The organism is Streptomyces sp. NPDC059668 (genome assembly GCF_042734135.1).
GTDB lineage: Bacteria > Actinomycetota > Actinomycetes > Streptomycetales > Streptomycetaceae > Streptomyces.
The window spans coordinates 29366-86492 of record NZ_JBHWEL010000006.1; the positions used below are offsets into that span (position 1 = coordinate 29366).

Sequence of the window (57127 nt, forward strand, 5' to 3'; positions counted from 1 at the left end):
GCCCGGCCCCGCCCCCCCCCCCACGGCGCGGGGCCGCGCGCCGCCAGCCCGAGCCCCCCGCCCCCCCCCCCCCGCCGAAGGCCTCCGGGTCAGGCCGTCGGCTGCGTGAGGTCGTAGAAGGTGGCCGAACCGACCGTCACCTTCTTGAAGTTGGCCGTGACCCACGAGCTGATCCGGGAGGAGGCGGAGGTGCCGCCACCGCCCATGCCGCCGCCCATTCCGCCGCCCGAGATGAAGTAGTGGATCTTCCCGTCGGTCACGTACTTCTTGAACTGCGCCAGGGTCGGGGACGGGTCGGTGCCGTTGAAGCCGCCGATCGCCATGACCGGCTTGCCCGTGGCGAGCTGGTAACTCGCCGAGTTCTGGGAGCCGACGGCCGCGGCCGCCCAGGTGTAGTCGCCGGCGTTCTTCGACAGCAGCGTCCTGGCCGCGGAGCTGACGTTCGCCCCGTTCAGCAGACCGCCCGCGCCGCCGCCCCCGCCCATGCCGCCCTCACCGACGCCTCCGCCGGGCATGCCGCCCTGCTGGTTGCCGCCCTGGGTGGCGCCGTTGCCCTGCGGGTTCCCGTTGCCTTGCTGGTTCCGCCCCGGGAAGCCACCGGTGCCCCCCGTCGGGGGCTGTCCCATGCCGCCACCCTGCTGTCCGTTCTGCTGCGGCCCGTTGCCGTTCTGCCGGTTCTGGCCGCCGCCGGGGAACCCGCCCCGCATGCCGCCACCACCGGGACCGCCCCTCGTGCTCGCCCCGGCGGGGCCGGCCGTCACGATGGAGCCGGAGTGCCCGGTGCTCACCGTGGAGAGCGTGTACGCCGTCGGTCCCGCGAGCGCGGCCACGAAGCCCAGCCCCGCGGCCGCGAGCGCCAGACCGCGGCCGAGCCGGGTCACGAAGACCAGGCCGAGCGCGCCCGTCAGACCGCCGACGAGGACCAGCCACTTGAGCCAGGGCAGGTAGTCGGGGGTGCGGTCGAGGAGGACGTACCCCCAGGCCGCGGACGCGGTGACCGCGCCGGCCAGGGTGAGCGACGCCCACACCTTCCCCCGCTCCTCCCACAGCACCGTCGCGCCCATGCCGATGACGGCCGCGATGTAGGGGGCCAGGGCCACCGTGTAGTACTGGTGGAAGATGCCCGCCATGTAGCTGAAGACGAGCGTGGTCGTCAGCAGCGCGCCACCCCAGGCCAGGAACGAGCCGCGCGTCAGGTCGGTCCGCTTCGCCTTCCGGGTGAGGACGAGGCCCGCGACCAGCAGGATCAGGGCCGCCGGGAGCAGCCAGGAGATCTGGCCGCCGACCTCGGAGCCGAACATCCGGTCCCAGCCGGTCTCGCCCCACTGCCCGGTGCCGCCTCCACCGCCCCCACCGCCGCCGACGCTGCCGGTCTCGTCGCCGTTGATGCGGCCGAGACCGTTGTAGCCGAAGGTCAGCTCCAGGAACGAGTTGTTCTGCGAGCCGCCGATGTACGGGCGGGAGGACGCGGGCCACAGTTCGACGATCGCGACCCACCAGCCGCCGGCGACGAGCATCGCACCCGCCGAGAGGCCGATCTGCGCGAACCGCTTCCGCACGCTCACCGGCGCGCAGACCGCGTACAGCACGGCCAGCGGCGGCAGGATCAGGAACGCCTGGAGCGTCTTGGCGAGGAACGCGAACCCGACCCCGGCGCCCGCCAGGACCAGCCACTTCGTCCGGCCGTCCTCCAGAGCGCGGAGCACGCAGTAGACCGTGACGGTCATCAGCAGCGCGAGCATCGCGTCCGGGTTGTTGAACCGGAACATCAGCGCGGCGACGGGAGTCAGCGCGCAGACCGCGCCCGCGATCAGTCCGGCCGCCGGACTGAACCGGCGGCGCAGGGCCGCGTACAGGACACCGACCGTGGCGACGCCCATGAGCACCTCGGGGACGAGGATCGCCCAGGAGCCGAGGCCGAAGATCCGTACGGACAGCGCCATCGGCCAGAGCGAGGCCGGGGGCTTGTCGACGGTGATGGCGTTGGCCGAGTCGAGCGAGCCGAAGAAGAAGGCCTTCCAGCTCTGGCTGCCGGCCTGGACGGCCGCCGAGTAGAACGAGTTGGCGTAGCCGGAGGCGCTCAGGCCGTAGAGGTAGAGCAGCGCGGTGGCGAGGAGCAGTCCGGCGAGGGCGGGGCGCACCCAGCGCGGGTCCTCGGGCCGGCCTCGCCGGACGCGGTGGAGGAAGGGCCGCCGGGGTTCACCGGGTCCGGGAAGGGCGCCGGGCACGGCGGGCTCGCGTGGGGCTTGGCCATCCTCACCGGCGGGCACTCGTCGGGCGGGGACCGGGTCCGCGGAGGGGTGCGCGTCGCGCTGACGGCTCGTGTCGGGCTGAGTGGTCATCGTGCGTCCCTCGGATCGTGGTCGTGCGGGCGCACCGGCTGCAACTGCATGGTGGCGTCCCCCCGGATGCGGCCCGCGGCGTCACCGGCGCGGAACTCGTCGGTGTCGGCGGCGGTTTCGTGGGTGTTGGCGTGGGCGGTGTCGTACGTGTCGGCGTGGGCGGTGTCGTACGTGTCGGCGTGGGCGGTTTCGTACGTGTCGGCGTGGGCGGTTTCGTAGGTGTCGGCGTGGGCCTCGTCGTACGTGTCGGCGCAGATGCCGGCGTGCGGGGACCCCGGTGGATGCCGGTGGCCCTGCCGGGCCGGGGCCGTCGCGTACGAGGGCGCGGCCGGGGCCGGGGTGTGCGACGCCACCACCGTGGAGGACGCGCCCTCGCCCGTGCCGTCGCGCCGGTCCGGGAAGACCCAGGCGCGGAAGAGCAGGAACCGCAGCACGGTCGCCGCCAGGTTGGCGGCGATCAGTACCGCCAGCTCGGTGGAGTGCGCCGGGCTGCTCGTGGCCGCGTTCAGGGCGGCGAGCGATCCGCTGGTGAGCGCGAGGCCGATGCCGAAGACGACCAGGCCCTGTGCCTGGTGGCGGACCGCGCCGCCCCGGCCGCGGACCCCGAAGGTCAGCCGCCGGTTGGCCGCGGTGTTGGCGACCGCCGAGACCAGCAGGGCGAGCGCGTTGGCGGCCTGTGACCCGCAGAAGGACCGGAAGCCGCTGTAGAGCAGCAGGTAGAAGAGCGTGGACAGGGCGCCCACCACGCAGAAGCCGACCAACTGGCGGGCGAGTCCCCCCGGTACGTCGGGCAGGTCGCGGTCGCGCGGATCGTCCCCGAAGGGACGCGCGAGCCGGTCCAGCGGCAGCGATCCGGTGCCGAGGGCGCGCCCCACGCGCCACACGCCCTTCAGGTCGTCGGTCGCCGTCCGCACGATGTGCACGGTCGAGTCCGGGTCGTCGACCCAGTCGACCGGGACCTCGTGGATGCGCAGTCCGGCACGCTCGGCGAGCACCAGCATCTCGGTGTCGAAGAACCAGCCGGTGTCCTCGACCAGCGGCAGCAGCACCTGGGCGACATCACGGCGGATCGCCTTGAAACCGCACTGCGCGTCCGAGAAGCGGGCCTGCAGCGAGCCGCGCAGGATCAGGTTGTAGCCGCGGCTGATGAACTCCCGCCTGGCACCGCGCACCACCCGCGAACTCCGGGCCAGCCGGGAGCCGATGGCGAGGTCGGAGTGGCCCGAGATCAGCGGGGCCACCAGCGGCAGCAGGGCGTTGAGGTCGGTGGACAGGTCCACGTCCATGTAGGCGAGCACCGGGGCGTCCGAGGCCGACCACACGGTGCGCAGCGCGCGCCCGCGGCCCTTCTGTTCGAGCCGGCAGGACCGGACCTCCGGTATCCGCGACTCCAGCCGCGCGGCCACCCGGGGAGTGGTGTCCGTCGACGCGTTGTCCGCGACCGTGATGCGGAACGCGTACGGGAACGTGCGCTTGAGGTGCTCGTGGAGTCTCACCACACACCGCTGGAGGTCCTTCTCCTCGTTGTAGACGGGGATCACTACGTCCAGGACAGGCGTACCGGCGGACCCGGCCGGGAGGTGCTCCCGCGCCGGCAGGTTGCCGGGAGAAGAGTCGGTTCGCATGGGAACGACTCTGGTCAGACGCCCTGTCGCACCCATGTGGTGGCGCTGTGCTGTGGCTGTGAGTGCCGTTGCGTCCTTGCTTCCCCTGTTTCCGCGGTCGTTCGCGGGGTCGTCTCCACGATCGGGTCGCCGGTGAGCGCGGGCAGGTGCAGGGTGAACACCGTCCTGCCCGGCACGCTGTCGACGGTGACGGCGCCCCCGTGCGCGGACGCGACGGCCTGCACGATGGCGAGCCCGAGACCGGTCGAGCCGGAGGCGCGGGAGCGCGAGGAGTCGCCGCGCGCGAAGCGTTCGAACACGCGGGGCAGCAGGTCGGGTGGGATGCCGGGTCCGTCGTCCTGGACGTCCACGCACAGCCACGGCCCGTGCCGGTGCACACGCGCGGTGACCGTCGTACCGGGCGGGGTGTGCGTTCTGGCGTTCGCGAACAGGTTGACCATGACCTGTTGCAGACGGGCGGCGTCCGCGAGGACGAGCGCGGGTTCGTCCGGCAGTTCCAGCCGCCAGTCGTGGTCCCGGCCGGCCGCCCGGGCGTCGCTCACGGCGTCGACGACGAGCGGTACGAGGTCGGTGCCCTCGTGCTGGAGCGGGCGTCCGGCGTCGAGGCGCGCGAGCAGCAGCAGGTCCTCCACCAGCCCCGTCATCCGGCCGGCCTCGGACTCGATCCGCCCGAGGGCGTGCCGGGTGTCGGGGCCGGTCTCCTCGCGTCCGCGCCGGGTCAGCTCGGCGTACCCGCGGATCGACGCCAGGGGTGTGCGCAGCTCGTGACTGGCGTCCGCGACGAACTGCCGTACCCGCGTCTCGCTCTGCTGGCGGGCGTGCAGCGCGCCGTGGACGTGGTCGAGCATCCGGTTGAGCGCGGCGCCGACCTGGCCGACCTCGGTGTGCGGGTCGGCCTCGGACTCGGGGACGCGCTCGTAGAGGGTGACCTCGCCGGTGTGCAGGGGCAGTTCGGAGACGCGGGTGGCGGTGGAGGCGACCCTGCGCAGGGGGCGCAGGGCCAGTCCGACCAGGACACTGCCGGCGATGCCCGCCGCGACGAGACCGGCGCCGGTGACGCTGACCTCGACGAGGACCAGGGTGTCGACGGTGTTGGTGACGGTCCTGGTGGGGATGGCGACGTAGTAGGCGCCCCGGGGGCCTTCCTGGTACTCGACGCGGTACTCGCCCAGGCCCGGGACGTCCACGGTGTGCGTGCCGGTCCTCGGCACGGCGGCGAGCGCGGCCTTCTGGGCGGCGCCGAGCTCCTTGGTGCCCATGTCCGGGACACTGCCGACGGCGGTGTCGTTCTCCTTGGAGACGACCGCCCGGGTGATCACGCCGTCGGACACGACGGCACCGATGGTGTCCGCCTGGTTCGGCCCCCTGGTGAGGAAGTCGAAGACGTCGCCCGCCACGACGCCGGCCCCGTCGGACCGGGAGTCCGGAGGTGTCCCGGTGTCACCCGTCCGGCTCCCGCCCCCCGGTTTGAACGGGCCGGTGGCACGCTTGGCGACCTCGCCCAGTGTGTCGTCCAGTTGCTCGTAGAGATGCGACCGCAGCGCGAACGTCGTCACCGTCCCGATCACCGCGCACACCACCGCGATCAGCGTCACCGCGGAGACGACGAGCCGCGTCCGCAGGGTGCGCGGCTGTCGTCCCCGCCCCTGCCCACGCGTCCGTCGTCGTCCGCTCATGACACCGCGGGCTTGATCAGGTAACCGGCTCCGCGCCGGGTGTGGATCATCGGCTCACGTCCCGCGTCTATCTTGCGGCGCAGATACGAGATGTAGAGCTCGACGACGTTGGCCTGGCCGCCGAAGTCGTAGGACCACACGCGGTCGAGTATCTGTGCCTTGCTGAGCACACGCCGGGGATTGCGCATGAGGAAGCGGAGCAGTTCGAACTCCGTCGCGGTGAGGTGGATGTTGTCCCCGGCCCGGGACACCTCGTGGCTGTCCTCGTCGAGGGTGAGGTCCCCGACCACCAGCGTGGATTCGGAGCGCCGGTCGGCGGCGCCGGAGCGGCGGATCAGTCCGCGCAGCCTCGCCACGACCTCTTCCAGGCTGAACGGCTTGGTGACGTAGTCGTCGCCGCCGGCCGTCAGACCGGCGATACGGTCCTCGACGGCGTCCTTGGCGGTGAGGAACAGGACGGGTACGTCCGGCAGTTCACGGCGCAGCCGCCCCAGGACCGCGAGGCCGTCCATGTCGGGCAGCATCATGTCCAGCACCACGGCGTCGGGGCGGAACTCGCGGGCACTCTGCACCGCGCCCTGCCCGTCGCCCGCGCTGCGGATCTGCCACCCCTCGTAACGAAGGGCCATGGACAGGAGTTCGGTGATCGACAGCTCGTCGTCCACCACCAGGACTCGGACGGGGCTCCCGTCCGGCCTCAGCAGTTCGGTACGCCCCTGGGGCGAGGTCGTGGTCATAGCGGACACCTTGCTGGGCGCCGCTGAGAGCATCCTTTCGGAGACCTGTGATTTTTCTGAGAAACACACAGGCGCCTCTCAGGGAACCCCTGGGAAGCTCACGCGGTTCCCGGGGCGCCTCCGGGCGGGGGCGCGATCCCGAAGAGACGCGCACCGTTCTCGTAGCAGACCGCCCTCAGCCAGTCGTCCCCCAGGCCGAGCCGTTCCAGGGCGTGCAGTTGATGGGCGTAGGGGTACGGGATGTTCGGGAAGTCGGTCCCGAGCAGGATGCGGTCGCCGAGGGCGGCGAGCCGGGCCGACGCCTCCCGTGGGAACGGCGCGAGCCGCTCGCTGAAGTCCGTGAACGCCATCGTCGTGTCGAACCGCACCTCCGCGTACCGCTCGGCGAGAGCGAGGAACTCCTCGTACTCGGGCATCCCCAGGTGCGCGACGATCAGCCGCAGCCGGGGGTGCCGGGCGAGGAGCCGGCCGGCCGGCCCGGGCCCGGTGTACTTGCCGGGCGTGGGTCCGGACCCGCAGTGCATCACCACGGGGACGCCGGCCTCGGCGAGCAGCCCCCAACTGGTGTCGAGGAGCGGGTCGGCCGGGTCGTACGCGCCGACCTGGACATGTGCCTTGAAGACGCGGGCGCCCTGCTCCACCGCCTCCCGCACGTACGCCTCGGCGTCCGGCTCGGGGAAGAGGGTGGCGGTGTGGAGGCAGTCGGGTGTGCGGCGGGCGAAGCCGACGGCCCAGGAGTTGAGCCAGCGCGCCATGCCGGGCTTGTGCGGATAGAGCATCGCGGTGAAGGCCCGTACACCGAACTCCCGGATCAGCGCGAGGCGTTCGTCCTCGTCGCCGCGGTAGGTGATGGGCCATTCGATGCCGCCGGTCAGGGGGCCGAGGCCGTCGAAGTAGTCCCACACCTTGCGCAGGACCCGCTCGGGCATGAAGTGGGTGTGGACGTCGACGAGTCCCGGGAGCCCGAGCCGCTCCCAGAACCGCCGTACGTCCGCCCCGTCAGCCGTGCGCATGCTCGGACCTCCCGTCGCGCCGGACGTCGACAGGGTCCGGGGTTGATCGCTCATGGCGCCCACCTTGGTCGCCGGTGTCACCGCCGGTCCACTCCCTTTCCAAAAGGCGACCCCGAGGGGAACCGGGCTGTCGATCCCTCGCTCCCCGGCCGGCGCCCCCTCAGAACAGCCCGTCCTGCACGACGGCGTCCTCCGCCGCGCGGAACTCCCTTACGGGCACGGTGAATCCGCTCGCTCCCGCGGTCAGGTCCCAGCCGGTCATGAGCCGTGTGTCCAGCACGATCACTCCCCTGTCGGTCGCCAGATGGAGATCGGGACCGGCGGCGGCGACCAGCTCGCCGCTCACCGCGCCGCCTCCGGTCAGCTCGCTCACCGCGCCCACGGCCGCCGGGACTCCGTCGAGCCCGAACACCCCGGCGTGGTCGACGGCCCGGAACGGCGCCCGCTCCAGGGAGTCGGGCCAGCCGTCGAGCTCCGCGACGCGCGCGTGCAGCCTTCGGATCTCCGCCGGCCGCTCGGCCGCGTCCGGCAGCTCCGACCGCACCCTTCGCTTGTCGGCGTACCGGATCCGGTCCGGCACCCCGAGCGCGGCCCGCAGCAGCTCCTCGGCCCGCCGCGCGGCCATCAACGGTCCCTCTCCCAGCCAGCTGAAACAGACGGCCCCCTGCTCCAGCAGCCGCGCCGGCCCACGGGCCGACCCGGTGATCCCGACCTTCACCATCCCCGGTCCGAACCAGGCGATGTACACGCGGTACGGACGCGGGTCGTCGGCCATCGTGTCGGCGGCCACCGAGTGCGCCCGGTCCAGCCGCGCGCACTCCTCGCACCGGGCTCCCGTGCTCCGCCCCGGCACGGCCGCCCGTACGGGGCACGCGTTCCCCCGCGCGCCGACGCACGTCCGCCCGCCGCCGTCCGCCACCGCGAAGGCGACACGCTTCCCCAGGGACAGCGCGCTCTCCCGCCCGCCGCCCCACACGAGCACGGGACCGCCCGCCGACCACCGCAGACCCGAACATCTCCACGTCTGTGCCATCACCCACGAGCGTAGGCGCTGCCACTGACAACGTGCCGGGGCCGCCCGCACGGGGTGCGCCCACGCCCACTCCGCCGACGAACGCCGTCGCGCGCACCGGTCCTCACCGCTTCCTCGGAGTCATCACCGCGGGCTTCTCACCCCGGCCCCTGTCCCATCCGCCCGGCGATCCGGTCCAGGGACTCGGCCATGCGTCCCAGGGCGGCCGCCATCGCGTCCTGACTCCGGGCGATCATCTCCTGGCTCCTGCTGATCACCGCCTGGCTCCGGGCGCGCGCGTCCTGGCTCCGGGCCAGGGGCCGCCGGCCGTGGCCGGACTCCCGCAGCGGCCGGTTCGTCCCCGCCGCCGGCCGTTCACGCCGCGCCGCCGGCCGCTCACCCTCGGCAGCCGGTGCGGTGCGCTCGGCAGGCGGTGCGGTGCGCGCCGCCGCCCGGGCCGCGAGTTCCTCGTTCGCCAGGATGTTCCGCCCCTCCAGCCGTACGAGGGAATCGGCGACCTGCCGAGGCACGACGTACGCGACACTCCCGTCGGAGGCGGGTTGCACGGGAGCCGGTTCGAGGGCGTAGCAGCCGTCGCGCTGGATGGCCACGACGGCCTCGGCGACCCACGCCTTGAAGGGCTCGCACTCGGGTTTGGCGCATCCGTTGACGAGCCGGACGAGGCCCCGCAGATTCACCATCTTCATCGACTTCTTGAGCCTGCTGCCCGCGATCCTGCTCGAACCGTCGGCTCCCTGGACGCTTCGCGCGAGCTCCTCCAGACTCTGCCGGCAGTCCGCCGCGACATGCCGGAGGAGGGCTTGGCGGGTGTTCGTGTACCCGAGGGCCCGGGCCACGTCCGCCGCCGGGAACCAGTGCTCCCCCTGCGGCAACGTCACCCTCCGCACCCGCGCCCCGGTCGCCGCGAACACGAAGTCGTTGACGTCGATCGCGTCCTGCTCGTCCATCGAGCATCACCTCCACGCCGGAAATTAGGCGAGGAACCATGCAACTCCCGTAGAGATCAACGATGTTCACCCGATAGGCGACAGAAGGATCGATTCGGCGCAAGTCCCCCGCCACGGAGGCCCCCCGACCGGGCGTCAGGCGCCCGGCGGGATCCGAACCCGCGCACCTCTGGCCGTCGATACCCTCTTGCGATGTCGAACAAGTCAGCGGCTGCGGAAATCGGCCTCGCCCGTGTGATGGCGCACTGCGGCGGAAACCCGGTCGGCGCCGTCAGATTCTTGGTGCGCGCGATAGCCGCCGCACCGGCGGACCCGGAGCCCTATGCGACCCTCGCCGAGTTGTGGGGAGACCGCCGCGCGGAACTGGAGCAGGGCCTGGAAGGGGACGGCTCCCTGAGCGCCGTGCTGGTGCAGGCGTACTTCCTGTTCCTCGAAGGAAACATGGACGACGCGGTGATGACGCTGGGCTCGGTCACGGGAGTACGGCCCGACGTGGCCTGGGGTGCCGCCCCATGGTTCGGTGATGCGCGCTTTCTCGGCGCGGTGAGCTGCGAGGCGCTGGCCGAGGCGTGTCTGCGGACGCTGGACTACGGCCACGACCTGGACACCGACGCCATGCGTGAACGGTTCGCGCCCTGGTTCCACGCCATCGACGTGGTGTCCGGACGGAGTCCCGTGCCGGAGTCGCTGGCCGCCATGGCCCGGCTGCCCCGGGCCTGCGGCCGCTACGAGCTGGCCTTCGCCCTGTGCGACCGCGCCGACGCCGCCGAGCGGGTCATGTGGACCGCGGTGGCACGAGCGGCCACCTGGCGCGTGATGGGCGACCTGGACCGTGCCGCGGCGTCCTTCGAGGACGCCTTGTCCCTGGACCCTGCCAACTGGTCCCTCTGCCTGGACCTTGCCGACGTCCGAGCCGAACAGGGCGACTTCGCCGCGGCCGTGGGCCTCGTCGAACGGGGCCTGGCACACGCACCGCACGAACTGTCCCTGCGCGCGGCGGGCGCCGCCTACCGCGCACGTCTGTCCGGCTCGTCCGACGACCTCCGGGCCCTCATCGTCCTGGCGCCGGAGCTCACGAACGGCTCCTACCGGACGTCGCTGATCGACCACGCCTGTGCGGGCCCGGGGCTGCCACGGGCACTCGTGGCCGAGGCCCGCCGAATCCGGGAGGACTGAACACATCTGGTCCCCGGCCAGTGGGCCACTTCCCCCAAGCCAGGAAGACTCGCGGTCCGCTCCCGGACCTGGTCCTCCACGCCCGCCGAGCACGATAGAAGTTCGACGGGCCGCGGATGTCGAGAACGGGCCGCCGGTTCCGTCCCAGGGACATCAGCGGCCACCAGCGGCCGCGCGAGGAAGAAGGAGCAACCGGCATGGCGATTCAACGGATGGACAACGTCGGCATCGTCGTCGAGGACATGGACGCCGCCATCGCGTTCTTCGTGGAGCTCGGTATGGAGCTGGAGGGCAGGGCGGAGGTCGAGGGCCCCTTCGCCGACCAGTGCACCGGACTCGACGGCGTCCACTGTGACATCGCGATGGTCCGGACCCCGGACGGCCACAGCCGAATCGAACTGGCGCAGTACCGGAGCCCCGCGGCGATCAGCACCGAGCCGCGCAACCGGCCGCACAACGTCCTGGGCACGCACCGCGTCATGTTCGCCGTCGACGACATCGAGGACACCGTTGCCCGCCTGCGCCCTCACGGCGCCGAACTCGTCGGCGAGATCGCCCGGTTCGAGGACAGCTATCTGCTCTGCTACCTCCGCGGCCCGGAGGGCATCATCGTCGGCCTGGCCGAACAACTGCGCTGAGGGTTCCGGGTCAGGGCGGGCACCTCCCCGCGACCGGGACCGTGTGCCGCGTGCCGTGTGCCGTGTGCCGTGTGCCGTGTGCCGTGTGCGCGACGGTCCACGATCGTGGACCGGTGTCGGTCCACCCGCTGTGCCGGTGTACTTGGCCGTGACATGGGCTATCCGATCCCACCGAGGGACGATCAAATCGGTGAGTTGCCGCCGGTTGACCCGCAGTTGGCGTCCGGCCGCGGTCGGCCCCAAGCCTGACGACGTGGCGGTACAACCAGAAGGGGAGGTCAGCGGTCTCACGTGTGTCCGGCATCCACCCGTCGGCCGTCCTTTCAGGGACCGGCCCGGTCGTGCGACTGCCTGTCCACCCTCTCTCCAGGAGCACCATGCGCCTCAAGCAGGTCTCGCTCGCGGCGGCGATATCCGTCGTCGCGGGTCTGACCACCGCTGCCGTCGGCCTCACCGGGCCTGTCGCTTGGGCCGACGCCGACGACACGGCCGCACTGCCGCTTTCGCACTACGCCCACATGGTGGTCGACGGTGCTCACCAGCACCTCTTCTTCAGTCAGGGCGCCGGCACGACCGGCATCGTGGTGACCGACCTGTCCGGCGACCCCGTCACCACCATCGACGGCGAGCAGGGCGCTGACGGCCTCGCGCTGTCCGCCGACGGCAAGACGCTGTACGCGGCCCTGACCGACGGCGACGCGATCGCCGCCATCGACACGGCGACGCTCACCGAGACCGGCCGCGTCGGCACGGGCGCCGCCAGCGCCCCGGTCTCCGTCGCCGTGGCCGGCGGCAAGGTCTGGTACGGCTACACGGCCGACGACGGCAAGGGCACCGTCGGCTCGCTGGACCCCTCCGCCGCCGACCCCGCGCCGACCCCGCAGCCCGTCATGCCGCACTGGTCGGCGGCCCCCCTTCTCAGCACGGGCGGCGGGGTGCTCGCGGTGCAGGACGCCCAGTCCTCCATGACGCACGTCGCCACCTACGACGTCTCCTCCGGGACCGCCTCCCTCAAGGTCGACATGGGCATCGGCGGCGCCGCGACCGGCCCCGTCCAGATCACCGCGGACGGCACGAAACTGCTCGTTCCGCAGTCGACCGCCGTGTACGTGTACAGCACGGCGGACCTCAGCGCCGCCAAGCCCTACGTGTACTACACCGGCGGCGTCAACTCCTCCCCCGACTCCGCCGCGGTCGACTCCGACGGCACGATCGCCCTCGGCAGCACCGCGGGCTCGGGCGCGGGCGCCTACGTCTACGCGGCCGACCAGATCGCCGAGAACCACCTCGCCTTCCCGGCCGGCACCGTCGTCCGCGGCGGCCTCGTCTGGGGCGCCGACGGCCGCACGCTCTACGCCGTCACCCGGGACAACGGGTCCTACACCCTCGACGTCCTCGGCGACGCCAAGCTCACGGACACCCAGCTCTCCCTGAACGCCCCGACGCCGTACGCGATCCCCGCCCAGCAGTTCACGCTGAACGGAACGGTGGGCGGCCACGGCTTCGTGCCGGCCGGCGCCACGCTGAAGGTCACCCGCGACGGCACCGATCTGCCCGACGCCACGGTCGGCGCGGACGGCTCGTTCCGCATCACCGACACCCGCCAGGACGAGGGCACGTACACCTACGGGGTGTCCTACGCCGGCGACGCGACGCACCGGCCCGCGACCACCTCGCTGACGGTGGGGGTGTCCCGGCTCGGAACCTTCATCCCGTACCCGGAGTTCAGCTCGGCGGCGCCGCACAAGGTGGCCTTCACCGGCACGGTCATGACGGACCTGAGCCGCGGCCCCTTCGCCCAGGGCGACACCGTCGAGGTGACCCGGACGAACGAGGACACCCACGAGTCGGTCCAGCTCCCCGCGACCCCGCTCGACCCGGCCACCGGCACGTTCACGGTCACCGACGACCCGGGGACGGCCGGATGGTTCACCTACCGCCTGTCGTTCGGGGGTGACCTCACGCACCAGCCGGGCGCGAACGACGTGAGCACCACCATCTCCCCCTACGCCCCGGCCCTTACGCTGAAGGCCCCTGCGACCGCCACCCGCGGCGCCGCGCTGAGCTTCGGCGCCGTGCTGGGCGACGGCCCGTACGACAGCGGCGAGACGGTCACCGTGACCCACACGGACGCGGCGCACACCACGACGCCCGTGACGTGGACGGCCCCCGTGGCCGCCGACGGCACGATCACCGTCAAGGACACCCCGTCCACCGGCGGCACCAACACCTACACGGTCAGCTACGCGGGCGACACCAGCCACCGGGCGGCCACCGCCTCCGCGATCGTCCAGGTCTCGCGCGCCACGACGAGCCTGTCCGTGGCCGCCGACGCCTCGACCTACGCGTACGGCGCGACGGCCACCGTCACCGCCCACTTGGGCACCACGTACAACGGCCGTACGGTCTCGCTCTACGCCACGCCCGCCGGCGACAAGAAGACGCTGGTCAAGACGGGCACCGTGGACAGCAAGGGCAACCTGACGGCCACGTACAAGCTCGCCGGCAACACGACGTTCACCGCGTCCTACGCGGGCGACTACCGCTACGCCCCGGCCACGGCCACCCGCGCCGTGAGCGACCAGGTGAAGATCGCGCAGGCTCTGAGCGGCTACTACACGAGCACCACGTACAGCGGCACGACCTACCGCGTCTACCACCACACGGCACAGCCGACGGTGACCACGACCGTGTCCCCGAACAAGTCCGGCCAGTGCGTGCACTTCCAGGTCCAGCAGTACTACAGCGGCGCCTGGCACACACTCAGCACCTCGGGCTGCTTCACCCTCACCTCCAAGAGCACCGTGACGGCGCGGCTGAGCCTCTCCCACGCGGTCAACCAGAAATTCCGCGTGCGCTCGGAGTACGTCCACAGCTCGAAGGACACCACCAACGTGAGCACGTGGGGCGGCTGGCAGTACCTGACGGTCAGGACCTGAGCGCCTGAGGCCGCGGGTCCTGAACGGGCCGCATGACAAGTGAGCCGGCGAGTGATCGGCGTTTCTGACCGCGCTCATGCCAAAGGCCCCCCGGGATCATCCCGGGGGGCCTTTGGCCTGTGTGCACTCGGCAGGATTCGAACCTGCGACCTTCTGATCCGCAGCTCTGGCCAGTTCGGTCAACGCCGGTCATTCCGATCGCTCCAGGGTCCCTGAGGGACGCCGATGGGCGGGGGTAGTCGCTGGGGTTGCGGTACCGCGCTGCTGTACGGCTTGCTTCGCTGCCAGATTCCGGGCGTGAGCTTCACGTCGTAGCCGCCGTTCGTAGTCGGCGATCTGACGGACAACGGGGACGCTGGTGGCAGTTCGAACCAACCGCTCGTTTTCACGATCCACCAGGAAGGGACCGTTGCCTCCCAACCGAGGGCGCGCCCCGCTCTGACCATCCCAGACCGCACCCCAGTAGAAGATCCACCCGAACGGCAAGGCCTCCACACGCAGGATCTGAAGGTCGAACTCGACGCAGCTCCGTGCGCCGTCGATCTCGGCAAGCACCAGTCGGCGCGCGTCCTCCTCGGTCAGCATCGCCCGATGATGACATGGCGGCATCACACGCCGGGACGTTCACACCTGGCGTACGCCCGCTTTAGGAGCGAGGTTGGGTAGTTCTGGGCCTGACCTGTGGGTTTCCACCCTTGGAAGGGGTGGACCGATCCTCGCTTTGAGCACCGTAGTTCCCCCTGGGTCCCCGCCTGTTCTGGCACGAGAGTGGACGGCGCGGGGCCCGTTGGATTCGCCGGTCAGATGTCCAGCCGCCGCGGATCACCGGGGACCGTCCGTATCCAGGAGCGCAATTTCCAGCAGACTGCGACGGGTCCTACGAGCATGCAAAGCATCCACAGGCCCACGCTGGCGGGGGAGATCATGTAGTACTCCCACCGCTCCGGAAGCAGGGCTGGAAGCGCGATCGCCAGCACGAGAGCAAGCCACGTGCCTATCACCGTGAGTACGGCCTTAGACACGATTACCGCTCTCCGCATTGCATTCCCCGCCTTCGCTGTTCTCCTTCAGCCGTAGGCTATATCGCGATTTTTTTGAGGTCTGGTCTCATCTTTATCAGGTCGATCACAGGGCCCTGTCGACGGTGGTCAGCCCCTATCGTGTCGTGGCTGATCAGTCGCTGACGTCCAGGCTTGACCGCCGCCGTCGGCGACTGTTGGTGTCATCCGCTGGTGTCAGGGGCGAGTCGGTCTTGGCGGGGGACCACGTGGCCAGGTCCTTCCCATAACGAACGGCCGCGAGTGCGAGGCTCAAGGCCCCTACGCAACGTATGAACTTATCGTCTTCGGTGACGAGATACACCGCGATCGGTATCACGCCTACCAGGTTCCCGTGTGGGTGATGCCACCATCTGTTCTTGTCTGCCATCTCAATCCCCCCTCATGCGGCACCCTAATGGCAGTGGCGTGGGCTCGCATGTGCCATCTGTCGCACCTCACCCACCACTGGCCTCGGCTTCCATCCCGTCTGCCGTCGGCCCACAATCCGTGGAGCGGGTGTGGTTCAGGGCGTCCAGGTGGAGCGCGCCACTGTACGAACGACCGGGACGCCCTGGGCCGCGTCTGCTCGGCTCTGCCTGGGTCGATGGCAGACGGGATGAAAGTGTCTTCTCTCAAGTGCGCCACGGCTGAGGCCTGCCGGATTCTGCGGGCCGTGGCTCGGCGGGCCGCCTCCCCCGCCCATCGGGCGGGGCTTGATGAAGTAGAGGAATCTGTAACAGCGGTCGCTAGCCCCGCACTTCGCAGGCTGCTGGTTCGGCTTGGGACCCACCCACCCCCGCTGGCCAGAGATCTGAGCTGATTTCGCCCTCCGCCACCGGTGAAGGACGGCATGGCTGGGACGATGCCCCGGTGAAGTACTTCTCGCATTTCAGCACCGATCCTGGTCATGACCGGCAGCAGCTTTCGGAGCCCAGGCGGGCCGAGTCCGGTCAGTGGGCGAAGCTGGAGGCCGCGCTCGCGGTGATCAATCGCGACCTGACGGCGACCCTGCCGGGTCAGGACGCGCTGATACTGATGGTTGACCCCTCTGGGCAGCCCTTGCCCCCGAACGGGATCGACAGGGGGCAGGTCTACGTGGCGATGGCCGACGGCCGTTGGCACGGCAACTCGGTGAATGCGTGCGACCTGGAGGAAGGTGACCCGCCAGAGCCGGACGATGCGACAACGGTCCTGACCGCGGTCGCAGATGCGGCGCAGTCGACCGTCATGGAGTTGCTCTGGCAGGTCTGGCCGATCTGCTGGGAACACAAGATCGGAATGCACGCTCGTCCCGCAGGGACCACTGACGACTGGTACCAGGGCGAAACCGACGCGGCCGGCCCACCGGTGTGGTGGTGCCGGGGCAGCCGGGACGGCAATTGCCACGACGTCTCCCTGGTGGGCGAGCTGGCCGCCACCCTGCGGGGAAAGCAGCGTCGCGCGCTGCGGCACAACGAGCGTAAACAAAACGGTCGTTGAGAGCTGCGGGGCCAGATGACTGCGCAGTGCTGCCGGAATCCACTCATCGCTTCCACCCGCGAAGTACGGGGCCAGCCGACTGCGCTCCGCTCGGCCAGGCCCCGCAGGGACTCGGGAACCGCGAGACCAAGACCGAGGACTCCGACGACTTCCTTCCTCTGCCGGCGCTCTGCCTGAAGGCGCTGCGGATGCGTCATGGCCAGCAGGCCGGCGACCGGGCAGCCGCCGGGGATCTCTGGCAGGACAGCCACGGCCTGATCTTCACCACGAAGTACGGGACCCCGATCGAGCCGGGCAACCGGGCCCGCATGTTCGCTCTGCGTGCCCGCCGTGCCCGCCGTGCCCGCCTCCGGATGATCCCGCTTGATCCCGCTGCGGAACACCTGGCACACGCGCAGTTCGCTTCTGGTCGCGCTCAAGGTCCATCCGAAGGTGGCCCAGCGCATCCTGCGGCCCTCGCAGATCGCCATGACTATGGAGGCCTACGCCGAGGCGAGCGAGGAAGAGGTGCCCGCAGCGATCGGCAAGCTGTCGGACGCCATGGGCGGTACGGACTGGCACGGTTGCTGTACTTCGCTGCTGTACGGCCCGAAAACGCAAGAGGCCCCGGATCTCTCCGGGGCCTCTCACCTGTGTGCACTCGGCAGGATTCGAACCTGCAACCTTCTGATCCGTAGTCAGATGCTCTATCCGTTAAGCTACGAGTGCTTGTTCTGCTGTTGTACCGCCGTCGCGCTTCCGGGCTTTTGACCCGCTCGCGGCGACAGGAAGAACATTACATGACTGCCGCCGCCATGTGAAATCCATTGGCCGCACCCCTTGTGAGCTGGGGAAACGCACTTCCGTGAGGGCGTAACGCCGAAGCCCCGGTCCACAGGGACCGGGGCTTCGGATCTTGCTGCGGAGGCGGAGGGATTTGAACCCTCGATGGGCTTTAAGGCCCAAACCGCATTAGCAGTGCGGCGCCATAGACCGGACTAGGCGACGCCTCCAGCACTACCGCCCGCGCGAGCGCGAGTGGTGCGTTGCAGATGATGACACAGCCGGGTGGGCTGTCACCAATCGGCTCCTACGGTACTAGGCAGGCGGGCCGCAGAGCAAAGTCCCCCAGGCCCTCGGGGCGTCGCGCAACCGGGCGGGGCGCGGGGCGTTAGTCAGGTCATGTCGCGTCGTCCCGCTCCCACACCTCAGCCCTCTCCCACCTCCCCCGCCTCTCCGCCCTCCCTCACCTCCGTGCCCTCACTGTCCCCCCTGTCCCCCTGGTCCCCCCTGTCCTCCTTCGTCTCTCTGTTCTCTCCCGTCTCCCGGTCCTCTTCTTCCGTCACCCAGGCCTCCTCCGTCTCCGTCCGCCGGCCCCGGGCCTCCTCCGTCTCCGTCCGCCGGCCCGCCCCCGGACACCGGCCTCCCCTCGCCTCCCGGCTCGCGCTCGCCACCGCCGTGTCCGTCTCCGCCGTGCTGTCCGCCGTGCCCGCCGCCGCGCACGCGCAGACCGCACCGGGTGAAGGCCCGCACCCGGAGGCCACGCGCCCGGAGGAGCCCCGCACGGGACCCGCCGCCGTCCTGATGCCCCCGCCGGTCCGCACGGAGGACTCCGGGGACCGGCTCACCGTCACCGTCCGCCACCTGGGAGGCACCGGCGACGGGACGTACGAGCTGCGGTGTCATCCAGCCGGTGGCGATCACCCGGCCCCGGAGCAGGCGTGCGAGACGCTCGACCGGCGGACGACCTGGGGCAAGGACCCCTTCGCCCCCGTCGCGCCCGACACCGTCTGCACGATGCTCTACGGCGGGCCGGCCACCGCCCATGTGACCGGGACCTGGGCCGGACGGCCCGTCGACGCCCGGTTCGACCGCTCCGACGGATGCCAGATCGCCCGCTGGGACGCCCTCGTGCCGCTGCTGCCCGGCACCGGCCTGTAGCCGCGTGACGGTCACGCGGGGCGGCACCGGCGCCCGGCGGGGGACACAGCGGGATCATGGTCCGGGGGGAAGGCCGAAACGCACGGTCACAGGTTCTACGTCTCATCCGCGTCGGTTCTGCGTGCGACCTCCCTCTCATCCGGCATCGCGAGCGCGACCTCTGCCCGTAGACTCCCTCGCGTGACACGCTGCGGGCAGGTTGGCAAGATGGCCCTCGCGGTCGGCAAGGTGCGGTAACAGGGAGGAAGCGTCTCGTGAGCAGCAGGCCATCCCGAGGCGCTGCTCGCCTCGCAGCCATACTGGACGCGCTGCCCGACGCGTTGGTGCTGGTCAACGCCAACGGAACCGTCGTCAACGCCAACACCATCGCCCTGGAGGCCTTCGAGGCCCCGGGCACCGCTCTGGTGGGACGTGGACTGCTCGACCTGCTTCCGCAGTTCGACTCGCGGCTGATCCCCGGGTCCATGCGCAGGCCCGACACCATCGACGAGCGCGGGCGGACCAAGCCGACCCGGATGGTCGCGCGGCGCACCGACGGGAGCGAGTTCCCGGTCGAGGTCACCAGCGCGAACCTGGAGAACGGCCAGCAGGCCTACGACACCCACGGCTACACCGCCGACGAACTGCTCATGCTCGTCGTGCGCGACCTGTCGGGCACCGTCGACACCGAGGCCGAACTCGCGCGTTCACAGCGCCAGACCGAGATGATCCTGCGGGCCGCGGCCGAGGGCGTGGTCGGGACGGACACCGAGGGACGGGTCGTGCTGGTCAATCCGGCGGCCGCCCAGATACTCGGATACCGGGCCAGCGACCTCGGCGGGCAGGACCTGCACTCCCTCATCCTGCACTCGCGCGCCGACGGCGAGACGTTCGCGTACGAGGAGTCCCCGCTCGCCGACACCCTGCGCTCCGGGCGCAAGCACCGGGTGCGCGGGCAGGTGCTGTGGTCCAAGTCCGGGGACAAGGTTCCGGTCGACCTCACGACCGCTCCGGTCCGGGACGGGGACCAGCTCGTCGGCGCCGTGATGACCTTCACCGACCGCCGGCCGTACGACACCCTCGTCGAGGAGAAGGACACCGAGGCCACCCGGCACGCCGAGGAGCTCGCACGCATCGCCGAGGAGCACGCCGGGGAGCTCGACGCCCTGCGCGCACAGCACGCGGCCGAGCTCGCCGAGTCGGGCGAGCGGCACGAGGAGGAACTCGCCGCGGGCGACGACCGGTACGCGGCGCTCGGCGAGCGCGAGAAGGACCGCTACGAGGCGCTGGCGGCCCGGCACGACCAGCTGCTCGCCGTGCTCGGACAGTCCCTGCGCGGTCCCCTCGACCAGCTGCGCGGCGAACTGTCGAAGCTCGCCGCCGACGACGCCGGGCAGCTGTGGCCCGAGGCCAACCAGGTCCTGCACCACCTCGCCGCCGGCTATTCGCGGATCACGACGCTGGTCGACAACGTGCTCGGCTACCAGCGTCTCGACTCCGGCGCCGACCAGATCGTCCGTACGAACGTCATGCTCGACGCGGTCGTCGCGGCCGGTGTCGACGGCGCCGTCGAACTGATCGGGCCCGGGCGGGTGCAGTTCGCCGTGCACGCGCCGCCCATCGAGGCGCAGGTCGACGCCGGACTGCTGGCGAGGGCCCTCGCGCATCTCGTCGCGGACGTCGCGGGCGTCGACGCGACCGGCAACACGCCGGTGTCCGCGGGCGGCTACATGGACAACACCGTCGTGGTCGCGGCGGCGCAGCGCGGCGAGGTCGTACGGATCGAGGTGCGCGGGCCGTACGCCGGGGGAGACCCGGTGCACGAGCCGATCGTGCGCGGGATCGTGCGCGCGCACGGCGGTGTGCTGCAGACGCACGAGGTGCCCGGGATGAGCGGCAGCGCGTTCGTGCTGGAGGTGCCGATCGGGACCGGCGCCGGAGCCGTCGTACCCCCCGTCCCGGCGATGCCGCAGATCGAGGCCCCGGCCTCCACCGGCGCCGAGGTCGCGCTGCCCGAGCAGGCCTCGCACCAGGGCGGTGGCAGGCGACGGGCCCGGCGGTCCTCGGTGGACGCCTTCCTGGAGAGCGAGGTCGCCGCCGCGGAGCCGGTGGCGTCCGAGAGCGGCGCGGTCGCTCCCACCGGACGGCGCCGCCGGCGCGCGGCCGGCGAGCAGGGCACCGCCGAGGTGTCCGTGCCCGCGCAGGGGTCCGGCGCCGAGGTCTCCGGTGACGACGGCTCCGGGGGCACCGGCCGCCGGCGCGGGCGGCCGAGTGTCGTCGAGGACGCGGGTGACGGCGGGACCGAGGCCGTCTCCGAGGGCGCGGTCGTCATGGCGGGCGAGCACGGGGCGGGGACCGCGGCCGTGGGTACGGGACTGGGCGGGACGGTGCCTCCGCAGGGAGTGCCCGTGCCCGCCGGGTCCGCCGGGCCGTCCGGGTCCTCCGGGCGGCGTGCCCGGCGTGACGGGGAACAGCACGCGCTGCCGCCCGCGCTGCCCGTGGCCGCCGGCGCGCCGAACACTCCGGGCGCCCAGGTCGCGACGAGCGCGCCGGGCGCACCCGGCGACCAGGGGCCGCACGAGGCCGGCGGGTCCGCCGAGGGTTCACCGGCCGGCGGTCGGCGGCGGCGCGCCCTGGCCGCGGCGGCCGAACGCGCCGCGGCCGCGCAGGAGACCGGTGCCCGTCCCGTGTTCGCGCTCCCGCCCGCGGACGCGGACCGCTCACCCGAGTACATCCAGGCCCAGCAGGCGCAGCAGGCCCAACTCGCCCAGCAGCGGCTCCTGGAGCAGGGCGGTGCCGCGGTGGGCGCCGGGCACCTCCACGGCGTCGAGGGCCGTCACGACGTGATGTCCGCCGGCCCGGCCGACGAGCACACCCCGCCCCAGCCGCACCCCGTCCCCACATCGTCGGGCCGGCGCCGCGCCCAGCAGGCACCGGTTCCGGCCCAGCCGGGCGCGCTCCCGCCGGGTCCGCTCCCGTCGCCTCAGGTACAGCCGCCCCAGGTCCGCCCGGCGCCCGCCCAGCCCGGTCCGGTCCAGCACGGTGCCCTTCCGCCGGGCGCTGTCCCGGCCGGTCCGACGGGAGGGCCCGCGCAAGGCGCCCCCGTACAGTCGCCCCCCGTGCCGGGGCTCCCCGGACAGGCCGCCCCCGCGCAGGGCCGTCCCGCCGCGGCCCCCCTGGCCTGGCCGGCCCCGAACGCCGAGGACACCTCGGGTGCCGGGACTCCCGCCCCCGTGCGGCCGGGCGCCCCGGCGGCCCCCGTACCTCCCGCCGCGGCCGCCCCCCAGCCGCCGCGGCCCCGACCGGAGAGTCCCGCCCCGGGCACCCCTCTGCCGCCCGAACTGCCCGCGCAGGCCCAGCCGCAGCCCTCGCAGCGACCCCAGCCGCAGGCGCGGGTCGCCCAGCCGCTGCCCGCCGAGGCCGCCGCGCCGGTCGACCCCAACTCGACGCAGGGCCGGGCGATCAGCGTGCGGACTCTCGGGCAGGGTGTCCCGTTCGGCCGCCAGGGTGCCTCCAACGGATCGCAGGCGTCGGCGCAGACGCAGTCCGCCACGCCTCCCCCGCACCAGACGAACGGCTCCGGCCGCCGCCGCAAGCTCGGCACGCCCCCGACGCCCGTCTCCGAGCGCCCGGAGAGCGCGGCCCGCGCGCACCCGACGGCCGGTCAGGCCCCCGGGACCCGGCTGCCCGGCGCCACCGACGGTGCCGGACGTTCGTACGCCATAGGAGCCCCGGACAAGAACGCCGACGAGGGCCCCGAGCCGCTGGACGGTCCCGGCGGCGCGGTCGAGGTCGCCGATCAGCCGCACCCGCGGCCCGTGGACGACGAGCTGCCGCCCGAGCCGCTGGACAACCCGCGCCGGCTGCTCGTCTGGCCCGCTCCGGACGTGACGACCCAGCAGGCGCTGAGCGACCGCGGCTACCGGCCCGTCATCGTGCACTCGCGCGAGGAGGTGGACGCGCAGATCGCCGCGTTCCCGGCCGCGCTCTTCGTCGACCCGCTGACCGGCCCGATCACCCGCACGGCGCTCCAGTCCCTGCGCCAGGCCGCCGTCGCCGCCGAGGTGCCGGTGCTGGTGACGGCGGGGCTCGGGCAGGCGACGCGGGAGGCGGCGTACGGTGCCGATCCCGCCGTGCTCCTGAAGGCGCTGGCGCCCCGGGACTCCGAGCAGCATCCGCCGCGGGTGCTGCTCATCGAGGAGCACGCCGAGATCGCGCTGGCGCTGACCTCGACGCTGGAGCGGCGTGGCATGCAGGTGGCGCGGGCGTCCACGGACGAGGACGCGGTGACGCTGGCCTCACAGCTGCGGCCGAACCTGGTCGTGATGGATCTGATGCAGGTACGGCGCCGGCGCGCCGGCATCGTCGACTGGCTGCGGGCGAACGGGCAGTTGAACCGCACCCCGCTCGTCGTCTACACCGCCGCCGTCGACCAGGCCGAACTGCCGCGGCTCGCCGCGGGGGAGACGGTGCTGTTCCTCGCCGAACGCTCGACCAGCGCCGAGGTGCAGGACCGGATCGTCGACCTGCTCGCACGGATCGGCACCAACTGACCCCACGCGCCGGCCTCCGGCGTCCGTACGGGGCCGCGGCGTTCGTACGACGGTGACGGCCCGTGCGTGTGCGTACGCCGGGCGGGGAGCCGTGGGGCCGCCCGCCCGGCGTACGGGGGTCAGAGCCTGGTCACGTCCAGCTCACCCTGCGCGTACTGCCTGCGCAGCACCTTCTTGTCGAACTTGCCGACGCTCGTCTTGGGGACCGCCCCGATGATCGTCCAGCGTTCGGGGAGCTGCCACTTGGCGATCCTGCCCTCGGTGGCGAGGAAGGCGCGCAGCGACGCGAAGTCGGCGGTGGAGCCCTCCCTGAGGACGACGGTGGCCAGGGGGCGCTCGCCCCACCTGTCGTCGGGGACGGCGACGACGGCGGCCTCGGTGACGTCCGGGTGGGACATCAGCGCGTTCTCCAGGTCGACCGACGAGATCCACTCGCCTCCCGACTTGATGACGTCCTTGGCGCGGTCGGTGAGGGTCAGGAAGCCGTCGTGGCTGATGGTGCCGACGTCACCGGTCTTGAGCCAGCCGTCCTCGCTGAACTTGTCGGCGGGCCGGTGGGGCTCGGTGCCCTGGCCGCCGTAGTAGGCGCCGGCGATCCACGGACCGCGCACCTCCAGCTCGCCCGCGGACTCGCCGTCCCAGGGGAGCCGTTCACCGCCGGGGCCGGTGAGACGGGCCTCGACACCGGCCGGGAAACGGCCCTGGGTGAGGCGGTAGGCGAACTCCTCGGCCGTGCCCACGGCACCGGCCGGCGGCCGGGCGACGGTGCCCAGCGGCGACGTCTCCGTCATGCCCCAGGCGTGGCAGACCCGCATCCCCAGCTTGTCGAAGGCCTCCATGAGCGAGGGCGGGCAGGCCGAGCCGCCGATCGTGACCTGGGTGAGGGAGGAGACGTCGCGGGGCTTGGCGTGCAGTTCGCCGAGGAGTCCCTGCCAGATGGTGGGGACGGCCGCGGCGTGCGTCGGCCGCTCGGCCTCGATCATCTCGGCGAGCGGCGCGGGCTGGAGGAATCGGTCCGGCATGAGGAGGTTCACGCCGGACATGAACGTGGCGTGCGGCAGCCCCCAGGCGTTGACGTGGAACTGCGGGACCACGACGAGGGAGGTGTCCTGGTCGGTGAGGCCCATCGACTGGGTCATGTTGACCTGCATGGAGTGCAGGTAGATCGAGCGGTGGGAGTAGACGACGCCCTTGGGGTCGCCGGTCGTGCCGGAGGTGTAGCACATGGCCGCGGCGGCGCGTTCGTCCAGCTCGGGCCAGTCGTACGTGGTCGGCTTCCCCGCGATGAGCTCCTCGTACTCGTGCACCCGCACGCTCGCTCCGGCGAGCAGTGAGCGGTCGCCGGAACCCGACACGACGACGTGCTCCACCGTCGGCAGCCGGGGGAGCAGGGGTGCGAGCAGGGGCAGCAGGGAGCCGTTGGCGACGATCACGCGGTCGGCGGCGTGCTGGACGATGAACACCAACTGCTCGGCGGGGAGGCGGAGGTTGAGGGTGTGCAGGACCGCGCCCATGGAGGGGATCGCGAAGTACGCCTCGACGTGCTCGGCGTTGTTCCACATGAGGGTCGCGACCCGGTCGTCGTCCACGACCCCGAGGTCCTCGCGCAGCGCGTGCGCCAACTGGGCGGCACGGGCGCCGATCTCGGCGTAGGAACGGCGCTGCGGTTCTCCCTCACCCGTCCAGGTGATCACCTGTGATGTGCCGTGTATGGCCGACCCGTGGGTCAGGATCCTCGAGATCAGCAGTGGTACGTCCTGCATCGTGCTCAGCACGGCGTCCTCCCGGGGCGACATTGCCTACGCGGTGGTAAGGGTTGCGCTGATTCTGCGCACATACCGCTCGGTATGTCACTAGGTCCGGGTGATCGATCAAGTCACAGGGGCCGGGCGGCCGCGGAGGGAGCCGCGTGAGGGACCGCGGAACACCGGTCCGGAGTCAGCGCACGGGCTCCAGCTCGGGGTCCTCACGCAGCTTGCCCAGGGCCCGCGACACGGCCGACTTCACCGTCCCGACGGAGACGCCGAGCACCTCCGCCGTCTGCACCTCGCTCAGGTCCTCGTAGTACCGCAGGACGACCATGGCCCGCTGCCGCGCCGGCAGCTTCATGATCGCGCGCCACATCGCGTCGTGCAGCGCCTGCTGTTCGGCGGGGTCCCCGGCCGGCACCCCGTCGGGCTCCGGCAGCTCGTCGCACACGAACTCGTCGACCTTGCGCTTGCGCCACTGCGACGTCCGCGTGTTCAGCAGCGCCCGCCGTACGTAACCGTCGAGCGCCCGGTGGTCCTCGATCCGCTCCCACGCGACATACGTCTTGGTCAACGCGGTCTGCAGCAGATCCTCCGCGTCGCTCGGGTTGGCGGTCAGCGACCGGGCGGTGCGCAGCAGCACCGGCTGACGGGCCTTCATGTACGACGCGAACGACGGGTAGGACGGATACGACGGGTACGTGAAGGTCCGCGTCGCGACGTTCGCACCGCTGGTGCAGACGGGTGTGGTCATGCCTCCACGCTAGGAGTGACCCCTACTCCTGCGGATCGGCCGCAGGTCCCGAAGCGGTGTCCCCCTCAGGTTGTAGGACGGGGGCCTGCTCCACCTCCTGAGGGTGGACGAGCGGTGCCCGCACCCTGAGGGTTCACCCCTGAGGGACCCGTACGGCGGCGGCACGGCGGCCGCCGCACCGGCCCCGGGAGTGTCCTCACGAGACCCCGGGCGTCCGTTCCTCCCCGTCCGTCCCCAGGATCAGCCCCGAGGTGGGGACCCCGGTACCGGCGGTGACCAGGGTGCGGCGGGCCCCCCGTATCTGGTTCACGGACGTGCCGCGCAGTTGCCGTACGGCCTCCGCCACCCCGTTCATCCCGTGCAGATAGGCCTCCCCGAGCTGTCCCCCGTGGGTGTTCAGCGGCAGGCTCTCCGCGGCGACGAAGTCCGCGGCCTCGCCCGGTCCGCAGAACCCGAACTCCTCCAGCTGCATCAGCACGAACGGAGTGAAGTGGTCGTACAGGATCGCCACGTCGATGTCGGCGGGGGCCAGCCCGGAGGTCCGCCACAGCTGCCGCGCCACCACTCCCATCTCCGGCAGCCCGGTCAGGTCGTCCCGGTAGAAGCTCGTCATCTGCTCCTGCGCCCGGCCGGCGCCCTGGGCGGCCGCCGTGATCACTGCGGGCGGGTGCGGCAGGTCCCGGGCGCGCTCCACCGAGGTGACGACCAGCGCCTGACCACCGTCCGTCTCCTGGCAGCAGTCCAGCAGTCTCAGCGGCTCCACGATCCACCGCGAGGCGGCGTGGTCGGCGAGGGTGATCGGTCTGCCGTGGAAGTACGCCGCCGGGTTCGTCGCCGCGTACTTCCGGTCGACCACGGCCACCGGGCCGAAGGCGTCGGGTGTCAGCCCGTACGTGTGCAGATACCGCTGGGCCGCCATCGCCACCCAGGAGGCGGGGGTGAGCAGCCCGAACGGGAGGGCCCAGCCGAGCGCCACCCCCTCGGCCGACGGCTCCCGCTGCCGCACCCCGGCGCCGAATCTCCGTCCCGACCGCTCGTTGAACGCGCGGTAGCAGACCACCACCTCGGCCACGCCCGCCGCCACCGCGAGCGCCGCCTGCTGGACGGTCGCGCAGGCCGCCCCGCCCCCGTAGTGGACCCGCGAGAAGAAGGACAGCTCGCCGATCCCGGCCGCCTGGGCGACGGTGATCTCCGGGCTGGTGTCCATCGTGAACGTCACCATCCCGTCCACGTCCCCGGGTGTCAGGCCCGCGTCGGCGAGGGCCGCGCGCACCGCCTCCACGGCGAGCCGCAGCTCACTGCGCCCGGAGTCCTTGGAGAACTCGGTGGCCCCGATCCCGGCGATCGCCGCCCGTCCGCCGAGGCGGTCCCTCGTCCGTACGCTCATGCCGCGCCCCCGGGCGGGAGGGTGACCGTCACCGTCGCGGTCACATGTCTGCCGATGCCGTTCGCCCCGACGACCCGGACCGTCGCGGTGTCGCCGGAGACCTCCTCGACCGTGCCGGTCAACACCATCGTGTCGCCCGGGTAGTTGGGCGCTCCGAGCCGGACGGCGACCTTGCGCAGGACGGCGTGCGGTCCGAAGTGGTCCGTGATGTACCTGCCGACCAGGCCGTTGGTGGTCAGGATGTTCATGAAGATGTCGGGAGACCCCTTGCGCCGCGCCAGCTCCGCGTCGTGGTGCACGTCCTGGTAGTCCCGCGAGGCGAGGGCGCCGGCCACGATCAGCGTGCGCGTGATCTCGATCTCCAGCGGCGGCAGTTCGTCACCGGGCTTCGCGGTCGCCGGATCGCCACCGGGCTTCGCGATCGGCGCATCACCACCGGGCTTCGCGGTCGCCGGATCGCCACCGGGCTGCGTCGTCGGTGGATCGTCGGCGGCCTTCCCTGTCGGCGGATCGTCGGCGCGTCCCGTCCTCGGTACGTCCTCGGCGGCCGTCATGCCCCTCCCTCGCCGCTCACGAGCAACTCCCCCAGTTCCTGGAGCACTTCGTCCCCACAGCCCAGGTACGCGTCGAGCTGCCGGCCCCACAGGAAGTGCCGGTGCACGGGGTGCTCCAGATCGGCGCCGGTCCCCCCGTGCAGATGCTGGCCGCCGTGCACGACCCGCCGCCCCGCCTCGGAAGCCCACCAGGCCGCGGTCAGGGCGTGCGTCACGTGGGGCAGCCCCTCGTCGCGCCGCCAGGCCGCCTCGTACGCCGTCACCCGGATCGCCTCAGTGTCCATGTACGCGTCGGCCGCCCTGAGTTGCACCGCCTGCTGGGTGGCGAGCGGGCGCCCGAACTGCTCGCGCGTGTTCGTGTGCTCCACCGCGCGCGCCAGCGACCCCGCGCACACTCCGGCCTGCAGCCCGGCGAAGGCCGTCCGGGCGGTGGCCAGCACGTCCGCGTGGACGCCCTCGGCGTCCCCGCCCGGCTCCCGGCCCGCCCCCGCGCCCAGCCGCTCACCCGGCGTGCCGTCCAGGACGAGCCGTCCCGCCGACCAGGGGGCCGTCAGCTCGACCGGCTCGCACCGCGCGTCGGCGGTGCGCACCAGCCACAGCCGGCGCCGGTCGTCGGCGACGAGCGCGTGGGTGGCGTCCCGCAGCCAGGGCACCGCCGGGACGACACCGCGCAACCGCCCCTCGGCCGTCACGCGGACCGGCGACGGTGAGGAGACCGCGCCGCACACCACCACCGTCCCGTCCCCGATCCCGGGCAGCAGCCGCTCCCGCTGCTCCGGCGAACCGTGCGCCGCCACCGGCAGCAGTCCGTACGCGCAGCTCGCCGCGAACGGCACCTGGGCGGTGGTCCGCCCCTGTTCCTCCAGGATGAGCACCAGACCGAGGAGCCCGGTCTCCGCCACGGCGGCGATCAGCCCGGCCGCGCACAGCGCCTTCCACAGCTCGGCGTCGCTCCCGCTCCCGGCGGCGGCCAGCCGCTCGTGCGTGGCGAGGTCCCCGAAGATCCGGGCGGCCAGGTCGCGGGCCGCCGCCTGCTCCTCGGTGGGTGTGAAGTCCATGTCAGCGCCCGCCCCCCTCGGTGCCGTCCCCGGCCCGGAAGACCGGCAGGACCACCTCTTCGTCGTACCGCTCGAACTCCAGCCGCACCGGCATCCCGATCCGCACCTTGTCGTACGGCACCCCCGTCACGTTGCTCACGATCCGCACGCCCTCGGACAGCTCGATCAGGCCGACCGCGTAGGGAGGGTCGAAGGCCGGGAAGGGCGGGTGGTGCATGACGACGTACGAGTAGACGGTCCCCTCACCGCTCGCGCCGACGGTGTCCCACTCCAGGCAGCCGCAGGCACCGCACCCCGGCAGCCAGGGAAGACGCAGCGTCCCGCAGCCCGCGCACCGCTGGATCAGCAGCTCGTGCCGGCCCACGCCCTCCCAGAACCCGGCGTTGTCCCGGTTGACGACCGGCCGTGGCCGGGCGCTCGTCCGCCTGCCCCGCGCCGGGGCGTACTTGAGGATCCGGAAACGGTGCGTGCCGACGAGCTCGCCGGCCGACCGCACCTCCATCCGGGTCGTGACGAAGTACCCCGTGCCGAGCCGGGTCGTCTTGCGCTCGGAGACCGATTCGATGACGGTGTCGTAGGTGATCTCGTCCCCGGGCCGCAGCGGCCGCAGGTACTCCTGCTCGCAGTCGGTGGCGACCACCGAGGTGCAGCCCGCGTCGTCGAGCAGTCCGAGCAGGTCGTCGAACGGGCCCGGGCGCCTCACCTGCCCGGAGAGGCCCCCCATCGTCCACGCCTGGAGCATCGTGGGCGGGGCGATGGCGTCAGGTCCCTCGTACGCCGGACTGGTGTCGTCCATCGCCTCGCACCAGTGCCGGATCATCGGCCGGTTGACCGGGTCCCTGCCGACGCCCGCGACGGTCGCCACCCGGCCCTCGAACTCCTTGAACCGCGCCGCCTGCCCGGCCGGTCCGGCGCTCACCGCCGCCCCCTCGTCATCCCCAGCCGCATGGTCGCCACGATCTCCCGCTGCACCTCGCTCACCCCGCCCCCGAACGTGTTGATCTGCGCCGCTCTGTTCATCCGCTCCAGCTCGCCGTCCCCGAACACCCCCGGCGAACCGGAACGCACCAGCGCGTCGGCACCCACGATGTGCTGACATATGCGATACGTCTCGACCGCCGATTCCGTTCCCGCGACCTTCACGCCACTCGCGTCCCCGGGCGCCAGGCGGCCCGCCCCCACATCCGCCACCAGACGCCAGTTGAGCAGGCGCGATGCCGCCAGCCGCGCATGCGCCTCCGCCAGCCGCGCACGCACCCAGGGCTCGTCGGCCCGGCGCCGGCCCGTCACCGGATCGGGTGTACGCGCCGCCTCGAGCGCGGCCGTGTAGAAGTCCTCGGCCTGCATCCCGATCGCGGCGAGGGCGACGCGCTCGTGGTTGAGCTGGTTGGTGATCAGCCGCCAGCCGCCGTTCTCCTCGCCGACGAGACGGGAGGCGGGGACGCGGATGCCGTCGTAGTACGTGGCCGTGGTGGTCAGGCCGCCGACCGTCTCGATCGGCGTCCAGGAGAACCCCGGGGCGTCCGTGGGGACGAGGAGGATGGAGATGCCCCGGTGCCGGGGGGCGTGGGGGTCGGTGCGGCAGGCGAGCCAGATCCAGTCGGCGTGCTGGGCGTTGGAGGTGAAGATCTTCTGCCCGTGGACCAGGAAGTCCGTGCCGTCCCGCTCGGCGCGGGTGCGCAGCGCGGCGAGGTCCGTTCCGGCCGAGGGCTCCGAGTAGCCGATCGCGAAGACGAGATCACCGCTCAGGATGCGCGGCAGGAAGTACTCCTTCTGCTCCGCGCTGCCGTAGGCGATGAGCGTCGGGCCGACGGTGTTCAGCGTGACCATCGACACCGGCGCGCCGGCCCGGTACGCCTCGTCGAAGAACACGAACTGCTCGTCCGCGCCGCGCCCTTGTCCCCCGTACGCGGTCGGCCAGCCGATTCCGAGCAGTCCGTCGGCGCCGATGCGGCGCAGCAGCGCGCGCTGCCGGTCGGGCTCGTGGGCGGGCGGGGGCCCGTCGGGCATCAGGTCCCGGAAGTACGTGCGCAGCTCGGCGCGCAGCCGTCGCTGACGCTCGGTGGGGGCGAGGTGCACGGCGGCGGCCCTCCCGGACCTCGTACGGACAGGGGTTTCTGACTGTCCGTCAGATGAGGTGTGCTGTCAAGGTCGACGGAGGGGGCGGGCGCACGGCCGCCGGGAGCCGTCCGCCGGCCGCGCGTCGGACGGGCGCGGGCCGCGCGTCGGACGGGCCTCGGAAGCACCTCGGGCGCGCGCGGAACCCGCACGGGAACGCCGAAACGTCTGCGCGACGGCACCGAAGCACCGTCGCGCAGACGCGTCACGACCCCAGGAAGCACACCCCCCCCCCCGCGAGGGAGGCCGGACCGATGAGCTCGACAAGGGCTCATCGGTCCGGCGCTCACCAGAGCTTGGTGAAGTGGACGACGGTGGGCGACTGATTGATGGCTGTGAACGCTGAGCCGTTCACCTGCGCGGTATTGCTCTGGTTCGAGGCGCCGGAGCCCACCGCCTGCTGCTGTGTGGTCGAGGAGTTCCCGCTGTTGTCGCGCCCGACCCCGCTGCCACTGACGGTTGCCACGCCCGCGTTCGATCCGTTGTCCGAGATCGCGCCGTTGTCCGCAGCCGCGACGCCCGTGAACAGAGCGGCGGCGAGGGGCAGGGCCGAGACGGCGGCGAGAACGCGGGCGGTACGGATGGTTGCCATGTGAGTTCCTCCATGAACCGGATGTACGGACCGGCGGTGAGCCGGGTGGTACGTGGGATACGGCCTGCTCCGAGGTGGTCGGCCGACCGCCCCGGCGCTGTTCACGACGTCGCGAGTCCAGAGTTGCCCACCGAATCCCCGGCGAACCACCCCGGAAGCCGTGATTCCCCCTCAAGCGTGAGGACAAGTCGATAAACCCTCTTCACGACATCAAAGCCGCAGCTCAGCGGCTATCGGGCGGCTCGAAACCAGGCGCCGCACGGGCTGAAGCGTTTCGCCACATTTCCACCCCGGACCGCCCGAAGGCCTCACCGCGCGCTCCGGCGTCGGCGCACTCTTCCCTTTTTCGAACACTCGTACGAACATGGAGGCATGGCCACCATCGACCGGCAGGCCACGACCCTGGCCCTGGCCCATGCCCTGTCCGCCGCCGAGCGCGGTCTCGCGGTGATCCCGCTGTCCCGCACGAAACTCCCGGCCCTGCGCTCACCCCACCGCGACGACCCCGACCCGACGACCCCGCCCTGCCACGGCGAGTGCGGCCGCTTCGGGCACGGCGTCTACGACGCCTCCACCGACCCCCGACGCATCCGCGAGCTCTTCGCCGCCGCCCCCTGGTCCACCGGCTACGGCATCGCCTGCGGCCTCGACCCGCACCACCTCATCGGCATCGACCTCGACACCAAGGCCGGTACGGACTCCTCCACGGCCCTGCGCGAACTGGCCCTGCGCCACCTGTTCACCATCCCCGACACCGTCGTCGTCGTGACCCCGAGCGGCGGCCGCCACCTCTGGCTGACCGGGCCACCGGACGTGGTCGTCCCCAACTCGGCGAGCCGGCTGGCACCGGGCATCGACATCCGCGGCGCCGGCGGCTACCTGGTCGGCCCCGGCTCACGCACCGAGCACGGCGTGTACGGCACGGCTCCGGGCACCGCCCACCTCGCGCCCGCGCCCTGCCCCGGCGAACTCCTGCGCCTGCTCACGCCCCCACCCCGTACGCACCACCGCCCGCCTCCCGCGACCGGCCACCAGGGGCAGGGACTGATCCAGTTCGTCCTCGCCGCCCACGCCGGCCAGCGCAACACCCGGCTGTTCTGGGCCGCTTGCCGCGCCTACGAGAACGGCATCGGTCCCGACCTGACCCCCGCCCTCGTCGAGGCCGCCGTCCGCACCGGTCTCACCGCACGCGAGGCCCGCTCGACGATCGCGTCGGCGTCCCGGATGTCGCTCCGGCAGCCGGGGGCACCACAGAATTGAGGGGCGCCGCGGATCACGTCTTCCTAGGGTGCCGTCATGGCGCTGACCCGCATCACCCTCTCCTCGGGCCGTACGGTCCGGATGACGGCACTCCGGCTCTCCTCGACCTACGGCGGGATGCTGGAGGGCTACCCGTTCGCCCGCTGGAACGACCGCGTGGTCGACCGCGCGGTCCGGGGTGCCGGCGACGCCTTCCCCGGCACCCCGGTGCACCTCGTCGAACCCCTCCGGGACCGTCCGGACATGCCCCCCGGTGCCTTCGGCCCGGTCGAGAAGCTGCCCGCCGTGACCTGCGTCGGGACCTTCCGATCCGCCGCGATCGACCCCGCGCACGATCCGGTGCTGCACCGCTCCGCCCTCACCGTGGTGTGGTTCCGGGCCACCCCGGACGTCCCCTCGGACGAGAACACGGATCCCGCGCTGCTCGCCGTCCCCTGGGAGGAGGCGGCGCGGGACTTCGAGCTCTAGCCGCGCCCCGGGACGGCCCCCTCGGTTCCGGTCACGCGGGTCCGGTCACGCGGGTCACGTCACTCGGGTCCGGGGCCGGGGTCCATTCCTCGGCGAGGAGGCCGAGGACCACCATGTCGACGAAGGAGCCGTACACCCAGGCGGCGCGGCGCAGCGTGCCCTCGACACGGAACCCGGCTCCGGTCGCGGTCGCGATCATCGCGGTGTTGTCGGCGAGCGTCTCGATCTGGAGCCGCCGCATCCCCCGGACGGTGAACCCGTAGGCGCACAGCACCCGGACGACATCCCCCGCGAGCCCGCGCCCCCGGAATCCGGGGAGCAGGGAGATTCCCAGGTGAGCGGTCCGGTTGTGCGGGTCGATGCCCCACAACAGGGCCTCGCCGGCCAACTCCTGCGAAGCGAGTTCCACCACCGAGAAGTACGCCCTGTCGTCGGACGGCACGGCCGCCGCCGCGGGAGACTCCGCGGCGTCCGGCGGGAGTGGCCGCCAGGGACGGGAGTCGACGCGCGAGCGCGTCGCCACGTCGTCGTACAACTCGGCCTGGAAGACGGGCACATCACTGTCACGCCGCGCCCGCAGAGCGACCTTGTCACCTCGTATCACCCGTCATTGCTACCCCACGGGCCCCGATCGGACAACCGGGTCATCGGCGGGGGAGGTCCTCGACGGCGGGGACACCGACCCCGAATTGGGGGTCCCGGCCTGAACGTCCGCGTCCGTCCTCTCAACGGTCCGGGTGAATGGATTTCCCATCCACCCGGACCCTTGAATCAGTTGCGGTTGACGGTGACGCGACCGCTGTTGTTGTTATTGTTGTTGTTGTTATTGTTGTTGTTTGCGCCATTGTTGTTGTTATTGTTGTTGTTGACGTTGACGATGATCCGGAACCCGTCGCCGAAGAAGTCCCACAGGTCGTCGTAGCCGCCGTCGAAGTGCTCGTCGTCCTCGTCGCCCTTGAAGCCCGCACGGTCGTAGCCGGCGTCCTCGCCCTCCGCGCCGTCCTTGAAGTCCGCCCGGTCGTGGCCGGCGTCGGCACCCTCGTCGTCCTTGAAGTTCTTGAACTCCGCCCGGTCGTAGATGGCGTCGACGCCCTCGTCGTCCTTGAGGATCGCCCGGTCGTACAGGGCGTCGAGGCGCTCGTCGTCCGAGGTGACGGAGTAGCCGGCGCTCGGGCGGAAGGACTTGAGCGAGTCATGAGCCGCGGCGTGCGCCATGGGCGCTGACCAGAGACCTGCCACCCCGCCGCCGAGCACGATCAGGGCCGCGGCCCTCACGCCCGGGCGGGGGTGACGCGAGGGGGCGCCCTCGTCCTGGCGCCGGTTCCGCGTCACCTTGAGCTTCGGGAACATCTTGCGTCCTCTCTCCTCGCACGGGCGAGGGAACTGTCCGGTCGGTTCGAGGATGCAGACGTGGAGCCGCATCCAGACTCATCACACTTTCCGTGCGAGCTGCCTGCGATAACGGTTCGACCTGCGGAGTTACGCCAGACGCTGGCACGTCCGCGACCCGTGGCCCAGCGCCGATGGCGCCTCTGGAAATCAGGCGATAAAGTAATCGCCCACGCTTTGTTCTGACGGTCCGTCAGCTATTTCGACAGGCCGTTCCGTCCTGCCGAAACGGCCACGAGCGTTCGCCGGAGAATCCATCGCCGACCTGAATCAACCACCTACGGAACCGGGCAGGACCGGGCGCACACGGAAGGGGCGCCCCCGTTCCCGGGAGCGCCCCTTCCGACCTGCAACGTTTCTGACCTGCGCGGTGGGTGTGGGATTTGAACCCACGGTGACATCGCTGCCACGACGGTTTTCAAGACCTTTCGCCGATCACAGGCGGTGCGGTCTCCGCCGCAGGTCAGACGGGCACGAGAGCGCCAGAGGAGCCGTCGTCATCGTCGTCGTGCCCGCACGTGCCCCCGGCGCGTGATCGTGCCCGCTCAGCCAGGAGTCCGACGCTTCGGCCACCTGATCATCACGACCGGCGACCGGCCGGGCGTAATGCCGGGTGGTGACGCTCGCGTTCGAGTGCCCGAGCCGATGCGCGGCGGTCATAACGCCGTACCTGTCGGCGACCCACGTCCCGTGCGAAGCCCGGAGATCACGCGGGGTCACGTCGGTCAGTCCGGCCGCCAACACCGCGGGGTCGAAGTACGCCTTGCGCCACTGGTTGTAGCGCAGAGGCTTGCCCGCAGGCGTGGTGAACAGGAGCGCGTCATCCCCACCGGGAAGGGTCTCCAGGTACTTCCCGATCTTCTTCGCTAGGGCCGGGCCGACACGGATGAGCCGCTTCTGATGGGACTTCGGGGTGTCGAAGACGAGCTTGCCGTTCGCTTCGGCGAGGTTCTCATCCACGAGGACGAAGCCGCCGGACACGTCGATGTCGACGCGCCGGAGGGCGAAGGCCTCACCGACGCGCAGGCCCGCGTACGCGAGAAGCGCGATCAGCAGGTCATGGGGCTTGGCCGCGCTCCGCACCACCCGGGACGCTTCGAGCGGGGTCAGGATGTGCGGCTCAGTCTCGGGCATCCGCGGGAGCTTCACGCCCCGGCATGGCGTCACCTGGATCATGTCGTTGTCGACGGCAGACTGCATGACCTGGGAGAGCACCCGGTATGCCTGCCGGATGCGGGACGCGCTGAGCCCCTTGGTCCGCATCGAGCCCCCGCCCGATGGGCGGGGGAGGGGCCCCGCCGAAAGCCACGGCCCGCAGAATCCGGCAGGCCTCAGCCGTGGCGCACTTGAGAGAAGACAACACCACCGCAGCCCCCTCACTGGAGCCGCATCTCCTCCCCCACGCCCCGCCGACCTGAGCGACGCCACCCCGTCCCCGGATCAGGGTCCACGGCTTCGCGGAACCGGGCCGGGGGACTCTTGGCCTTCGGCCATCCGGAGTGCTGGCCCCACGGCTTTCCAGCCGCCGCTACGGAGATCCCACCCCACCAGCCCGCACCGCGGGCCGGCGAGGGGCTCGGGGACTCGGGGCTGCGCTCCTGCCTTCGGCCCGCGCCGCCCCGGCCCCCGGCCCCGCGCCACTCACAATCGCCTCGGGGTGATCACCGTTCCACGCTCCGGCACGCCACGGGCCGATACACCGGACCGAGCCCGATACCTCAGCCCGCCCCGCACACCAGGCCCCACCCGGACAGGCAGCATCGAGCGGCCGGCGAGCATGGCCCCGCGTGTACACCCGACAAGACGCGTTGTGATCAAAAAGCAGGTACGCCACGGCTGAGGCCTGCCGGACACCACAGGCCGCGGAGAGGCGAGGCGAGGGGAGATGTGGCGATTGAACCCGCACCTCAGAGCAAGCCTCCGGCGGGGGCGCTCCGACTCCGGGATGGACGGGGCGCCGTACGCGGGTGCCGGCCCGTAGAGGGCGAGCGTGGGAGGTGCTTCCATCCCATCAGCCATCGACCCAGGCAGTGCCGATCAGACGCGGCCCCTGGCGTCCAGGTCGTTCGTACAGTGGAGCGCTCCACCTGGACGCCATGAACCACGCCCGCTCCACGGTGTGTGGGCCGACGGCGGACGGGATGAGAGCAGAGGAAAGTGGTGGTTCCTGTCGGAGCCAGACCCGCGAGTCATTCGGGAACCTCAACGTGAGCGTGGATGAGCGGCTAACGACGCCTTTCCGGTACGGCGTTGCGTGACTTAGGCTCGTCCCCTCTGGATCACTGGGGAATGATCCCAAGGGGGGGACTCATGAACTACTTGATCGGCCTTCTCTTGATCGTTTTCGGGGCGCCGCTCGTCGGCATTACCGGCCGGGTGATCGAAAACTCCGGGCGCGAGGGCGTCGGCAAGACGATCTCCATTGGCGGGTACCTCGCGGTGCTGGGGCTTGCTGCCTGGCTGATCATCGGCAGTCTCTGACATCCGCATACGCCGTCTTCCGAACTAGTGCTCTAGGCCGGAGGGAAGACCGCGCTCGTCAAGACTGCGTGCGGCGGCTGACACCAGCGGCTGACACCAACAAGCGCGAACAGCTGCGATCGGCGCCGAACCCCAGTGGACGATCGGCCGAGGCTCAGGCCTGGTTCGCCGACGTCGACAGTCCCAGTGATCGACCTGATAAAGATGAGGCCACATGGTCGAACTCTTTGGCCGGGGCGCGTTCGGCTACCACCACCAGTCGCCACCATCTGCGAGCGAGCGCTGCAAGTAGTCTTCCAACTCCCGTGCAGCCCACAGCCGACTGTCGGTCTCGTGGTCCCAGACGAAGATGTCCGGACGCTCGGGCGTCAGCACGAAGGCGAACTGGTCACCACCGCCGTTGTCGCCGAAGAACAGCAGCGGATCAAAGGGCATGTACAGCCCCGGGAACGTATCAGGAGCCCAGAACAGCAGGTTCTGTTCCACGATCCGATCCAAAGACCAGACGACGTCCTTCGCGTAGGCGCCGACTACCCCGTCGGTCTCCACTAGCAGAGCTGCCAACTGGGCCGGCAGGTCTCGGCCGAGCCGCTGCTCCGCCGCAGCGAGAGCGGTCCTGTCCACAGGCGGTCGAAACGTCACGCCGGGTCGAGCCCCGGTAGCGGTTTCTTTCCACACAAGCACAGCCTATTGATCGCTTCCAGCCCCAAGCGACCGGCTGACGTGCCCGGTAAACCTCAGCGACCCTCCCGCCCATAGTTCGCATCGAGGGGCCGCGGGGCGTGCCACTTCCGTGCCAGAACGGACGGGGAATCACGGGGAATCACGGGGAATCGAGGTTCGCCGGGGTGTGTACCGCCCCGCGCTGCCCAAGGCAGGGATTCCCAGGTCGAGCCGGTGATCGCCCCACCTCGCTCCTAAAGCGGTGGTCGGCCAGCAAGGCAGGTGGCTGCTTGATGCGCTCACCAGCAGCTCGGCAGCCCGGTCGTGCCGGTCTGGGACAATTTGAACACGCACGTCAGCCGCGTCATGCGCCGGCTGATCGACGCCCGATTATGGCTGACCGTCTACCAGTTGCCGCCATACGCTCCGGAGTTCAACCCGGTCGAAGGCGTGTGGTCGCACCTGAAACGGTCGCTGGCCAACCTCACCAAACACAGCCTCGACGAGCTCACCGTACTGGTGAAAACCCGGCTCAAACAGATGCAGTACGGACCCGGCCTCATCGATGGCCTCATCGCCAAAACCGTCCTCAACCTCCAACCGCCGCATCCCCAGGCGTTAAAGATCTCTACAGGGCGCTAGGGGGCAGCAAGTGCGGGGCGCGGTTGCCAAGGATGCCGAAGATCAGCTCCTTCGCCAGGCCGCGCAGTTCCGCCAGGAAGGCGGCATCGACTTGGCCCTCCCTGGCCCAGATGCCGGCGAGGGACTCGGCGCAGGCCTGGGCCAGGTCGCTGCTGAAGTCGCCGTCCCGGATGGCCCGGATCAAGGCCGCCTCGACGAACGGACCAGAGAGGAACTCCAGACACCACGCAGCCTCCTCCTGCTCGTCCTCGCGCACCGTGGGGTCTTCGATGAGGCGTACGAGCAGAACCGCGCGCTCCTCGTCCGGGATCTCCGGATCGCTCCACACCGGGCCCGGCGACGAGACCGCTGCCGAGTCCTCTGCCCCACTGCGGTGCCGCTCCTTCCTGAGCAGCCTTGCCAGCCAGTTCCTCATCTGGAACAGATCCTCGATTCCGTCCACAATTGCCCTCGCCGATCCCGCTGCCGGCCACAGCCCGACCTGCCCGCCGAAGGAGCTGGCCCTGGCGCCGTAGCCCGCGCTCGCAAGCCGGCCCGCCAGGCTCGCCCCGTCGTGCACGGCCGCCTGCGTGCGCTGGGCCGCTCGGCGGCGTCGCCACATCGTAGATGTCGTATGCGACAGCTGTGGCGAGCAGCAGCCTGCCACCGATGGCGGTCGACCTTGCCAAATCGATGGCTCCACGCGGCGCCCACGGCCCGCCCAAGAGGATGTGCTCCTTCGTAACCTCAGCCGTTAAAGATCTCTAGAGCTTCCGTCGCAGCCGAATCAGTGCACCCCTTGCATACTTCTCAAGGTCAGCGGCGTAGCGGGACTGCTTAGCAACAGTGCTCATCATCCGCTCAGCGCTATCTATGTCGCTGGCAACCTCCCCCACCAACAAACCGGCTTGAGCGTGAACGACTGTGAGCTTGCTGCTCAACTCTTGGTCGCGAACCAGGTGTTTCAGCTCATCGACACGGGCACGAGTCTCCTCTAGACCAGAAGCCGTCATCCAAGTCGCGTTGCGATAGCCAAGTTCTGCATCGTGGGCAACATCGATAACCTTCGCCAACAGCCCAACGAGTTCCTCCGGCGGACCGTATCTCCGGCGCCGATTCTGCTGATGCTGACTCCACGCCGCCCAGAGTCCTGCCGGACCTCCGATTGCCCCTACGATTCCGCCGGCCGCGCTCAGCCAGTCAGTCAGTCGCATCAGACATGCACTATCCCCCACCCAGTCCCGTGCCCCTGCCGTGCCCGATCAACCGGTATCCGACGGGGAACCACGGTGGTTGACGGACAGTGCACATGAGAACGGCCCCGACCGATACACCTGGTCAGGGGCCGTTCAGCTGCGGTGGGTGTGGGATTTGAACCCACGGTGACATCGCTGCCACGACGGTTTTCAAGACCGTTCCCTTAGGCCGCTCGGGCAACCCACCTACGCCCCGGCCCACCTGGGACGGAGCGGGTACAGCGTACCGGCTCCGTGCCTTTCGCCGCGGCCGTGGTTCCACACGGGGTCCACCGGCGCCCGCCTGTCGCACTGGCCGCGCGGCGCGGTGGGTCCGTCAGTTCGTGGGGCGGGGCAGTACGGCGAGGGCGGTGCGGGCGATGTCCGTCAGCGTCCCTTCGTCCGCTCCGGCCTTGCCCAGCGCTTCGATGCCGCGCAGTACGGCGAGCACCAGCCCGGCCAGTTGTCCGGGGTCCGCGTCCGGGTCGAGGTCGCCGTTGCGCTGGCAGGCGGCGATGTCGTCCTCCAGCAACGCACGGAGCGCTTCGATGGCTGTGTGCGCCCGCTGGGCCACCGTCTTGTCGTGTTCGGCCAGTTCGGCGGTCCCCTTGGCCAGGAGGCATCCGCGCTGGGCGGTGTCCGCGGCGGTGGCCGCCGCCACCGCGTGGACGTGGGCGGACAGCCGCGCGTACGCGCTCTCGTCGTCGCCGCGCAGCTGCTGGGCCGTGGCGTCGACGACGGCGACGCAGTACTCGTCGAACACGCGGTGGAACAGCTCCTGCTTGCCGCCGAACGCGCCGTACAGGCTGCCCTTGCCGAGACCCGTCGCCGCGGCGATGTCGTCCATGCGCGTGGCCGCGTACCCACCCGCCCAGAACTGCTCCCGGGCAGTGGCCATCACCTGCTGCTCATCGAACTTCCGAGGTCGCGCCATGACGCCAAGCCTACGCTTATTTGACTCATTCGTCCATAACGATTAGCTTTGCGGACGAGTGGAGGATCGGGGACGGGGCCCGGAAATCCGAGACCCCGGGAGAGGACGCCCCCTCGTCCGAGTGACCTACCTCACGGGAACCGCCCCGGTGTGTCCGACAGGTACCTGCGTGAAGCAATCCTTGCGAGCTCGTCTGCGAGCCGGCGATCCAGAGGCCTTCCGCCAGCTGTTCCAGGAACTGGGCCAGGCGATCTACGCGCACGCCTACAGAGCCACGGGCGACTGGTCGGCGGCCGAGGACGCGGTGTCACTGACGTTCCTGGAAGTGTGGCGCCTGCGGGAGCGGCTGGAGGAGGGCGACGAGAGCGTCCGTCCCTGGGTCTACGGCATCGCCACCAACGTCCTGCGCAACCGCGGACGCGCGGCGCGCAAACACCAGCAGACCCTGGCCCGGTTCCCGGCGCCGGAGACCGTGCCGGATTTCTCCGACGAGGTCGCTGAACGCATCGACGACGGTGAAAGACTCGTGGCCGCCAGAGCGGCGGTGGCCAGGCTGCGCCGTGGGGACCGCGACGTCTTCATGCTGTGCGTCTGGTCCGACCTCGGCTACGCCGCGGCGGCCGAGGCCCTGGGGATCCCGGTCGGCACCGTGCGCTCCCGGCTGTCGCGAGCGCGAGCCCGTCTGCTCAGACTGACGGAGCAGGAACTGAGACGCGCGAAAAAGAGAGTGGAACCCCCCTCGGACAACCGACAGATACGGGGCGACCGCACACCCGCGGTCCGGTCGATACAGGAGAAAGCCCGATGAACGCTCCGAAGCATGGTGAAGCCGTCGAGCGCCAGGAGCTGTCCCACCTGCTGCCGCGCCCCGGCACGCCTGGTCTCTCTCCCGCCCGGTCTCAACGTCTCGAGGAATATCTGATGCAGGAAGTCACCCGGACCGGCACGCAGACGCAGCCGTCTCCCGCAGCCAGGCGTGGTGTGCCGCGCTGGAGCCTGATCGCGGCGCCGGTCGCGGCCCTGGCGGTCGCCGCGGCCGTCGCCGTCAACGTCACCGGCTCCGGCTCGGCCCCCGCCGACGACAGTGTGGCCATGGCGTCGGTCATCACCGTGCAGCCGGCCTCGGCCCACGGCGCCGGCGCCTTCCTGAGCCAGGTCGCGGACGCGGCCGGCAAGCAGAAGACCCCGGTCGTCGGCGCCCACCAGTTCATCTACGTCAAGAGCAAGGTCGGCTTCACCCACCAGGTCAAGCAGCGCACCATCGGCGGTCCCGCCAAGCTCGACGCCGTCCACCAGCGCCAGGTGTGGCTGGCCGCCGACCCCTCCAGGAACGGCCTCATCCACGAGGGCGGCCAGGACATCACCATCCACAACAGCGGCGCCGGCGTGGTCGACCCCGACGGGGCGTCCGAGCCCCCCAGGCCCGGCACCGTCCCGCAGATCGCCTCGTTGTCCACCGACCCCGACGCGCTGCTGAAGCAGATCTACTCCGCCACCCGCGGCCAGGCCCCCGGCAAGGACGCGGCCGCCTTCAACTGGGTCGGCGAGACCGTGTCCGAGTCGATCGTGCCCGGTGACGTGGCCTCCGCGATCTGGCGGGCCGCCGCGAAGATCCCTGGCGTCGTGCTCGTCAAGGACTCCACCGACGCGGCCGGCCGGCACGGCGAGGCCATCGCCCACGTCTCGAACGGCGAGCGCACCGAGTACATCTTCGACCGCGACACCCACCTGTTCCTCGGCGAGCGCAGCTACCTCGTCAAGGACACCCCCGAGGGCAAGGCCGGCATGCTGACCGGCACCAGCGCGGTCCTCTCCCGCGCCGTCGTGAACAAGGCCGGCGACCTGCCCGCGGGCACCCGCGCCTGACCCCCGCACCACCCCACCGCCCGGCTGCTGACCCTCACTCAGGAGCCGGGCGGACCCGTCCCCCACCGGCGCCATCGTGTCGTCCGGATCAAGGCGGGACGGCTCCACGCCGAAGGGGTGCCCCTCACATGAGAGGCACCCCTTCGGTGGTGGGTGGCGCGGGGAGAGGACCGACCGGTCAGCTGTCGCCGTCGCGCTGGCCCAGGGTGACGTCGGTGGTGCGGACCTTGCCGTCGCGCGTGAACGTGAGCTTGACGGTGTCGCCGGGCTGGTGGGTCCAGATCTCGCCGATGAGGGTCGGACCGCTGTCGATCACCTGGTCGTCCAGCTTGGTGATGACGTCGCCGGGCTTGAGGCCGGCCTTGTCGGCGGGGCCGCCGGAGGTCACCGCCGCGGAGCCGCTCGCGCCCTGTTCGGTGATCTTCGCGCCGCTGGTGCCCTCTTCGAGGGAGACGGACGCGCCGATCACCGGGTAGACCGGCTTGCCGGTCTTGATGAGCTGCTGGGCGACGTGCTTCGCCTGGTTGATCGGGATCGCGAAGCCGAGACCGATGGAACCGGACTGGCTGGTGCCGCCCAGGCCGCCGCCGCTCGTCGACTGGATCGCGGAGTTGATACCGATGACGGAGCCCTGGGCGTCCAGGAGCGGGCCGCCGGAGTTGCCCGGGTTGATCGAGGCGTCGGTCTGCAGGGCGCTCATGTACGAGGCCTTGCTGCTGGAGCTGCCGTCGCTGGAGGCCACCGGACGGTTCTTGGCGCTGATGATGCCGGTGGTCACCGTGTTGGACAGGCCGAAGGGGGCGCCGATGGCGATCGTCGAGTCGCCGACGGCCACCTTGTCGGAGTTGCCGAGGGCGAGCGGCTGGAGGTCGGACGGCGCGTTCTTCAGCTTGATGACCGCGACGTCGTAACCCTGCGCGTGGCCGACCACCTCGGCGTTGTACTTCTTGCCGTCGGGGAAGGTCGCGGTGAGCTTGCCGCCGTCGACCGCGTCCGCGACGACGTGGTTGTTGGTGAGGATGTGGCCCTGCTTGTCGAAGACGAAGCCCGTGCCGGTGCCGCCCTCGCCGTTGGTGCTCTCGGCCTCGATGGTGACGGTGCTCGGCAGCGCCCTGGCCGCCACGCCCGCGACCGTGCCCGAGGCACGCTTGACGTCGCCGCTGTTGCTCGGGGCGGAGACCGTCGTCGAGCCGGTGGAGTTGTCGTTGCCCCTGGCCAGGGAGTAGCCGATACCGCCGCCGACCCCGCCCGCGACGAGCGCGGCCACCAGGATCGCGGCGACCAGGCCGCCACGGCCGTTCTTCGGCTTCGGCGCGGGCTGCCCGTAGGTGGAACCCCACCCACCGCCGCCCGAGCCGCCACCGTCCGCGTACGCGGGGGTGGCGGGCGGCGGAGGCGGCCAGCCCGCCTCGGCCGCGGGAACGGCCCCGGGGGCTCCGTAGCCCGGCGCTCCGGGAGTGCCCGCGCCGTGCCCGTACGGGTCAGGCGTCCCGGCACCCGTCGACGCGTACGCCGGTGTCTGCTCCGGTGCGCCGGGGGCGCTTGGAGGCACCGACGGGATCTGAGCGGTCGGCGCGCCCCCTTCGGGCGCAGCGTTCTGCGCGGAAGCAGCGGGAGTTTCCACCGGCACGGGAGGTGCGGACGGGGCCGGGGGTACTGCGGTGCCCTCGTTCTCGGTGCTCACAGCTCTTCTCCTCGATCCACGGCTGTTGTTCTCGGTCGCACTCGGTCACGCTCGCTCATGCTTGTCGACGGGTCCGGCGCGATGCAGCTGTGCTGGTGTGCATGTGCTTTTTGTACGCCGTCAGCTTTTCCCACAGGACGTCAGAGCACCATAAGCGGTGGCTGTGGGTCCAGGTCTATTCTTTACATAGGTCTTTTCTGGCGCAATGGGTTCATTTGTGGCGTATCCGACCCGACGGACACCCCGCGGCGGTGGCACCATGACGCGGTGACCCACGCACGACAGCACCCGATCCAGGTCGTCGCCCATCGCGGAGCCTCAGAAGAGGCGCCCGAGCACACCCTGGCCGCTTACAAGAAGGCGATCGAGGACGGTGCCGACGCCCTCGAGTGCGATGTACGGCTGACCGCGGACGGACACCTCGTCTGCGTCCACGACCGTCGCGTCAACCGTACGTCCAACGGCCGCGGCGCGGTCTCCGCCCTGGAGCTCGCCGAACTGGCCGCACTGGACTTCGGCGCCTGGAGGAACCGCGACGAGTCCCCCGACTGGGAGTACGGCCCCGGGGACCCCGAGGACACCTCCGTCCTCACCCTGGAGCGGCTGCTCGAACTCGTCGCGGACGCCGGCCGCCGCGTGGAGCTGGCCATCGAGACCAAGCACCCCACACGCTGGGCGGGACAGGTCGAGGACCGGCTGCTGCTGCTTCTGAAGCGCTTCGGGCTGGACTCCCCGGAGAACGCCGCGACCTCGCCCGTCCGTGTGATGAGCTTCTCGGCCCGCTCCCTGCACCGCGTCCGGGCCGCGTCCCCGACCATGCCGACGGTCTATCTGCTGCAGTTCGTCTCACCCCGGCTGCGCGACGGACGGCTGCCGGCGGGTGTCCGGATCGCGGGCCCCTCGATGCGGATCGTACGCAGCCACCCCGGCTACATCGAACGGCTGAAACGCGCCGGGCACCAGGTGCACGTCTGGACGGTGAACGAGCCCGAGGACGTCGACCTCTGCGTTGAGCTGGGCATTGACGCCATCATCACCAACCGTCCGCGCGCGGTGCTGCGCCAGCTCGGCCGCTGACCTCGCGCGCACCACTCCGGAAGCCCCTGCCCGAACCTCCCAGAACACCGTCGAAATCCGGCCACGCAGTGACAGGGAGTGCACCGGCGCGTTCGTTCCGTATTCGATCGTTACGAGTGCGTCAGCAGACGTGGATTGGCCGGTTTCCGGTCCAGTCCGGTGGGGCATCCACACCGTGGCGTGGGGCAAAGGAGGTCTCGGGGGTGGCGTTGGTGGTGGCACGGGAAGTGCCCACGTCGTCGAGCATGGCCGTTCCCCATGGCCCTGCGGGCGTGGGGAAGGCAAGACGTCGGATGCGGGATCAACTGCGTACGGACGGGATGGCGGAATCGGTCGTCGACGACGCCGTACTGATCCTTTCCGAACTGCTGAGCAATGCGTGCCGGCACGGCAGGCCGCTCGGCGACGCCCTGTCGGGGGACGGAGACGTGCGGGCCGCGTGGCGCGTGGACGCGTCCGGAAGGCTCACCGTCGAGGTGACGGACGGCGGTGGTCCCACCCGGCCGGTTCCGGCCACCCCCTCGGTCACGGCACACGGCGGCCGCGGTCTGAACATCATCACGGCACTCGCGAAGGACTGGGGTGTCCGCGACGACGCCCGCGGGGAGGTCACGGTGTGGGTCGTCGTCCAGGAGGACGTCACCGACGCGACCGGCGGGCACCGGCGCGACGACTTCGCTACGCGCGTCGCGTCACCGACCGTGTCCGCCCTACCCGAACTGGACTTCGCGGACGCCTTCGACGACCTCGACTGAAACCCCGGCGCGCGGAAGGACCCCGTGCGTTGTCCACAGGGTCCCTTCGGCCGTCGCACGAACGGCTAGGCTCGCGCCCGTACGAGTCGAGCCGTGATCGGGAGACACCCACGATGGCCAAGAAGCGACCCCAGACGAAGGCCCAGCGGCCTCAGCCGCGAGACGGGGAGATCCCGGTTGTCGGCGCTCGCGAACCCTGCCCCTGCGGCAGCGGCCGCCGCTACAAGGCCTGCCACGGCCGGGCGGCCGCGCACGCGGTGACCGAACTGGTGCAGCGCCCCTTCGAGGGCCTGCCCAGCGAGGGCGACTGGGTCGCGCTGCGCGAACTGGTGCCCGCCGCGACCGTCGAGCTGAAGCTCAGGGAGAGCCTCCCCGAGGACGTCCCGTCGGTGACGCTCGCCACCGTCCTGCCGATGGCCTGGCCCGCGCTGCGCCGCGACGACGGCTCGGTCCTGCTCGGCCTGCAGAACGACACGGCCTCCGGTGACATCAGCCGCGACCTCGCCGACACCCTGCGGCGCGCCCTCACGGCGGAGCCCGGCACCCCGGTCCCGGGCCGCCGCGCCCCGGCCGACGGCCCTCGGCTGCAGGAACTGCTCGACCCCGAAGGCGCCTTCGAGCCAGTTGTGCACACGGGCTTCGAGTTCTGGGTCCCGGACGCGGAGAACTCGACACCGGACGTGGCCGCCTCCCTGGAGCGGGCCAACGCCGCGGCCGTCCCCACCGTGAAGCTCGCCGGCGTCGACTCCGCGTACTGGTGCGAGACGCCGGACAAGAACCACCTGCGCTGGGTCATGCCGCATCCCGAGGAACAGCTTCTGGACGCGCTCGCGCGGCTGCACGCGGCAGGCCGGTCGAGCCTCGGCGAGGGCACCCGGCTGGTCGGCTCCTTCCGCGCGCACGGGCTCACGGTGCCGGTCTGGGATCTGCCGAGCGGCGTCACGGCCGACGACGTCGAGAAGCCGGCGGCCGAGTTCGCCGAGCGACTGGCGGCCGCCCTGGCCTCGGACGCCCCGCTCACCGCGGAGGAGCGCCGGGCACGCGGCGGCCTCACCAACCGGCAGGTCACGCTGAGCTGATCCCCGGTCGCGGCACTGACCGACCGGTCAGCTGGTCCAGGCCCTTGAGCACAGGTGACTCCTGTCACAACTCCCGGTTGTGGCAGCGGAATCCGTGTCCGAATAGCCGAGATCGAATTTGCGAACCGCCGATCTCTTGTTACCGTTCGAGTAGCCCGGTTGCTGGTGCATCCCCCGTCGCCAGCAACCGGGTCTTTTTCATGCCCGCCATCCCGCTACGGCGTCAACGGCCTTGCCACAGAGGCAAGTTGCTACGAACCCGCGCTGCTCCCCGAGCGCAGCAGCAGCGGCCCGTCCCCGGCGTCCCGCGCGAACTCCGCGACCGCCGTGTACGCCCCCGGCCCGCCCGCCGTGCGCTGCCTGGGCGTCTCGCACGCCCCCGGATCGTCCTCCGCGTCCACCACGCACCTCATCTGCACGCTGCGGCCGGCCGGCCCCATGAGACTCAGTTCGGAGCTCAGCTCGTCGCCGGTCGCGTTGCGGTAGTAGGTCCGCGCCCACGTGTCCTTCCCCTGGGTCAGGACACAGGTCTGCGCCTCGATGCCGTCCGGCGAGGAGAGTTCGGGGCCGCACCGGGCGGCGGTGACCAGGCCGAGGCCGAGCAGCCGGGGCGCTTTCGTGGGGACGTTCCCGAAGCCGGGGGCGCGCCCCTTCTCGTCGACGCGCCCGGCGGCGCCGACGACCGCGGGACCCTCGTCCCCGACGGACCCCGCGGACGCCACGGTCAGCGGCAGAGCGACGAGGAACGCCACGACACCGGTCAGCGCCCCCAGACGGACGCTCCGGGGGCCCGGCCCGCCGCGCAGCGGCAAGGGATCTCTGTGTCGGCCAAGATGACGCTGCATACCGCGGAAGATAACGAGCCGGGGTGGGCGCGCGGCTCACCGCGCGCCGGAGCACCCTACAACTCGGGCGCGCTCACACCCGTACGAGTGAGCGCCTCCACCACGGCGTCCACCACGGCCTCCACCCCGGGCACCCAGGGCGCGGCCGAGCCGGGCAGCGGGGCCCGCTCCCAGCTGATCCGTCCCTGGCCGGTCTCGGACGGGGGCAGCGCGATGTAGCCGCCCTCGCCGTGGAAGCGCAGGGAACCCGGTACGAAGTCCTTGGCGTAGAGCAGCTCGCCGAGCTGCTCCATGGAGTACGGCGCGACGAGGATCGCCCACCGCGTGGGGGCCGCGACGACCGGGCCGAGGCGCATGCCCGCGCGGTCGAGCGCGTCGAGCGCGCGCGCCGCCGCGGGGGCGGGCAGGCTCACCGCGCAGGGCGCCCTGCCGCCGGTGGCCAGCACGATGGGTGCCGACGGCCGGTTGGTCCACCACCAGCGCACCATGCGCTCGTCGGCGGTGGCCGCGAGGAGGCCGGGGTCGAAGGGGTGGGCACCGGGCACCGTGCACTCCGGGTCCGGGCAGCCGCAGCGGGCACGCCCCTGCGGATCCGGTGCCACACCGGGGAGTACGGGCCAGCGCCAATCGGCCGCGAAGGTCAGGGCCGCGCTGAGCATCTCAGGCCTCCCGTCGTTCCGCCTGGACAGGAGCCTGCGTCGCCTTCCGAGGATCTCGCGCATGAGCGCTCGTTCCTTTCCGTTGCACGCCTGGCAACACCGTGGATCACATCACGTCATGTGTCGATCACTTCACTGTGCGTACCTGCTGGCGCATCACACCCCTGCACGCGGCAAGGGGAACCCCTCTGGGCCGAGCATTGGCTGCGTCCGCGTCCGTACCGGGTCTGTCTGAAGCACGGGCATGGCGTGGGGTGGCGGCGCCTGGCGTTTTGCTGTCGCGCGTATTGCTTGCCGCCTCCGCCACGGGAGGATGGGGCACGGTCATCGGTAGTTAAGACGCCCGGGTCCGATTCCAGGTTCCGGGCGGTTCCCAACCGCCCCTGGCCTTCACCGAGTACGTACCCACCACGACCGCTGTGACGCTCCGTCGAACGAGGCCAGTCGACCTCAATAACGTGTTACCCGAGTCAGTTTTAGGCCAACTTTGCTTTCCCGCAAGGGTTACCGAGGGTCTCGTGGACACCAGGAATCCCAGCAGGACAATGCTGGACATCCCCTCACGAGTGCGTGTACATGTGGAGACACTGCCAGCGGCGCAGAACGACATGGGGGTTTGCGATGCTATTGAGCAATACGCACAGGTCGGAAAGCCGGACGCCATGAACGCCCCTCACCTTCCGAAAGTGGCCGGAATCGATTCAACGGTTCCCGCTCCCGCACACACTGTCGCGCCTACATCCTCCGCCCCGGGCGCCACTTCGGCCACTCCGGCCGCTCCGGTCACCGGCCCCGGACTCGTCCTCCAGGACCGGCTCGCCGGCTGGGTCTCCGATCTCACGACGCTCCACGAACTCACCGAGCGTCTGGCGCGCACCTCGACCCTCACCGACGCGCTGCACGAGTTGCTGCGCGCCGGAGCCTCCCTCGTGGGCGCGCGGCGCGGCCTCGTCGTCCTGGAGCCCGGCGACGGACTCGGCCCGGACACCACCGTCGGCCTGGGCCTGGGGCGCGCCGATCTCGGCCACATCGAGACCGTTCCGCGCAGCTCCATGTCGTACGGCAGGATCCTGGACGGCCTGCCCGGCGACGACGCCGGGATCGCCCAGCCCGATCTCCTCTCCGAGGACGGTCTCGACCCCCGTCACCGCGAGGTGGCCGCCCGGCTCGGCTACGCCGCGAGCTACACGCTGCCCCTGTCCACCGGTGCGGCGGGGCGGCTGGGTGCCGCCGTATGGCTCTACGACGAGCCCGCCGAACCGGTGGAACGCCTGCGCCACCTCGTCGGCCTCTACACCCGGTACGCGACCGAGCATCTGGCCCGGCTGGTGGAACTCGAACGCACGCGCGCCTGCCTGACGACCGTCTCCGAGGAGCTGCTTCCCCCGCGGCTGCCCCGGGTCCCCGGCATCCAGCTGGCCGCGCGCCACCGCACGGGTCCGCGCGGGGGCGGCGACTGGTACGACGCGCTGCCGCTGCCCGACGCGGCGCTCGGCCTCGCGGTCGGGTCCGTCACCGGGTCCGGACCCAGCGCGATCGCCGCGATGGGCCGGCTGAGGGCGTCGCTGCGGGCGTACGCCGTGATGGAGGGCGAGGACCCGGTCGCCGTCCTGTCCGACCTCGAACTGCTGCTGCGGCTGACCGAGCCCGCCCGCTCCGCGACCGCCCTCTTCGCCTACTGCGAGCCCGCGCTGCGCAGGATCACCCTCGCCGGAGCCGGTCACAGCCCGCCGCTGCTCGTCGGCGCCCGGCGCACGGAGTTCGTGGAGACCTCGCTCTCCGCGCCGCTGGGGATGCTCGCCTGCTGGGAGGCGCCGAGTGTCGAGCTGACCGCCGAGGCCGGCGAGACCGTGCTGCTCTACACCGACGGCCTGCTGCACCGCACCGGCGACCCCATGGACCGTGCCTTCGCCCGGCTGCACGCGGCGGCGGCGAGCGTGCCGAGGTCGCTGCGCGAGGACCCCGGCGCCGTCGCCGACCATGTCCTGCGGACCGTGCTCCCGGACGAGTGCGGGTCCGGTGCCGGGTCCGGGCGGCCCGTCGGCCCGAAGAGACCCGGGCCGGGGGGCGACGGCAGGGACGAGGACGTGGTGCTGCTGGCCGCCCGCTTCGAATGACCCTTCCGGTGACCGCCCCGCGCCGAGCCCTCCCCCGCCGCTCCCGGCGGACGCCAAGAACACTCCCCGTGAGACCCGGCCCACACACGGTGCGCTCCGGCGTGCGCGCGGTGGGTCGTTCCGTACGCGCGGTGAGTTGCCTCGCACACGCGGTGAGCTCTCGGCGTAAAGGCCTTCCGGCCCCGGGCCCGTTCCCGTACGACCGTACGATGGGAGCGGTCCAGAGTCGTATCAAGGAGGCAGACCGTGTCGGAGGCGCTCACCCCGGAGACCCCGGAAGCCGTGCTCGACGATGCCGCTGACGAAGCGGTCGAAGAAGAGCCGATCAAGCAGCGCAAGAACGGCCTGTACCCGGGCGTGTCCGACGAGCTCGCCGAGAGCATGAAGTCCGGATGGGCCGACACGGAGCTGCGCGGCCTGGAGCCGATCGCGCAGGCCGAGTACACCGCCGCCCGCCGCGCCGCGCTCTCCGCGCGTTTCCCGGGCGACCGGCTGGTCGTCCCCGCGGGCAACCTGAAGACCCGGTCGAACGACACGGAGTACCCCTTCCGTGCCTCGGTCGAGTACGCGTACCTGACCGGCAACCTGACCGAGGACGGCGTCCTGGTCATGGAGCCGACGTCGGACGGCCACAAGGCGACGATCTACCTGCTGCCGCGCTCCGATCGCGAGAACGGCGAGTTCTGGCTGTCCGGCCAGGGCGAACTGTGGGTCGGCCGCCGCCACTCCCTCACCGAGGCCGAACAGCTGTACGGCATCCCGGCGTCGGACGTCCGCGAACTGGCCGCGGCGCTGAAGGAGGCCACCGGTCCCGTCCGTGTCGTGCGCGGCCACGACGCCGGCATCGAGGCGGCCCTGACCGACAAGGTCACCGCCGAGCGCGACGAGGAACTGCGGGTCTTCCTCTCCGAGGCCCGGCTGGTCAAGGACGAGTTCGAGGCCGGCGAGCTGCAGAAGGCCGTCGACTCGACAGTGCGCGGCTTCGAGGACGTCGTGAAGATCCTGGACAGGGCCGAGGCGACCAGCGAGCGCTACATCGAGGGCACCTTCTTCCTGCGCGCCCGCGTCGAGGGCAACGACATCGGTTACGGCTCCATCTGCGCCGCCGGGCCGCACGCCTGCACGCTGCACTGGGTGCGCAACGACGGACCGGTCCGCTCCGGCGACCTGCTCCTGCTGGACGCGGGGGTCGAGACGCACACCCTCTACACCGCCGACGTCACGCGCACGCTGCCGATCGACGGCACGTACACCGGGATCCAGAAGAAGATCTACGACGCCGTGTACGAGGCCCAGGAGGCCGGTATCGCGGCCGTGCAGCCGGGCGCCAAGTACCGCGACTTCCACGACGCGGCGCAGCGTGTGCTCGCCGAGAAGATCGTCGAGTGGGGTCTGGTCGAGGGCCCGGTCGAGCGCGTGCTGGAGCTCGGTCTGCAGCGTCGCTGGACCCTGCACGGAACCGGCCACATGCTCGGCATGGACGTCCACGACTGCGCGGCCGCGCGGACCGAGACGTACGTGGAGGGCACGCTGGAGCCGGGCATGTGCCTGACCGTCGAGCCGGGTCTGTACTTCCAGGCCGACGACCTGACCGTCCCCGGGGAGTACCGCGGCATCGGCGTCCGCATCGAGGACGACATCCTGGTCACGCGGGACGGCAACCGGAACCTGTCGGAAGGCCTGCCGCGGCGCTCCGACGAGGTCGAGGCGTGGATGGCCGCGCTGAAGAGCTGAGCTGGACCAGGACGGCCGGGTACCCCACGGGTGCCCGGCCGTTCCCGGTTCACGGGGCGGCCCGTCGGTCGCCGGTCGCGCGGTCGCCGCGCTCCCTTCGGGGGCGGTACTCAGGGGAGGGCCCGGTCAAGTGGACGACTTCTGGTCCGGTGTCGGTGTGGATCTGCATCTGGAGCCGGACGTGGCGGCGGGCCGGCGGGCGGGGCTCGAACGCGCGCTGCGGGACGCGGTGCGCGAGGGACGGCTCGCGCCGGGAACCCGGCTGCCCGCGACCCGGCGGCTGGCGGCCGAGCTGGGCATCTCACGCGGCACCGCGAAGGGCGCGTACGACCAGCTGGTCGCCGAGGGGTATCTGACGGCGCGGCAGGGATCGGGCACCGAGGTCGCGCTGTTGCCGGCCGCCTCCCCGGAGGCGCCCGGGGAGGCGGCACGCGCGCGTGCCCCTCGTCTCGATCTGCGGCCGGGCAGCCCGGACGTCGGCGCCTTCCCGGCCGCCGCCTGGCTGCGGGCGCTGCGCCGCGCGATCGCGACGGCGCCGTCTTCGGCGTACGGCTACGGCGATCCGCGCGGCCGGATCGAACTGCGGACGGCGCTGTCCGGCTATCTGGGGCGGGCCCGGGGCGTGATCGCGCCGCCGGAGCGGATCGTGATCACCTCGGGGTACGTGCAGGGGCTCGCGCTCCTCACCCGCGTGCTGGGCGGCGGTGTGGTCGCGATGGAGGACCCCGGGCTGCCCTTCCACCGGGACGTGGTGCGGCGGGGCGGCGGGACGGTGGTCGCGTTGCCGGTCGACGAACGCGGCGCCCGCGCGGAGGAGTTGGCGGCCGTCGGGGCCGGTGCGGCCGTCGTCACGCCCGCGCACCAGTACCCGACCGGGGTCACGCTGCATCCGAGGCGCCGGCGGGCGCTCACCGACTGGGCCCGCGCGCACGGCGCGCTGATCGTCGAGGACGACTACGACGGGGAGTTCCGCTACGACCGGCAGCCGGTCGGCGCCCTCCAGGGGATGGCACCGGGACAGGTCGCGTATCTCGGCACGGCCTCGAAGACGCTCGGGCCCGCGCTCCGGCTCGGCTGGATGGTGCTGCCGGCGCACCTGGTCGACGCGGTGACGGACGCGAAGCTGCACAGCGACCATCACACCGAGGCCGTCGGCCAGTTGGCGCTGGCCGAGATGATCACGGGCCACGCGTACGACCGTCATGTGCGGGCCTGTCGCCTCCGCTACCGGCGGCGCCGGGACCAGCTCCTGGACCGGCTCGGAGCGGCCCGGAGCGTGCGCGGGATCGCGGCCGGGCTGCACGCGCTGGTGGAGGTCACCGACGAGGCGGAGACGGTGGCACGGGCACAGGCGCTGGGACTCGCGGTCGGGCGGCTCGGGGACCACTGGCACACGCCCGGGGCGGGCCGGCCGCAGGGGCTGGTCGTGGGGTACGGGACGCCACGGGAGCGGGCGTACCCGGAAGCGCTGGAGGTGTTGGGACGGGTGCTGGAAGGGACGTGAGCGGCTGTCGGGGTGCGGCTGACGAGGCGGTCCGCAGACGGCGCCGCTCCGTCCCGTGGAGTGCGCGGCGCTGCCCGACCGGGGGTCGGCGCGGTCCGGCGAGGTCCGCGTGGGTGACCGATCGGGTCATGGACGAGGGCGACCGATTGGGTCACGGATCGGCGCCGTGATTGGGCCTGCCCAGGGGTCCACCGCGCTCCTAGGGTCGTTGTCATGACGAACCCCCTGGTCCCGCCCGCGGGCCCCCGGCGCGTCCTCGCCCTGGCGCAGTTGGCCAACTCGGTGGGTGACGGCGCCTATTACGTGACCTCGGCGCTCTACTTCACCCACGTCGTCGGCCTCGCCCCCGCGCGCGTGGGACTCGGGCTGACGCTCGCCTGGGCGGTCGGCTCCCTGGTCGGAGTCCCGCTGGGACGCCTCGCGGACCGGCGCGGGCCGCGCGGCACGGCGGTGCTGCTGGCACTCGCGACCGGGCTCGCGGTGGCCTCGTTCCTCGTCGTACGCGGCTTCGCGCCCTTCGTCGCGGCGGCCTGCGCGTACGCCGCCGCGCAGTCGGGACTGGCGGCGGCGCGGCAGGCGCTGCTCGCCGGGCTGGTCCCGGCCGGGGAGCGGACCGGACTGCTCGCGCACCTCCAGTCGACGCTCAACGCCGGTCTGGCCGTGGGCGCGGGCCTCGGCGGACTCGCCCTGCACGCCGGCACCCGGGCCGCGTATCTCGGGGTGTTCGCGCTGGACGCGCTGAGTTTCCTGGTCTGCGCGGCGCTGCTGCTGCGGCTGCCGTCCCCGCCGGCGACCGGTGTGACGCGACGGCACGGGACCGGCGTCCTGCGCGACCGCCCCTACGTCCTCGTCACCCTGCTGAACACCGTGCTGCTGCTGCGGATGCCGCTGCTCAGTCTGGGCGTCCCGTTGTGGATCACGGAGCGGACCTCGGCGCCCGCGTGGCTGGTCTCGGCGCTGTTCGTCCTCAACACCGGGGCGGTGATGGTCTTCCAGGTGCGGATGGCCCGCGGTGTCACGGGCCTCGCCTCGGCCACCCGCGCGATCCGCCGCTCGGGGCTCGTCATGCTCGCGTCCTGCGCGGTGTTCGCTCTCTCGTCCGGCACCGCGCCATGGGTCGCGGCCGCGACCCTCGTGGCCGGCGCGGTGCTCCAGGTCGTCGCCGAGATGCAGCAGTCGGCGGGCTCCTGGCAACTCGGGCTCGATCTCGCCCCGGCCGACCGTGTGGGCGAGTACCAGGGGTTCTTCGGCACCGGCGTCACGGTGGCCCGCACCATGGGCCCGCTGGTCCTGACGGCCCTGCTGGTCGGCTGGGGGACGCCGGGATGGCTGCTGCTCGGGGTCCTGATGCTGGGGGCGTCGTACGGGACGGGACCGGCGGCGCGGTGGGCCGCCACGCGTACGGCGGCCGGGAACACCGGTCGCGGCAGTGCGGCGGGTCGGAATGCCGGAGGAGCCGGCACGGGGGGCCGGAGCCCCGGAGGAGCCGGCACGGCGGGCTTCCGTGTGGTCAGACGGCCATCAAAGGCGCGTCCTTCCGCCACTTGAGGATCTTGTCGAAGCTGACCACCGCGCCGCCCCGGCCCGGCTCGTTGTCGAACCGGACGTGGTCGGCGAGCTCCTGGATCAGGCACAGCCCGCGGCCGTGCTCGGCGTCGGCGCGGGCCGGACGGAGCGGAGGGCGGGCGCGCCCCGAGGGGAATCCGGGGCCCGAGTCGGCGACTTCGATGCGGCACGTCTCGCCGTCGAGGTAGGCGGTGACCCGGTAGGCCTCCGTGGAGGTGCCGTGCGCGGTGGTCCCGCCGTGCTCGACGGCATTGGCGCAGGCCTCCGTGAGCGCGACGGAGAGGTCGTACGAGACGTCGGGGTCGACGCCCGCCGTCTCCATCGTGCCGAGCAGCAGTCGTCTGGCCAGCGGAACGCTCGCAGCCTCGCGCCGCAGATGGAGTGACCACCAGATGCTCATGCTCCAGCCTCCAGGCCGCGGCTCGACATACCGTTACGTATTGCCGCGCGCACCCGTGCGCAATCGCCCGGATGACGTGATGCCGCCCATACGGCGGATGCGGGCGCGTCAGGGAGGGTGTATGCGCGGGATGTTTCGCCCAGATGGCCATCTTCCGGTCCGTACCTGTAGCCAGGTGACCTTGCGGACCTGCCGTGGGACGCGGGGGCGGCCAGTGCGATGATGGGGCCGCCATGACTGCCCCCCACTCACGCAGGGCGCGCTCCGGACAAGGGCTCCGGATTCTGCGGGCCGCGGTGTTCGCCGCGGTCTGCGTCGTGCTGGCCGCGGCCGGTCATGGCATCGCCTCCTGCACGACCGTCCCGCTGTGGACCCTGGGCGCGGGCTTCCTCGCCGTCTTCGCCGTCGCGGCCCCGCTGGCGGGACGCGAGCGGGCGCTTCCGGGCATCGCGGCGCTGCTCGCCCTGGGACAGACAGCGCTGCACACGCTCTTCGGACTCGGCGTGTCCGCTTCCATGGCGACGGGCTCCGGCTCCATGCCGATGAGCGACGCGTCGCTCGTGCGGCGCGCCGCCCGCATCGTGTGCGGCACGACCGCCGCGGCGATCAGCCCCGCACAGGCCCAGAAGATCCTGGCCGACGCGGGGCTCGACACGGACATGACGCAGTCCATGCCCATGTCGTCCATGTCGTCCATGCCGTCGATGTCATCGATGTCATCGATGCCGTCCATGTCGGCGCATCACCCCGCGGACGCGGTGGCGTCCGCGGCTGGTTCCTCGATGGGGTTGCTGCCCTCACTTCCGATGCTGCTCGGCCACGTCCTCGCGGCCGTCGCCGCGGGATGGGTGCTGCGCCACGGCGACATGGCGCTGCTGCGGCTCATGCGACTGTCCGCGCACGGGGTGGCGGAAGGCGCGCTCGTACGGTCCCTGCGCGCCGCGCTCGCGCTCGTACGCGCCCTGCGGGCGGGGCTTCCCGGGACTCCGTGCGCGGCGCCGCGCACCCCGCGCCGCGCACCGCGCACCGCGCCCGAGCCGCGCACCACCGCCCTTCAGCACTCCGTCGTGCGGCGCGGACCGCCACGCTCCACTGCTCTCGTCCTCGCTGCCTGACACGGCGCACCACTTCACGATCACGAAGGGGCCGCCGCCGTGCGGCACGCGCGCGTGCCCGACGACGCCTCGCCCGGGGCGCCGCTCCGCGGCCGTCGGCACGCACACCCCTTCCTCATCGGACTGAAAGTGGAGTGTCCTCTTCTATGAAGGCTTCCCGTATCGCCGCCGCCGGTGCCGTCGCCGCCTCGGCCGTTCTCGTCCTGTCCGTCCCCGCCTTCGCGCACGTCAGCGTCCAGCCGGAGGGCCCGGCCGCCAAGGGCGGGTACGCCGTCGTCGACTTCAAGGTCCCCAACGAACGTGACGACTCCGCGACCACCAAGGTCGAGGTGAACCTCCCCACCGACCACCCGCTGGCGTCCGTCAT

The 57127-nt window shown here is 71.7% G+C and carries 49 protein-coding genes, 3 tRNA genes and 1 pseudogene (1 of these 53 only partly in view); 22 read left to right on the forward strand and 31 right to left on the reverse strand.

Going from position 1 to position 57127, the window contains the following annotated elements; translation table 11 throughout:
* Positions 1-89: 89 nt before the first annotated feature.
* The 7 genes from ACFV2J_RS07020 to ACFV2J_RS07050 form a co-directional block, all read right to left on the reverse strand.
* Positions 90-2342 carry an ArnT family glycosyltransferase gene (locus ACFV2J_RS07020; protein ID WP_385085795.1) on the reverse strand — a complete coding sequence of 751 codons (2253 nt, stop codon included), beginning with the start codon at positions 2340-2342 and terminating at the stop codon, positions 90-92.
* Entirely contained in the window at positions 2339-3967 is a 1629-nt protein-coding gene (locus ACFV2J_RS07025) for a glycosyltransferase (protein ID WP_385085797.1), read from the reverse strand. Before ACFV2J_RS07025 ends, ACFV2J_RS07020 begins: the two co-directional genes overlap by 4 nt.
* Positions 3968-3981: 14 nt before the next feature.
* Positions 3982-5643, reverse strand: a complete 1662-nt coding sequence (locus tag ACFV2J_RS07030; protein ID WP_385085799.1) for a sensor histidine kinase — start codon at positions 5641-5643, stop codon at positions 3982-3984.
* The gene (locus ACFV2J_RS07035) at positions 5640-6380 is read right to left on the reverse strand and encodes a response regulator transcription factor (RefSeq protein ID WP_385085801.1); all 741 of its coding nucleotides are present in this window, start codon (positions 6378-6380) and stop codon (positions 5640-5642) included. Before ACFV2J_RS07035 ends, ACFV2J_RS07030 begins: the two co-directional genes overlap by 4 nt.
* Before the next feature lie 98 nt (positions 6381-6478).
* A complete protein-coding gene (locus tag ACFV2J_RS07040) occupies positions 6479-7393 on the reverse strand; it encodes an amidohydrolase family protein (RefSeq protein WP_385085823.1) in 915 nt (304 codons plus the stop codon).
* A 160-nt stretch (positions 7394-7553) separates the two neighbouring features.
* The gene (locus ACFV2J_RS07045) at positions 7554-8426 is read right to left on the reverse strand and encodes a DUF2797 domain-containing protein (protein WP_385085803.1); all 873 of its coding nucleotides are present in this window, start codon (positions 8424-8426) and stop codon (positions 7554-7556) included.
* A 137-nt stretch (positions 8427-8563) separates the two neighbouring features.
* Positions 8564-9373 (reverse strand): Bro-N domain-containing protein, encoded by an 810-nt coding sequence (locus ACFV2J_RS07050; protein ID WP_385085805.1) that lies wholly within the window; start codon positions 9371-9373, stop codon positions 8564-8566.
* A 192-nt stretch (positions 9374-9565) separates the two neighbouring features.
* Here ACFV2J_RS07050 and ACFV2J_RS07055 point away from each other — a divergent pair, with 192 nt between their 5' ends.
* From ACFV2J_RS07055 to ACFV2J_RS07065, 3 genes are all read left to right on the forward strand, one after another.
* A complete protein-coding gene (locus tag ACFV2J_RS07055; RefSeq protein ID WP_385437628.1) occupies positions 9566-10549 on the forward strand; it encodes a tetratricopeptide repeat protein in 984 nt (327 codons plus the stop codon).
* A 197-nt stretch (positions 10550-10746) separates the two neighbouring features.
* Complete coding sequence (locus ACFV2J_RS07060; protein ID WP_385085809.1) at positions 10747-11187, forward strand: VOC family protein; 441 nt, start codon at positions 10747-10749, stop codon at positions 11185-11187.
* 377 nt (positions 11188-11564) lie between these two features.
* Positions 11565-14126, forward strand: a complete 2562-nt coding sequence (locus tag ACFV2J_RS07065; protein ID WP_385085811.1) for a hypothetical protein — start codon at positions 11565-11567, stop codon at positions 14124-14126.
* A 189-nt stretch (positions 14127-14315) separates the two neighbouring features.
* Here ACFV2J_RS07065 and ACFV2J_RS07070 read toward each other — a convergent pair whose 3' ends face one another.
* Both ACFV2J_RS07070 and ACFV2J_RS07075 read right to left on the reverse strand, forming a co-directional pair.
* Positions 14316-14711, reverse strand: coding sequence for a hypothetical protein (locus tag ACFV2J_RS07070; protein WP_385085813.1), 396 nt, complete (start codon positions 14709-14711; stop codon positions 14316-14318).
* Between the two features lie 215 nt (positions 14712-14926).
* Positions 14927-15148, reverse strand: coding sequence for a hypothetical protein (locus tag ACFV2J_RS07075; protein ID WP_385085815.1), 222 nt, complete (start codon positions 15146-15148; stop codon positions 14927-14929).
* An 888-nt stretch (positions 15149-16036) separates the two neighbouring features.
* Here ACFV2J_RS07075 and ACFV2J_RS07080 point away from each other — a divergent pair.
* Entirely contained in the window at positions 16037-16645 is a 609-nt protein-coding gene (locus tag ACFV2J_RS07080; protein ID WP_385085817.1) for a hypothetical protein, read from the forward strand.
* A 116-nt stretch (positions 16646-16761) separates the two neighbouring features.
* A pseudogene (locus tag ACFV2J_RS07085) lies at positions 16762-17197 on the forward strand (site-specific integrase); the annotation flags it as partial.
* Positions 17198-17280: 83 nt separating this feature from the next.
* Here the strand turns inward: ACFV2J_RS07085 and ACFV2J_RS07090 are convergent.
* Positions 17281-17353 (reverse strand) — tRNA-Arg (locus ACFV2J_RS07090).
* Positions 17354-17546: 193 nt separating this feature from the next.
* A tRNA-Ser gene (locus tag ACFV2J_RS07095) sits at positions 17547-17637 on the reverse strand.
* Between the two features lie 241 nt (positions 17638-17878).
* On the opposite strand from ACFV2J_RS07095, the gene ACFV2J_RS07100 reads away from it, so the two are divergent.
* Positions 17879-18565, forward strand: a complete 687-nt coding sequence (locus tag ACFV2J_RS07100) for an SSI family serine proteinase inhibitor (protein WP_385085819.1) — start codon at positions 17879-17881, stop codon at positions 18563-18565.
* A gap of 254 nt (positions 18566-18819) precedes the next feature.
* On the forward strand, positions 18820-23097 hold the full coding sequence (locus ACFV2J_RS07105) for a PAS domain-containing protein (protein WP_385437631.1): 4278 nt from the start codon (positions 18820-18822) through the stop codon (positions 23095-23097).
* A gap of 119 nt (positions 23098-23216) precedes the next feature.
* On the opposite strand, the gene ACFV2J_RS07110 is transcribed toward ACFV2J_RS07105, so the two are convergent.
* From ACFV2J_RS07110 to ACFV2J_RS07145, 8 genes are all read right to left on the reverse strand, one after another.
* Positions 23217-24893, reverse strand: a complete 1677-nt coding sequence (locus ACFV2J_RS07110; protein ID WP_385090306.1) for a long-chain fatty acid--CoA ligase — start codon at positions 24891-24893, stop codon at positions 23217-23219.
* A 142-nt stretch (positions 24894-25035) separates the two neighbouring features.
* Positions 25036-25599 carry a SigE family RNA polymerase sigma factor gene (locus ACFV2J_RS07115; RefSeq protein WP_385090309.1) on the reverse strand — a complete coding sequence of 188 codons (564 nt, stop codon included), beginning with the start codon at positions 25597-25599 and terminating at the stop codon, positions 25036-25038.
* A 196-nt stretch (positions 25600-25795) separates the two neighbouring features.
* The gene (locus ACFV2J_RS07120; protein WP_385090311.1) at positions 25796-26986 is read right to left on the reverse strand and encodes a lipid-transfer protein; all 1191 of its coding nucleotides are present in this window, start codon (positions 26984-26986) and stop codon (positions 25796-25798) included.
* On the reverse strand, positions 26983-27408 hold the full coding sequence (locus tag ACFV2J_RS07125) for a MaoC family dehydratase (RefSeq protein ID WP_385090320.1): 426 nt from the start codon (positions 27406-27408) through the stop codon (positions 26983-26985). The genes ACFV2J_RS07120 and ACFV2J_RS07125 overlap by 4 nt, the downstream gene beginning before the upstream one ends.
* Before the next feature lie 128 nt (positions 27409-27536).
* Complete coding sequence (locus ACFV2J_RS07130) at positions 27537-28598, reverse strand: acyl-CoA dehydrogenase family protein (protein WP_385090314.1); 1062 nt, start codon at positions 28596-28598, stop codon at positions 27537-27539.
* 1 nt (position 28599) lies between these two features.
* Positions 28600-29517 (reverse strand): bifunctional MaoC family dehydratase N-terminal/OB-fold nucleic acid binding domain-containing protein, encoded by a 918-nt coding sequence (locus ACFV2J_RS07135; protein ID WP_385437634.1) that lies wholly within the window; start codon positions 29515-29517, stop codon positions 28600-28602.
* Positions 29514-30677, reverse strand: a complete 1164-nt coding sequence (locus ACFV2J_RS07140) for an acyl-CoA dehydrogenase family protein (RefSeq protein ID WP_385098283.1) — start codon at positions 30675-30677, stop codon at positions 29514-29516. Before ACFV2J_RS07140 ends, ACFV2J_RS07135 begins: the two co-directional genes overlap by 4 nt.
* Before the next feature lie 325 nt (positions 30678-31002).
* Positions 31003-31308 (reverse strand): hypothetical protein, encoded by a 306-nt coding sequence (locus ACFV2J_RS07145; RefSeq protein ID WP_385083103.1) that lies wholly within the window; start codon positions 31306-31308, stop codon positions 31003-31005.
* A gap of 372 nt (positions 31309-31680) precedes the next feature.
* Here ACFV2J_RS07145 and ACFV2J_RS07150 point away from each other — a divergent pair, with 372 nt between their 5' ends.
* Together ACFV2J_RS07150 and ACFV2J_RS07155 are read left to right on the forward strand one after the other, a co-directional pair.
* Positions 31681-32568 carry a bifunctional DNA primase/polymerase gene (locus tag ACFV2J_RS07150; RefSeq protein ID WP_385083104.1) on the forward strand — a complete coding sequence of 296 codons (888 nt, stop codon included), beginning with the start codon at positions 31681-31683 and terminating at the stop codon, positions 32566-32568.
* A 36-nt stretch (positions 32569-32604) separates the two neighbouring features.
* Positions 32605-33036: a hypothetical protein gene (locus ACFV2J_RS07155; RefSeq protein ID WP_385083106.1), complete on the forward strand. Its 432-nt coding sequence runs from the start codon at positions 32605-32607 to the stop codon at positions 33034-33036.
* A 31-nt stretch (positions 33037-33067) separates the two neighbouring features.
* Here ACFV2J_RS07155 and ACFV2J_RS07160 read toward each other — a convergent pair whose 3' ends face one another.
* The 3 genes from ACFV2J_RS07160 to ACFV2J_RS07170 all read right to left on the reverse strand — a co-directional run bounded on the left by ACFV2J_RS07160 (position 33068) and on the right by ACFV2J_RS07170 (position 35688).
* The gene (locus ACFV2J_RS07160) at positions 33068-33640 is read right to left on the reverse strand and encodes a GNAT family N-acetyltransferase (protein WP_385083107.1); all 573 of its coding nucleotides are present in this window, start codon (positions 33638-33640) and stop codon (positions 33068-33070) included.
* Between the two features lie 167 nt (positions 33641-33807).
* On the reverse strand, positions 33808-34386 hold the full coding sequence (locus ACFV2J_RS07165; protein ID WP_385083109.1) for a hypothetical protein: 579 nt from the start codon (positions 34384-34386) through the stop codon (positions 33808-33810).
* A 474-nt stretch (positions 34387-34860) separates the two neighbouring features.
* A complete protein-coding gene (locus ACFV2J_RS07170; RefSeq protein ID WP_385083111.1) occupies positions 34861-35688 on the reverse strand; it encodes a tyrosine-type recombinase/integrase in 828 nt (275 codons plus the stop codon).
* A gap of 1047 nt (positions 35689-36735) precedes the next feature.
* Between ACFV2J_RS07170 and ACFV2J_RS07175 the strand changes: the two genes are divergently transcribed.
* A complete protein-coding gene (locus ACFV2J_RS07175; protein ID WP_385083112.1) occupies positions 36736-36906 on the forward strand; it encodes a hypothetical protein in 171 nt (56 codons plus the stop codon).
* Positions 36907-37152: 246 nt separating this feature from the next.
* On the opposite strand, the gene ACFV2J_RS07180 is transcribed toward ACFV2J_RS07175, so the two are convergent.
* A complete protein-coding gene (locus ACFV2J_RS07180) occupies positions 37153-37530 on the reverse strand; it encodes an SMI1/KNR4 family protein (protein WP_385083114.1) in 378 nt (125 codons plus the stop codon).
* Between the two features lie 363 nt (positions 37531-37893).
* Between ACFV2J_RS07180 and ACFV2J_RS07185 the strand changes: the two genes are divergently transcribed.
* Positions 37894-38211 (forward strand): transposase, encoded by a 318-nt coding sequence (locus ACFV2J_RS07185; protein WP_385083115.1) that lies wholly within the window; start codon positions 37894-37896, stop codon positions 38209-38211.
* On the opposite strand, the gene ACFV2J_RS07190 is transcribed toward ACFV2J_RS07185, so the two are convergent.
* The 4 genes from ACFV2J_RS07190 to ACFV2J_RS07205 form a co-directional block, all read right to left on the reverse strand.
* Positions 38198-38626: a hypothetical protein gene (locus ACFV2J_RS07190; protein ID WP_385437639.1), complete on the reverse strand. Its 429-nt coding sequence runs from the start codon at positions 38624-38626 to the stop codon at positions 38198-38200. The two genes, ACFV2J_RS07185 and ACFV2J_RS07190, sit on opposite strands and share 14 nt — an antisense overlap.
* A gap of 328 nt (positions 38627-38954) precedes the next feature.
* On the reverse strand, positions 38955-39263 hold the full coding sequence (locus tag ACFV2J_RS07195; protein WP_385083118.1) for a hypothetical protein: 309 nt from the start codon (positions 39261-39263) through the stop codon (positions 38955-38957).
* Positions 39264-39546: 283 nt separating this feature from the next.
* Positions 39547-39633: transfer RNA gene (locus ACFV2J_RS07200), tRNA-Ser, on the reverse strand.
* Positions 39634-39762: 129 nt separating this feature from the next.
* Entirely contained in the window at positions 39763-40359 is a 597-nt protein-coding gene (locus tag ACFV2J_RS07205) for a TetR/AcrR family transcriptional regulator (RefSeq protein ID WP_385083120.1), read from the reverse strand.
* Positions 40360-40528: 169 nt separating this feature from the next.
* On the opposite strand from ACFV2J_RS07205, the gene ACFV2J_RS07210 reads away from it, so the two are divergent.
* On the forward strand, positions 40529-41167 hold the full coding sequence (locus tag ACFV2J_RS07210; RefSeq protein WP_385083122.1) for an RNA polymerase sigma factor: 639 nt from the start codon (positions 40529-40531) through the stop codon (positions 41165-41167).
* Positions 41164-42225 (forward strand): CU044_5270 family protein, encoded by a 1062-nt coding sequence (locus tag ACFV2J_RS07215; RefSeq protein WP_385083123.1) that lies wholly within the window; start codon positions 41164-41166, stop codon positions 42223-42225. Before ACFV2J_RS07210 ends, ACFV2J_RS07215 begins: the two co-directional genes overlap by 4 nt.
* Positions 42226-42403: 178 nt before the next feature.
* On the opposite strand, the gene ACFV2J_RS07220 is transcribed toward ACFV2J_RS07215, so the two are convergent.
* The gene (locus ACFV2J_RS07220) at positions 42404-43909 is read right to left on the reverse strand and encodes a trypsin-like peptidase domain-containing protein (RefSeq protein WP_385083124.1); all 1506 of its coding nucleotides are present in this window, start codon (positions 43907-43909) and stop codon (positions 42404-42406) included.
* Positions 43910-44176: 267 nt separating this feature from the next.
* Between ACFV2J_RS07220 and ACFV2J_RS07225 the strand changes: the two genes are divergently transcribed.
* The 3 genes from ACFV2J_RS07225 to ACFV2J_RS07235 all read left to right on the forward strand — a co-directional run bounded on the left by ACFV2J_RS07225 (position 44177) and on the right by ACFV2J_RS07235 (position 46820).
* Positions 44177-44986 (forward strand): glycerophosphodiester phosphodiesterase, encoded by an 810-nt coding sequence (locus tag ACFV2J_RS07225; protein WP_385083125.1) that lies wholly within the window; start codon positions 44177-44179, stop codon positions 44984-44986.
* A 116-nt stretch (positions 44987-45102) separates the two neighbouring features.
* Positions 45103-45741, forward strand: a complete 639-nt coding sequence (locus ACFV2J_RS07230; protein WP_385083127.1) for an ATP-binding protein — start codon at positions 45103-45105, stop codon at positions 45739-45741.
* 113 nt (positions 45742-45854) lie between these two features.
* On the forward strand, positions 45855-46820 hold the full coding sequence (locus ACFV2J_RS07235; RefSeq protein WP_385437644.1) for a DUF5926 family protein: 966 nt from the start codon (positions 45855-45857) through the stop codon (positions 46818-46820).
* A 251-nt stretch (positions 46821-47071) separates the two neighbouring features.
* Here the strand turns inward: ACFV2J_RS07235 and ACFV2J_RS07240 are convergent, their stop codons facing one another.
* The gene (locus ACFV2J_RS07240; RefSeq protein ID WP_385083129.1) at positions 47072-47665 is read right to left on the reverse strand and encodes a hypothetical protein; all 594 of its coding nucleotides are present in this window, start codon (positions 47663-47665) and stop codon (positions 47072-47074) included.
* A 56-nt stretch (positions 47666-47721) separates the two neighbouring features.
* Entirely contained in the window at positions 47722-48387 is a 666-nt protein-coding gene (locus ACFV2J_RS07245; RefSeq protein ID WP_385083131.1) for a bifunctional DNA primase/polymerase, read from the reverse strand.
* Positions 48388-48869: 482 nt separating this feature from the next.
* Between ACFV2J_RS07245 and ACFV2J_RS07250 the strand changes: the two genes are divergently transcribed.
* From ACFV2J_RS07250 to ACFV2J_RS07265, 4 genes are all read left to right on the forward strand, one after another.
* On the forward strand, positions 48870-50441 hold the full coding sequence (locus ACFV2J_RS07250) for a PP2C family protein-serine/threonine phosphatase (RefSeq protein WP_385083135.1): 1572 nt from the start codon (positions 48870-48872) through the stop codon (positions 50439-50441).
* A gap of 246 nt (positions 50442-50687) precedes the next feature.
* Positions 50688-52175: an aminopeptidase P family protein gene (locus ACFV2J_RS07255; RefSeq protein WP_385083132.1), complete on the forward strand. Its 1488-nt coding sequence runs from the start codon at positions 50688-50690 to the stop codon at positions 52173-52175.
* 130 nt (positions 52176-52305) lie between these two features.
* Positions 52306-53679, forward strand: coding sequence for a PLP-dependent aminotransferase family protein (locus ACFV2J_RS07260; protein WP_385437647.1), 1374 nt, complete (start codon positions 52306-52308; stop codon positions 53677-53679).
* A gap of 213 nt (positions 53680-53892) precedes the next feature.
* Entirely contained in the window at positions 53893-55227 is a 1335-nt protein-coding gene (locus ACFV2J_RS07265) for an MFS transporter (RefSeq protein ID WP_385083855.1), read from the forward strand.
* On the opposite strand, the gene ACFV2J_RS07270 is transcribed toward ACFV2J_RS07265, so the two are convergent.
* On the reverse strand, positions 55190-55645 hold the full coding sequence (locus tag ACFV2J_RS07270) for an ATP-binding protein (RefSeq protein WP_385083856.1): 456 nt from the start codon (positions 55643-55645) through the stop codon (positions 55190-55192). The genes ACFV2J_RS07265 and ACFV2J_RS07270 overlap by 38 nt on opposite strands.
* Before the next feature lie 233 nt (positions 55646-55878).
* Between ACFV2J_RS07270 and ACFV2J_RS07275 the strand changes: the two genes are divergently transcribed.
* On the forward strand, positions 55879-56760 hold the full coding sequence (locus tag ACFV2J_RS07275) for a hypothetical protein (RefSeq protein WP_385437649.1): 882 nt from the start codon (positions 55879-55881) through the stop codon (positions 56758-56760).
* A gap of 146 nt (positions 56761-56906) precedes the next feature.
* A protein-coding gene (locus ACFV2J_RS07280) for a YcnI family protein (protein ID WP_385083857.1) crosses the window boundary here: on the forward strand, positions 56907-57127 show its start. 511 nt of this gene lie beyond the right edge of the window; 221 of the gene's 732 nt are visible here — the first part of the coding sequence; the start codon lies at positions 56907-56909; the stop codon falls past the right edge of the window.

Coding starts and splice junctions, on each gene's coding strand:
- ACFV2J_RS07265 (WP_385083855.1), top strand. CDS start 53,893: ATGACGAACCCCCTGGTCCCGCCCGCGGGCCCCCGGCGCGTCCTCGCC.
- ACFV2J_RS07035 (WP_385085801.1), bottom strand. CDS start 6,380: ATGACCACGACCTCGCCCCAGGGGCGTACCGAACTGCTGAGGCCGGAC.
- ACFV2J_RS07245 (WP_385083131.1), bottom strand. CDS start 48,387: ATGCGCGAGATCCTCGGAAGGCGACGCAGGCTCCTGTCCAGGCGGAAC.
- ACFV2J_RS07120 (WP_385090311.1), bottom strand. CDS start 26,986: ATGAGCGTACGGACGAGGGACCGCCTCGGCGGACGGGCGGCGATCGCC.
- ACFV2J_RS07115 (WP_385090309.1), bottom strand. CDS start 25,599: ATGACCACACCCGTCTGCACCAGCGGTGCGAACGTCGCGACGCGGACC.
- ACFV2J_RS07050 (WP_385085805.1), bottom strand. CDS start 9,373: ATGGACGAGCAGGACGCGATCGACGTCAACGACTTCGTGTTCGCGGCG.
- ACFV2J_RS07170 (WP_385083111.1), bottom strand. CDS start 35,688: ATGCGGACCAAGGGGCTCAGCGCGTCCCGCATCCGGCAGGCATACCGG.
- ACFV2J_RS07145 (WP_385083103.1), bottom strand. CDS start 31,308: ATGGCAACCATCCGTACCGCCCGCGTTCTCGCCGCCGTCTCGGCCCTG.
- ACFV2J_RS07175 (WP_385083112.1), top strand. CDS start 36,736: ATGAACTACTTGATCGGCCTTCTCTTGATCGTTTTCGGGGCGCCGCTC.
- ACFV2J_RS07240 (WP_385083129.1), bottom strand. CDS start 47,665: ATGCAGCGTCATCTTGGCCGACACAGAGATCCCTTGCCGCTGCGCGGC.
- ACFV2J_RS07215 (WP_385083123.1), top strand. CDS start 41,164: ATGAACGCTCCGAAGCATGGTGAAGCCGTCGAGCGCCAGGAGCTGTCC.
- ACFV2J_RS07020 (WP_385085795.1), bottom strand. CDS start 2,342: ATGACCACTCAGCCCGACACGAGCCGTCAGCGCGACGCGCACCCCTCC.
- ACFV2J_RS07065 (WP_385085811.1), top strand. CDS start 11,565: ATGCGCCTCAAGCAGGTCTCGCTCGCGGCGGCGATATCCGTCGTCGCG.
- ACFV2J_RS07235 (WP_385437644.1), top strand. CDS start 45,855: ATGGCCAAGAAGCGACCCCAGACGAAGGCCCAGCGGCCTCAGCCGCGA.
- ACFV2J_RS07165 (WP_385083109.1), bottom strand. CDS start 34,386: ATGTTCCCGAAGCTCAAGGTGACGCGGAACCGGCGCCAGGACGAGGGC.
- ACFV2J_RS07030 (WP_385085799.1), bottom strand. CDS start 5,643: ATGAGCGGACGACGACGGACGCGTGGGCAGGGGCGGGGACGACAGCCG.
- ACFV2J_RS07110 (WP_385090306.1), bottom strand. CDS start 24,893: ATGTCGCCCCGGGAGGACGCCGTGCTGAGCACGATGCAGGACGTACCA.
- ACFV2J_RS07250 (WP_385083135.1), top strand. CDS start 48,870: ATGCTGGACATCCCCTCACGAGTGCGTGTACATGTGGAGACACTGCCA.
- ACFV2J_RS07155 (WP_385083106.1), top strand. CDS start 32,605: ATGGCGCTGACCCGCATCACCCTCTCCTCGGGCCGTACGGTCCGGATG.
- ACFV2J_RS07150 (WP_385083104.1), top strand. CDS start 31,681: ATGGCCACCATCGACCGGCAGGCCACGACCCTGGCCCTGGCCCATGCC.
- ACFV2J_RS07190 (WP_385437639.1), bottom strand. CDS start 38,626: ATGAGGAACTGGCTGGCAAGGCTGCTCAGGAAGGAGCGGCACCGCAGT.
- ACFV2J_RS07270 (WP_385083856.1), bottom strand. CDS start 55,645: ATGAGCATCTGGTGGTCACTCCATCTGCGGCGCGAGGCTGCGAGCGTT.
- ACFV2J_RS07025 (WP_385085797.1), bottom strand. CDS start 3,967: ATGCGAACCGACTCTTCTCCCGGCAACCTGCCGGCGCGGGAGCACCTC.
- ACFV2J_RS07275 (WP_385437649.1), top strand. CDS start 55,879: ATGACTGCCCCCCACTCACGCAGGGCGCGCTCCGGACAAGGGCTCCGG.
- ACFV2J_RS07205 (WP_385083120.1), bottom strand. CDS start 40,359: ATGGCGCGACCTCGGAAGTTCGATGAGCAGCAGGTGATGGCCACTGCC.
- ACFV2J_RS07060 (WP_385085809.1), top strand. CDS start 10,747: ATGGCGATTCAACGGATGGACAACGTCGGCATCGTCGTCGAGGACATG.
- ACFV2J_RS07130 (WP_385090314.1), bottom strand. CDS start 28,598: ATGGACTTCACACCCACCGAGGAGCAGGCGGCGGCCCGCGACCTGGCC.
- ACFV2J_RS07040 (WP_385085823.1), bottom strand. CDS start 7,393: ATGCGCACGGCTGACGGGGCGGACGTACGGCGGTTCTGGGAGCGGCTC.
- ACFV2J_RS07045 (WP_385085803.1), bottom strand. CDS start 8,426: ATGGCACAGACGTGGAGATGTTCGGGTCTGCGGTGGTCGGCGGGCGGT.
- ACFV2J_RS07055 (WP_385437628.1), top strand. CDS start 9,566: ATGTCGAACAAGTCAGCGGCTGCGGAAATCGGCCTCGCCCGTGTGATG.
- ACFV2J_RS07070 (WP_385085813.1), bottom strand. CDS start 14,711: ATGCTGACCGAGGAGGACGCGCGCCGACTGGTGCTTGCCGAGATCGAC.